This window comes from Pedobacter steynii (assembly GCF_001721645.1).
Taxonomy (GTDB): Bacteria; Bacteroidota; Bacteroidia; order Sphingobacteriales; family Sphingobacteriaceae; genus Pedobacter; species Pedobacter steynii_A.
On sequence record NZ_CP017141.1, the window covers coordinates 922,743 to 980,413 of the forward strand.

Genomic DNA, 57,671 nt, shown 5'->3' on the forward strand with positions numbered 1-57,671 from the left:
GATGTATGCCATACAAAGTTATTATGAAGCTACAGGCGACAAACGGGTAATTGGCTTTTTCAGCAGGTACTTTAAATACCAGCTGGACAACCTGGATAAACAACCTTTATCAGAATGGAGCAAATCAAGAACTGCAGACAATATAGAAATCGTCTTGTGGCTGTACAACAGGACAGGAGAAAAATCGCTCTTACAACTGGCAGAAAAATTAAAATCACAAGCCTATCCATGGGCAAATATTTTTACCGGCAATCAATTTTACCATTACGGAGATGACTTTCACACCAAACACAGTGTTAGTGTAGGACAGGCGCTGAAGTTCCCTGCAGTCTACTCACAACTCAATAACACCCCATTTTACAGAGATGCGACTCAGAAAGGCATTGATCATTTGATGAGGGACCATGGGCAGTCGACAGGAATTGCCTCGGGTACTGAATTTCTTGCAGGAAGAAGTTCCTTTCAGGGAACCGAAACCTGTACGGTAGTGGAATGGATGCAAAGTCTGGAAACCGCAGCGAGAATAATACATGACGCGAAACTTGGAGACCGGCTTGAAAAAATAGCCTTTAATACCCTACCAGCACAATTTAGCAGGGACATTAAATCTCATTTATATTATACACAACCTAACCAGGTGTATTGCAAACATGGCAATTCAGGCTTTGATGAAGATTATGATGGGGCTTTACTGTTAAGTCCCTATGCTGGAATGGGCTGTTGCAGGTACAACATGCATATGGGTTGGCCTTACTTCGTTAAAAACAGCTGGGCAGTTACTCCAGACAAAGGCCTGGCAGTAATCGCCTATGCTCCGGTTGAGGTAAATGCTTTTGTAGCGGGGGGTGTTCCCGTAAAACTTCAGGTGATGACAAATTATCCATTTGAAGAAGAGATCAAAATTAAGGTTGATCTGAAAAAGGCAAGCCACTTTCCCTTAAAACTACGCATTCCGGAATGGTGCAAAAACCCTCAGATTTCTATCAATGGCAAAACTTTGCCTGGTGTTAAAACTGGTCAGATTTATACCATTAGCAGAACATGGAACACCGATGACCAGGTACTCATCCGCTTCCCTATGGAGGTAAAACTCAGCAGTCAGGTCAATCATTCGGTCACCGTAGAACGCGGGCCAATTGTATATGGATTGAAGATGGATGCCCGATACAGCATCAGGAAAAAGCATCCTGTTGAGGGCTTTTTCGACTACGAAGTTTCTCCCTCTTCTGCCTGGAATTATGGATTGTTTTTAAATGGAAAAGACCTTACCGGAACAATTAAAGTTCAACGTACTGCGATGCCGGAAAATCCTTTTATACAGTCTGCCACCCCTGTAAAACTAACTGTTACGGCAAAAAAAATCCCTTCCTGGACTCTGGCATACAACAAAATGCATGCGCTTGAAGTGCCCCGAACTCCGGTAGCTTCATCAGAACAAACAGAAGAAATTACACTTACCCCATTTGGATCAGAAAATATCAGGATCAGTAATTTTCCGGTTATCGGAGTTCCGGAAAAAGCAGGAAAAACCTTTAAAGAGAATTTCAGCAAAGCAACGCTTAAAGACTGGCTTTTATACGGTGGCAGTTGGTTTATTAAAGATGGCGCCATCCATGCTGCATCTAACAAAGGTTCCTGGGGATACGGGATACATGGATCTAAAGCCATTGCCGGAAACACCTTTTTTTCTGACCTGAGTTACAAAGCAACGGTACAACTGGACGCTAAGGGTGATGCCGGATTGATATTCAGAGTGACCGATCATGTGATCGGATCCGAAGCTTATAATGGATACTATTTAGGCATCAATGCAGATTCCGGCCAGATCCAGCTGGGCAAATCGTCAAATCAAAAATGGACAGTGCTGGCTACGGAACAACAAAAACTGAAAACAGGAAAAGCCTATAAGGTCATGATATCAGCCAAAGGTGCCGAGATCAAAGTGTATTTTAACAACGCTGTAAAACCTGTCTTCTCTGTGACCGATAATGAATTCAAAAGCGGGTCTATTGGTGTAAGAGCTTATGATGCATTGGCCAGTATAGATAATTTAGAGGCTAAAGCAATCAAATAGATAAAACTCTTTGGCTATATTAGTAAAAGATATCAGCTATCATTGCCTCCTTATAAATGAACATTACTGCTTTTGCCACCTTTATTATCGTCACCTTTCTGGTTGCTTTGATTTCCTGGGTGAAGACCCGAAGACATAAAATAACCACCTCTGCGGGACTCTTTTTAGCAAACCGAAAATTGAGCTTCACTGCAGTCGGTACCGCTTTATTTTTCACCAATATCAGTGCTGCAGAATTTGTAGGCAACAGCGAATCCGTATACCTCAACAACATGACAGTAATGGCCTGGGGCATAAGTTCCGTATTTGCCATGCTCATTGTTTCTGAATTTGTAATCCCTGTTTATTTAAAGGGAGCCATGTCTACTACACCTGATTTTCTGGAAAACAGGTACGATTCGCAAACCAAGAAACTGGTATCTATTGTTTTCCTGATTGGATATATGGTTAATCTATTACCGATTGTATTGTATACCGGTGCTGTAGCATTAAATGGTTTGTTTCATTTTTCAGATATCTGGGATATTAGTTATGGTGCCAGCATATGGATCCTGGTTTGGTGTATCGGACTGATCGGCAGTTTATACTCCATTCTCGGCGGATTAAAAGCCATTGTGATTTCGGATCTTGTATTAGGCGTCTGCATGTTCAGCGGGGCCTTATTGCTGGCCTATTTCGGATTAAAATACGTTGGCAATGGCGATTTACAGAACGGCATACACACCATACTCTCCTCAAAGACAGAACACCTCAATTCCATCGGAACTGCCGGCGATGCCATTCCATTTTCTACCATTTTTACGGGTATGATCTTAATGAATCTGTTCTACTGGGGCACGGAACAGGTTATTGTACAACAAGCCCTGGCCTCTTCCAACCTGGAGGCCAGTCAGAAGGGGATTGCGCTTGCCTGTGCAGGAAAACTGCTGGGTCCTTTACTTTTTATTTTACCAGGGATTATTGCCGTTCATATGTACCAAAGCATGGAAAATACAACCGAAGTATTTTCCAGGGTAGTAAGTGAGGTATCCCCTCCTGTGCTAAGCGGCTTTATTGCAGCAGTTATTTTCGGTGCAGCGATCACCTCCTTCTCTCCCGGTCTTAATAGTGCAAGCACCTTGTTCATCTTAAATCTGTACAAGCCTTTTAAAGAGAAAGAGGGCATTCCTGTTACTGAAAAGAATTTGCTGAAGACCTCCAAACGGTTCGAGATGTTTGCCTCATTACTGGCCATGTTCATTGCCCCCCTGTTCCTTTTTTCAAGCGACAGCTTTTATACTTTTATGCAGAAGATCAATGCGGCATTCAGCATCCCCATCTTTACCATCATGTTTGTCGGATTTGTCACCAAAAAGGTTCCACCAATTGCGGCAAAAATAGGTCTGGCATTTTGCCTTACCGGATACATACTCACACAAATGGTTTTTGATACCGGCATCCATTTTTTGCATGTACTTGCCATTCTTTTTGTCCTCACCTCAGTCATCATGCTGATCATCGGAAAACTATATCCGATGGAAAGGGCATATGTAGCACAGAACAAACCGGTTGTTGACCTCAAACCCTGGAAGTACCGCCATTGGGTAAACGGTCTCCTCCTGCTCATCATGATCCTGCTATTCCTGCTATTCTCCCCGCTTTATCTTTCAGCAGCCAGGTAATTACTTCGTGCTATCAGCCCATTTATCTGTCCGGAATGGGGATGCAGGAAGTCCGACGCCATTTACCAGGTTACATACCGGATTATTGGCCCAGGCATACCTTACCGCAACCGGTTCAGGAACCTCCTTACTGCTCAGCACAATTTGATTTCCTTTGATTTCTGCTTTGGCCCAGTGAAATTTCTGATCTGAACCGGCAATAGCAAAGCCTTTCAGTTCTGCACCATCACTGGTTTTTAATCCTTCAGCTGCAGTGAAATTCAGTTTAACAACACCCGATTCTATTTTAGCAGACTGGTACACGGGTCCGGTATAAGGAACCTTAATACCATAGGTTTTTGCAAGCGCAATTAAAGCCAGCCTTTTGCCCACGTCCTGCTTATTTTTTGGGTGGATATCTCCTGCATCACCGAGGTCGATAGACACCGCCATTCCGGTATTTGGCAGGGAAAGTGCTCCGCGCTGTGCATCTCTTAATTCCGCCCATGCAGAAGCCACCGGTTTTTCATCTACCTTCATAAAATTAGCCAGCTGTACAAAATAGAAAGGAAAATCTCCAATTCCCCATTGCTTTCTCCAGTCTGTGATCATTGCTGGAAAAAGTGTACGGTATTGATGTGCCCGGTCTGCATTGCTCTCCCCCTGATACCAGATAGCCCCTTTTATCGGGAACTGCAGGAAGGGATGAATCATGGCATTGTATAACACCGTGGTTCGGTTGGGACCAGTACTCAATGCGGGTGTTGGGGGGATATCTTTGAGGTTCAGGCCCACTTTATATTGCCATTCTCCATCCAGGGAAAAACGCGACCCGCCTTCAGAAACAAGAGAAATCACGTCCTTATTACCATAAATCCCACCACCACCAGAGCCATCAAAGATCCTGACTACCAGTGCAAACGTTCCGGCCTTTACTTTATTTGCCGGAATGGTATAGCTCCGTGGTTTATTATAGCCCTCCGTCTCCCCTATTTTTTCACCATCGAAAAACGTAATGTCATTATCGTCAATGGTCCCCAGGTTAATGGTCAGTTCTTTGCCCTCCCAGGCCTGTGGAATGGTAATGTTTTTTCTAAACCAGACTACTCCATCAAATCCAGGCATTCCCGCCTGTTCCCATTCTGTTGGCAATGACATCACCTTCCATGAAGAAACATCCAGTGAGTTGGCAATCCAGGCTGGCTTGCCCGCTACCAGACCTGTATCTTTTGCAAGCACTAACTGTTGCCAGCTGGCCAATTGCTGCTCAAGGCTGGAACCGCTTTTATCCTTTTCCGAATTTTCAATTTTGTGGACCGCTTCCACAAAATCAGGCATTGTTTTAAGCGTAGCGCCACTGGTCCATGCTTCGGCAATCGTACCGCCCCATGAGGTATGTATTAATCCAATCGGTACTTTGGTTTTATTATAGATCTCTCTGGCAAAGAAATAAGCCACAGAAGAGAATTCGGCAACATATTGAGAATTACAGGGCTTCCATCCTGAATTGGCAACCTTAGCATCATTCAAAGGAGAATTACTGGTCACGTGATCAACCTGCAATAACCGGATATCCGGATATTTAGCCGCTGCAATTTCCTGCTCATAATTATTTACCTTTCCCCATCCCGCCAAAGGCATCTCCATATTAGATTGTCCGGAACAAACCCATACTTCACCAATCATGATATTCATTAAGATCAATGGATCTCCATCAGAGATCGTCATTGCATAAGGCCCGCCATAAGATGGGGTAGCCACCAAAATCTTCCAGTTGCCAAGCTCGTCTGCTTTTGAAGTATAACGCGCACTGCTCCAGGTGGTACTGATGCTGATCGTTTTTCCAGGATCAGCCTTACCCCAAACCACAGCCTTCGTCTTTTGCTGGAAAACCATGTAATCGCTAAATATAGAAGGCAGCTTTACTTTTGCCTGAACAAAGTTGCTGATACAAAGCATTACAGAAAATAGGGTAAGGGACAAAAGCCTTTGCTGGATTTTCTTTTTAAGATTCATAGTCATGATTGGTTTTTAACAGGGCTTAATTTACAGCTTCAATTTTTAAAACCACACTTGTTCTTGATGAATTTACATCTGGATTAAATCCTGCTTTCATCAGAAAGTCGCCGGTATAGGTTGCTTCCCCTTTAATGCTCGATTTTGTACCGGGATAAAGATTTATTTCCTGGATTTTGTATCTTTTTGCAGGGTCGAGTCCTTTTAACAGAATAGGCGAACTGCTGTTTACCGCATACCTGTAATTTACAAGGTAATTGAAGATAACGCCTGACGATTTGTTTTCATCCAGGTAAAGCATAGAAGCAACGCTCGATTCTGTTGGGTTGGACAAGCGGTATTGATTTCCCTGCCAGATGATCCCTTTCAGTGCATCGTAATTCTTTATCGCATCCTGGCAATATTTAAGTTCATCTGAACTGAGTTTACTAACCACAATATCAAATCCCAGTTTACCCATCATTGCAACGTCCGTACGGAACTTTATCGGTTGTTTACCCCAGTCCGTCACATGGTTTGAAGTCGCGATTGCCGGATAAAAGTAGGAATATTCCCATTGCATAAAAATACGTTCCAAGGGATCTGTATTGTCACTTGGCCAGAATTCGGTAAAATACTGCAGCGCGGCATAATCTACCCTGCCACCGCCACCGGAGCAAAGCATCATGGGTACTTTAGGGTATTTTGCCCTGATCCGTTCTAACACTTTATATAAGCCTTTTACATATTCTATATAAAAATGGTTTTGGTTTTTAATCGTTGCCGAATGCGCATTATAAATTACCGCATTACAATCCCATTTAATATAAGCCAGATCGGGATTCTTGGTAAACAGCCCATCTACCACCCCATAAACAAAGTCCTGCACTTTCGGATTGCTGAGGTCAAGCGCCAGTTGGTTCCTGAAATAATGCTCTTCTCTTTGCGGCTGTTTAACGACCCAATCCGGATGTTTTTCGTACAATTCGCTTTTAGGGTTCACCATTTCAGGCTCTATCCAGATTCCGAATTTCACCTCATTATTTTGTGCCTCTTTAACCAGAGAAGAGATTCCATTTGGCAATTTCTTTTTATTTTCCTGCCAGTCGCCCAATCCGGCAACATCACCATTACGGGGATATTTGTTGGCAAACCATCCATCATCCAGGAGGAAAAGATCTACCCCCAGTTTCCTGGTGTCTTTTAGCAGACCGGCAAGTTTGCTCTCATTAAAATCGAAATAAGTAGCTTCCCAATTGTTTAAAAGCGTTAAGCGGGTACCTTTTCCATCTAACAATTTATAGTTTCTCGCCCATTGCTGCAGGTTCCTGCTCGCCAGACCTTTTCCGCCTGTAGACAAAGTATATAGGAATACCGGCGTTACAAAAGCCTCCTTTGGCTTTAAGGTATAGGTTGAAGCATAGTTGTTGATGCCGGAAAGAATCCTCAGGTTGTCCTGAAAGTCAACTTCCAGATCAGTCCGAAAATTACCGCTCCATTCTAATGAACCAAATAAAACAGTTCCTTCATCTTCTGTTGCAGGTTTCCCTAGAGAGACCATAAACACTGATGGCTGGAACAGATTGGCCCTTGTACCCAATTTGCTGTCCAGCGTTTTTATGCCATGTGTGAGTTTCGATTCTTCGGCCTGCATCTCTTTGGCCCAATCTCCATGGTATTGATTTAACCAATAACCGGCACTTTTTATATACAGATTTGCAGAAGCAAATTTATGTAAGGTCACCTCACCTTTTTCCTGATGCTGAATGGAGCTCCATTGTTCTACCACATCTTCTTTAAAATAAGTTTTATAGTAGAGTGTAACCGAGAAATTGTATGCCGGATCTTTTAAAACAATGCTAAGCAAGGAAACATTATTGTCAATTTGCTTTAAATCATGACTTACATATTTCAGGTCCAGGGAATTGTTCCCATCTGCATGGGTTACGCTGATGGCAGGTTCGACCAGATTCCTTGAACCAGACGAGGTATAGGCAGAATTGAGAACACCTGTATAATCTGAAGTCTGCTTGTACAAAGCTGGAACCTGTAAATATTCTTTGTTGTTTGTTAATTTCTTACCGAAATAAATGGTCCCCAGATGCTTATTGGTATCTGTTTGCAGAACCAATGCATTGTTTTGTGTTTCGATAGGGATGACCACTGATTGTGCTACAGACTTAAGCGGAATGGAAGCAGAGAAAAGCAGTAGTAAACAGAAAGGGATGAAGGTAGTATTCAATGGGACTTTAAACATTATCAATGGTTTTATAGCTTATATAATTATTTCGTTATTTTAATTAGTGTGGCATCACCGGCAGGCAGTACAAATTCAGCATGATTAACCGAAGCTCCGGATTTATGGGTAAAAAGATCTTCCAGCTGGTATCCGCTAAAGGTTTTTAAGCCGAGAGCAGCCGCATTAATCACAAACTTCTTTTCTTTGTCTCCATAATTGAAAATAGCCAGGTAACGCGTATTACCTGATTGTTTAACAAACATTTCCGAGGCCTCTTTATCCGCTTCAACTGGTTTGAAGGATTTTCCATCTTTAATAACTGACAATAATGCCTGATTCTGGAACAGTTCTGTTGCACGTCCGGTCCATGGCCCTTTCGCTGAAAAATCATCTCCAACGATAAAACTGCCCGTAACAATAGCTGAAAGCGTTCTCGCCCTATTCGCACCGATACTTTCCGCTCCAAGTACCACATGGTCTGCATCCATATAGTCATACAAATGGGTTTGCCACCAGCCATAACTAAGGCTGTTGAGCGTATATTTCGTATCTCTTATAGATTTAAAAGCATCGCAGGCGATCCTTCTCACATGAATATACCTGCCTGAGGCCATGGTTGGTGAAATGGCTGCATAGACCAGCATTTTATCATCCAGTTGTTTGAGTAAAAAGGACATCCCCTGATCATAAGCCTGCATTCCTGTGGTAACTTTTGGATCATAAAAATGATCAGATTCTATAGCCGCATGTCCCAGGAAATCAATTTTGATCATTTCATAGCCACATTCTTTGAGCTTCCCGATCACGAGGGCAATTCTTTGCCGGGTACCCGGATGCGTTGGATCTAACGCCCTGGCGCCGTCAATATCGTGGTAACCCGGGCCCACTTTGGTCCATAGTTCCCCAAATTTGTAATTTCCGCCTTCTGCCCTTCTATCGCCGCCCGATTTAAAACCCCAGTCTGTAAAAGGGGCCCAGTAAATACCCGGTTTTAATCCTCGTTTTTTAACGTAATCTGCAAATTCCTTTAGCTTTGAATAATCCCCTTCCAATCCACCTTTCAGCATATTGTCCCAAAAGGAATCCAGGTCGACATATAAGGTACCCTCACTTCTGAAAGCTTTCAGACTGTCTGCAAAGAAATCCGTGACCTTTACGATTTTATCAAAGGAAATTTTTTCCTGCATCACGCCCCAGCTGTTCCATCCCAAAGGGGTCGGATGCTTCCACTTAAACACAATCGGGGGTTCTGCAGTTCGGTTTGCTTTTGCATAGGCGTCCATACCCATTCTCCAATCGTCAAATAGGCCGTAAAAAACCTTCGGAGATTTAACCACATTGCCTGTTAATGCACCGTGAGGAATGGTATCCCTGGTGATGCTTTTTTCTGTAAAACCAGCTTGTACCCTGATAAAGGTATTACCTGCGCTGTCGATCCCCGTAACGGTACCTGTTTTCCAAACCCTATGGTTTACTGATCCGGAGATCAGGCCTTTGAATGAACTGTTGTCGTAAATGGCGGCGACCTCTGAACTGATCTGTTGTTCATTTTTCGACAGCTGCTTTGAATTATAGCTGATAAAGGTGTCATTATCGAAAGGAACGAACACACTCCTGAGTGCTTTGACGCCCTTCAAAACAGGAATAATGCCCTGAACAGGAATCATTTCATTACTGCTGACACTCGTTCCTGAAACTTCGATTTCCACTAAAAAATAAGGCAGCTGATCGTAGGTGTAAAAGATCTGCCTCATATCCGGCTTTCCGGCAGCACTAAGGTTAATGGTATGTCTTATCCCTTTTCCAAACTGATCTGAAATCTGAATACTGGTATAATTCCTTGTTAAATAATCTTTTGAACTATAGACCTTATCGCTCTCTTTAACGGTTGAAAACCCGTTTTTCAGGAATTCATCGGAATTCTGATAGACATTAAAAGTTCCTGATTTCAAGTCGTAGATGATTTTTCCAGTCCTGCCAAATTTAAAAGTAAGGGCATGAGCCTGACTCAGAAAAAAGACCAGGAGGAACAAACAGGAAAGTAATTTATTTTTCATTGTAATATGATTGTTTTTTTTAGCAATTATAAAGCGAGCATAAGCATATCATTGCTTTTGGTCAGCGGGATAGTTAAAGACGCTGAGCGATAACTTCTTTCAGTTCGCCGTTCAGTTTTACCTTAACTTTTTTCGCCATTGGAGATGCAATCCGGTAACTGGTAATTTTGCCATCTTTCCAGCTCATGTCAATGGTAAAATTTCCCCGGGCTTTAAAGCCCTTTACATTTCCGTACTTTTTCCAGGCATCCGGCAAAGCAGGCAACAACTCAATAAAACCATCATGGCTTTGCAAAAGCATTTCCGCAATACCCGCGGTGGCACCAAAATTACCATCAATTTGAAAAGGCGGGCCCGCCGACAAAATATTGGGATATACCCCTCCTCCTGCACCGTAATTGATATCGGTCCTTAATGTTGGTTTCAGGATCTCCTTCAATAACTTAAAAGCCCGGTTTCCATCCTGCAGTCTTGCCCAGAAAAGTAGTTTGTAAGCTATGGTCCAGCTTGGGCCGTCATCGCCCCTTACCTCCAGCGTTTTTTTTGCCGCAGTAGCAAGTTCAGGTGTAGAAAAAGGACTGATCAGCGAAGCGGGATATAAACCGTATAAATGAGAAATATGCCTGTGCTGGGGGTCTGTTTCTTTATAATCTTCCAGCCATTCCTGAATGCGCCCATCTTTGCTGATCACACCTGCTGGTGGCACCGATTTTAACGCTTCCTGCAATTCTGCTCTAAATGCAGCATCGATATTTAAGCGTGTTGAGGCTTTGATTACGTTCCCAAATAGCTCCCTTACAATCTGATTGTCGATGGTTGGCCCCATTGATATACTCGCCGTTTTTCCATTGGGTAGATAGAAAGAATTTTCGGGAGATACGGAAGGAGAAGTAACCAGCCAGCCGGATTTTGGATCTTTGATCTGTGCACTTTTATAAAATTCTGCAGAGCCCTTCAATATCGGATAGATACTTTTCAGGTATTTTAAATCCTGACTAAACTCATAATGCTCCCAGAGGTTATTACATAACCATCCTGATCCGGCATTGGAAGCACCCCATGAGGCACTTTCCCCGGGTTCTGTAAAGCCCCAGACATTCGTGATCACATGGGCAATCCAGCCATTCGCATTGTAATACGCTTTTGCAGTTTTCTGTCCCGGTTTTACCAATCCCCTCACCAGTTCTGCCAGAGGCAGGTTTAGTTCAGAAAGGTTAGCTACTTCTACAGGCCAGTGGTTCATCTGCACATTCACGTCGAGGTGGTAATCACCGTTCCATGGGGTATTTATTTCTTTGGCCCATAAGCCCTGAAGATTAGGTGGAAGCAATCCCACCCTGGTACTGCTGATACTTAAATACCTTCCAAACTGGAAGAATAAGGAAGCAAGAGAAGGATCAGCCTCAAAGTTCCTGTAGAAGCCGTCCAGCCTGATATTGGTAGGAAGTTTTGCAGATGCACCTTCACCCAGGTCGATGCTCAGTCTTTTAAACAGCTTGCCGTAGTTGGCCATATGTCTGCTTTTTTGCAATTCATATGGCTTTTTAAGCGCAGCTGCAAGAACCTGTTTTGTTTTTTCCTGAAAGGGAAAACTTTTGAAATCTGTTCCCGCAGCAACATAAATAACCACTTCTGTAGCATCTTTAATGAGCAGCGAGTGCTGATCGGCACTAAGCGTACCTCCCTTTTGCCGGGCACTTACCCGGGTCAGGTATTGCATTCCTTTACCATCGGTTCCATTATCCAGTTGCCCGGACATCTGTAATTCATGCCCTACTGTTTTTACGGCATATTTCTCGGGCCTGTTCAACAGAATCCGGAGGTTGAGCTGACCCGGCTGATCTGCAGTTAAACGGATCACACTCAGGTCATCATCAAAACTGGTAAAGTATTCTCTTTTATAATTTACCCCATTTACGTTAAACCTGCAATTGGCTACAGCCTGATCCAAAGACAATTCCCGTTGGTATTGTTTAACTTCCGGCTGAGCAGCGGAGATTCCTTTATAGGTAAATTCCAGTTCCAAAGCACCAAGAGTCTGATACTTTCCCCATTGCGGGCCACCGGATCCAGGGCCTTTACAAACAAAATCTCTGTTGACAAGGTCCTGGGCTTCGTCATTTTTTCCTTCCAGGATCAGCTGTCTTATTTTAGGCAGGCTTTTATAAGCATCATAATTGTTGGCATCCTGCGGGCTGCCAGACCAAAGCGTAATGTCGTTAAGCACTATTTTTTCCTTGGAAATCCCCCCGTCAGGGGTCATTCCTAAACGTCCGTTACCCAGGGGGAGTGTTTCCTCCCACTGTGCAGCGGGTTGGGTATAAAATAGCTTTAAATTTTTGTTCTGACCAAAGCTGACTAAAGCAGTAACCAGACATGCCGTTGTAAGCAGGCATTTTTTGTTTAAGATCATTATTTCAATTTGTGTGTGTGGTTCAATACTAATCCCCCGTCAATTTAGCAAATTGACAGGGGATCAGGCAATATAATTATAAGGCATACAACCTTAAACTTCTGATTTTCATATAATGATCTGTATTAAATGAGACCACCATTCCCAAAGAAACTACCGTTGTTTGTTTTAACTCAAATTCAAATCTGTTATTTTTAACTGCAGTACTGCCCAGGGCTGTTCCCAACTGGTCTACATCTGGAATTCCGGTTCCCGGTGCAGCTACGATATACGCAGGCGGATCACCATCGTAATTATTGTCAGATAGTTCGCTTGTGAATGAATATCTACCAGCAGGCAAGGTGATGGTCTGATAGATTTTTCCATTTATAATGGCACTCGAACCCCATCCTGCCTCAATATTTATGATGCCATCGTTGTCGCTGGCATATCCTCCCATACCATTGTGGTTCTTCATGGCAGTATTGGTTACCCAGTCTGCAAGATCTCCCCACCTGTTATTATCGTAAGCCGATCTCTGGAAAGGTACCATGTTATTTTTCAGATAAATTGCACTGATCTCTCCTTTCAAAGAAATGGTCTCGTAGTTCGAGAAAAACCGGTCTATACTCAATGGATCTGGTTTATTAATGATCCGGTACTCTATCGGATTACCTTTAAATTTAGGCAAAGTCACCACCTGATCTTTCAGCTGAGCAACAATCAGGGTATCATGAGTAGTATTGTCGGTATGTCGGTAACGGATCTGCATGCCAACGGTTCCGCCTTCAGCAGTAATATCCTGGAATTTAAGTTTCGCTTCTCCCTGGGTATTAAATTCTGTACTCAGGATTGCCCGGTTATTTAATGCCGAACGGTAACGTTCCCCATATACATTCCCAACCACATTCATAGGCACTGAAATGTGTCCCTCTGAGTCATACGTGCGTACCTCGAAACTCATCGGACCTTCCTCCAGATTGCTGATAATGTAATTCACACTATCCACTCCTCCGGTACGGTTAACCGGTACGTCAACAGAATCCTGTTTACTGTTCCAGAATACCCGGAACCTGACTACCTTCGGATCCGCATTTAAGGCCCCGGAGACTTTAATCCGGCCGTTCCCGGACAGTATTCTTAAAGAATCAATTTTAGCAGGATAAACCACTTCACCATGCTCCGTATATTTTTTATAATCATCTTTTTTCTGGCAGGCTGTGATCATTAAAGCAAGCCCCAGTATACCGATGGTTTTATTTATCTTTTTCATATTTCTAAGCTAAAATCAATTAATACACCCCCCAGATTGATACCTGAGCAATTTCCATAAAATAGCTGCTTCGCCAGTTCTTGAGATTTCTTATCCTTAAGTACTTGTATTTAACCGCATCTTCAGGAAAATCAAATGACCAGCCTGCTTTACCATAAGCTTCATCTGCCCCGGTATCGGTACCCAACGGTGATCCGGAAGGTTTCATGACATTACAGGTCATCAGCCTGGTCCAGCTGGCCCAGCTTCCATCCTGATTAGGATTATTAGAACCCCAGACCTCAAAATCTCTAAGGTTTCCTTTGTCATAATAACCGGCTTCCCTTCTCGGATAGATCACAATCCTGCTCAATTTTGCTTCTTTACCTATGCTAAAACTAACGGTTTGCGGACTACCGGCGCTTTCCTGAGTATACACACAAGGCCATGACCCCAGGTTTGTTCTTTTATCCCACATCATGTTCAAAGTAGTATTGTACATGTATTCAGCATCTCCCGGCAGCCTGACTTCCTCAAACAGATCCTTGTTCAACAAGTTCTCTTCTAAGGGTGTCAGGTTCATCACCAGAGTATCAGAACGGTTCAACCACCTGTCCCGCACATAAAAAGCAAATTTACCAGGCTTTGGTTTCAGCCCTCTTATGCTTGCGCTGATCACAGAATCCTGTGTATAAACATTTTCCAGGTTAGCCCAGTCTCCGTTCCCCAGGGAATCCAATAAGGGAACAATGGCTACAGTTGCCTTGAATTTGTTGATGGTATTTACCCTGACTCCGCCAAAAGTAGCGCTGGCTTTTAGCGCATTAAAAATCAGCCTGAAAGGAGCAATCAGAGGAGTAACAGTCACAGAAACCGGTTCAGAGGCTTTTTCACTTTTGTTAACTGCATATAATTTGATCTCATGCGGATTGGTATCCGAAAACCCGTCTACAATCAGGTTATTGGTATAGCCGGAAGCCAGGATCTCCCTCTGCTGCCCGTTAGCGATACCGTATACTGCTTTAACATAGAGCAGGTCTTTATTATTTGGTAAGGTATAGCTGATTTTCGCCTGGCCATTCTGATTTTCTACACGCACATTGCTGACCTGCCCCGGGGCCGATTGATTGTCTTCCAAAATCCCGTTGATCTCTGCCTTGTTACAGGAAAACAGCACAAACAGCGTACACAAAACAGGGAATGCGATATATTTATTTCTTTTCATATTAAAATCTATTTGATGTTTGTCCTACATTTAATTACCATCCCGGGTTTTGAACAAGGTTCGGGTTGACCAATAAATTGTTCTCTCTGATAGGCCATAAATAGTCTCTTGGTGCGATAAAACGCTGCGTATAAATATTGGTTAGCCTGTAAAATAATTCGGGGTGATCTTTATCCTGATCCCTGTCCCAGCCCGTTATATTTTTATTCAGTTCCTGTGCGGCCAGTTTCCAGCGGCGAAGGTCCCAGAATCGGCTGCCTTCAAACGACATCTCGATATTCCGTTCCCTGCGGATAATTGCCTGTAAGCCCTGTTGAGTTGAAGGTTTATTTGGATTAACAGCATATTTGCTCCATGAATCAACCACACCTTCTAATCCGGCACGCTCCCTGATCTTGTCCAGGTAGAGATACACTTCTGGGGAAGGTCCCTCTGCTTCATTTAAGGCTTCCGCATACATTAAATAAAGGTCCGCTAACCTGATCATTGGAAAAGGATATTCTTCTATATGGTTGCTGTTTCCTTCTTTAAAAGCAAACTTCCAGTTTACTAATTTTTTAGGATAGTAGGTGGTCACCGTGATCGATAAACCGCTGCCATACTGCCCCAGTTTAAGCTGGGCGGAAAAAGCGTTGTCATCCCCCCTGTTACTTTCCATAAACCACTTCCCGCCATCAAAGCCCAGGTCTGCATAAAATCGCGGCTCTCTGTCGAAATTGATCCTTGCAGTCTGATAATTTTCAACGATATAATAGCGTTCGCTGTTTGTTCCAGTCCGTAATTGTGCTTTGTTAGAGAAATCCAGTGTTTTATCTTCCTCAATCGGAACACCGTTTTTAGTATAAAACTGCTCCACAATTTTCATGGGCGGGCCTAAGGTTCCATGTACACTGTTGTTGCCGGAAAAAGCCGGATCAATATGGGCCATAGAAGAGTATTGCAGCTGCCAGGTCCTTGAATTGGGGTTGCCCCAGATGATCTCAGAATTCCATTTTTCGGTAACTGCATTTCTGATGCTCATTTCCCTCATCGTTGTAGCCGAAAGTGGAAAGGTCGCTCCTGGAAAGGTATACAGCTTAATCCCTGCTGATTCAGCGGCGGCAATAGCCTCTTTGGCCGCATTAGCTGCCCTTTTCCACTTTGCCGGACTAACCGTCTGATTAAACAACTGCTGACCATCCGGATTTTTAAAACCAGTATAATCCCGGTTTCCGTTAAACAGTGGGCTTGCTGCATATAACAATACCTTGGCTTTAATACTTAAGGCAATTGGCTTGGTAATGTGGCCGAGGTCTGTAGCCGGGATCATTACATTATTGGGTAATTTTGCTGCGGCCTTATCCAGTAAGTTCACGATATAGTTCACCACAGAATCCACAGGCTGGCGTTTAACTTTGGTTTGCTCAATCGGCGCATTTACCGGAAGGTTAACATCGATAACAGGCACTGGCCCGTAATGTCTGAAAAGCAGGAAATGATAATAAGCTTTTAGAAACTCTACTTCCCCGAGCCAGCGATTGCGTTCATCCATATTCATGTCCCGTACTTTGTTCAGGTCACTCACATTTTCCAGGAAAATATTGCAGTCACGGATCGCATTGAACATGCCGCCATCCCAATAATTTACCAGGGGATTTACTACACTCTGGTTTCCTCTGGCCATAGCCCAGTTGGTGGCATTGATACTTCTTGAAGGAAAGTCCAGCCAGAATTCATCTCCGCCCATATAGGCAATATTTTGTGTGGGCTCCCCATCATTTGGTAGGTAGGAATAACAGGTAGCCAGGTATTTAATGGCTTCATTACGCATAGTGAAAGCATTATCTAACGTAGGGGTATTATCCGGAACGACGTCAAGAAAGCTTTTTTTACAGGCATTCAGGCTAAATAGAAGCACTAAAACCGGTATAATAAATATTTTTGTTTTCATGATGATTCTTTATCAGTTAATTAAAATCCAAGATTCAGACCGATATTGTATACTGCCTGAACAGGGTATCCAAGTCCTTTTGATCCCATTTCCGGGTCCCATAATTTAAAGGGACTGAATACGGCCAGGTTGCTGCCATTTAAGTAAAATCTTAAACTGGATAATTTATAGCGGTTAAGTGCTTTTTTGGGTAAGTTGTATCCAATTTCAACAGATTTTAACCGCAGGAAGCTGCCATCACGTTGCCACCAGGTAGAAAACTGGTTATTGTTATTGTTGAACCCGTCAGTAAGTCTTGGCCATAAAGCATGTAAATTCCGGTTGTCTTCTGACCAATGGTCGTCGGCAATCGCTTTAAGTAATCCATTTTGGTAAGAACCATTCAGTGCAAAAGGGGTAATGTTTCCCGGGTCGATAAAGAAAGAAGAGCGGGCAGATCCCTGAAAGAAGGTACTTACGTCAAACCCTTTATATCCTAAGGAAAATCCAAAACCATAGATAATTTCGGGGTCTGTTGATAAACCAATCGGCACTTTATCCTTATCAGTAATCTGACCATCTCCGTTGATGTCCCGGTATTTGATGTCTCCACCCATAGTAGGGATCAATCCACCAAAATTCTGTGTTGGTGAGTTTCTGGCCTCAATATCGTCTACAAACAGACGTTCCGCAATCAAACCGTATTTTTGTTCAAAAGGATAGCCTAACTTGGACAGATGTTTTAAGCCTTCAGGATAGTCTGGTTCCTCATTAACCATGACCTCATTTTTGGCATAAGTAAAATTACCCCTGGCCTGTATCCACCAATTAGAACCAAAGGTTTTATTGTAGTCCAATGCCAGGTCAAAGCCTTCGTTTTTGGCTTTACCTACATTGGCCTGCACCTCGGTATTAAAGCCCATTGTACTGGGGATATTGGACCTGCCCATTAAAATATTGCTGCGGATTGATTTGTAATAATCAAAGATCATCGATAGCCCGTTTTTGAAATTCAGGTCAAACCCAAGATCTGTAGTAGTGGCCTTTTCCCAGGTAATTTCATAATTTTCGTACCTGCTGATGTAATAACCAGGTCGGTAATAGTCCCATTTATCACCCCAGGTATATCCCCTGCCACCACTGTTCGGATCAACATTCGAAAGGTAAAAAAACCGGTCCTGAGACCTTCCGATCTGGTCATTTCCAACCAAACCGTAAGTACCTCTAAGTTTAAGTCTGGTGATGACGGATTTAAGTGGTTCAAAAAATTTCTCTTCAGAAACGTTCCATCCTACACCTGCCGAAGGGAAGAAACCAAAGCGGTGATTGGCAGCAAAACGCTCTGAACCATTGTACCCGAAGTTACCTTCGAAAAGGTAGCGGTTATCATAAGCATAGGTCAGCCTTCCGGAAACGCCCAGATTTCTTGAGGGTAATGAGGCTTGTAAATCCCCACCGTTGGCTGTAAGGTAATTTCTAAGGATACCGATCAGCATCCCTGTCACCGCATGTTTTTCCTGGAATGTTCTGCTGTAGTTAACCGCAAGCTCTCCATAGGTGGTGGTATTCTGGTTTCTGTTTCCTGCATTGTAACTTAAAAATTCAGTTCCTCCTTCCGGATTTAAAGAAGAAAGAATGCGCTCGGTGCTTCCGGGAATAACAGTCAGATTATAAAAAAATGGATTAAAACTACGGGCTACATCAAAGTACGAATAACGCTGGGTATAAGCCATTAACCTGGTCGACAGTCCCTCGGTAATTGCCTTCAGGTCCTGTTTTAGTTCCAGCTGGACATTTACTGTTGAGGTATTGTATTGCTGATAACCCGAAACCATCCTTGCATACGGATTGATGTACATGTTTTGGGAATCGCCTATAAAAGCATTTCCAAACAGAGGGTGTTTTGAAAAAGGCGAATATTCTGCCGGATATATGGCAGGGAACATCACCGGATTGGACCACAATGCCGTTTGAAATACCGCCGCACCTCCATTGATCAGGTTCCCCCATTCATCGCGGCCACCAACGGGACCTGTATAATCATCAAACTGTGCAGAAGTCCGCACGATAGCCTCTGTAGTTGGTGTAAGCTTTAAATTCACGTTAGAGCGCACCGCATAATTCTTAATCTTAATGTTGTTATTGATGTTATTCGTCTTATCGGTTCTTAGAATGCCATTATCTACATTATAGGTTCCGGCAACATAATAGCGGGCCGTATTTCCTCCCCCGCTAACATTCATATTGAAGCGCTGGTTATTGGTATAATCTTTAATCAACTGCTCTATCCAATTGTTGTTGGGGTAGAGTAAGGGATTATCTCCAGCTGCTGTATGGTCAATTTTATTAGGAAGATAAGGGAGGCTTTTTTTAGGATCTCTTGTTAAAACCGCTTCATTTGCCAGGTTCATATAAGTGATGTTGTCTGCAAATTTGAAATTTCTGGTGTTGGACGACAATGAGTTTTCAAACCTGACATTAAATTTAGCCGCACCGATGTCACCTTGTTTGGTGGTCACCAATACCACACCATTTGCTCCTCTTGCGCCATATAACGAAGAGGCTGCTGCATCTTTAAGTACCGAAAAACCGGCAATGTCATCTGGCTGCAGTCTGGCAAGATCAGTTCCTGTCGATTCCATTCCATCAATAAGGATCAGAGGATCTTTTTTACCGGCGCCGAAACTACCTACCCCTCTGATAAAGAAAGAAGCATTGTCCATACCCGGCTCGCCACTTCGCTGATAAGCTACCATCCCGGCAATACGCCCTGCAAGCATGGTGGTCAGATTTGAGGTAGGGCCCTTTAGTTCCTTTGGATCTACGGTGGTAATTGAAGCCACCATACTGCTTTTCTTCTGTGTACCATAAGCTACAATCGCCACCTCTTCCAGACGGTCTTGAGCAGATACCATCCTTACGGTTACGGGTTTGCCTTTCTGAACATACATTTCCCGGGGCTTGTAACTCACGTAAGAGAAAACAAGTGTGGCTCCCTCTCCTGAAACATCCAGGATAAACCTTCCGGTATTGTCCGTCTGGGTTCCCTGCTTCGTGCCCTTTATGATCACAGATGCATTTGGAATCGGCGCTTTATCGGCGCTGTCAATGACCACACCAGTGAGCCGTTGCCCGGCAGTCTGAGCCTTAAGCGAAGTTACACTACCAATGCAAACCAGCAGCAATAGCCAACAGCTGTACATCGAAAAAAATCTGGTAAAATTATATTTCATATTGATTTAATTTGGTTCGGAGAATAGAATGTGCCAGGAAAGTAGAGGCGGTTAGGTCCCATAGCTGCGGAATGCTTTCATCATTTATATCTGGTTGGTTTGCTGGTTTAGAAAGAATAGCTTATCTACACTACACTATACTACACTAGTGCCAAGATTGTAATAATATTTTACAATCCAAAATTTATTTTTGAGAAGAGTTTTGGAGAAGGGGATTAATATCTGCTGGGAGCGGATCTTGATAAATAGATGAAAACCAATATCATACAAACTAATTCTATAAAGAATTTCGCCTGATCAATTCGTTTTTCATGATGTGTTTTATAGGTTTTCTAAATAGGACAAACTCTGCAGCCATTTCGCCCATTTTCGCAAAGTCAATAGAGAATGTGGTAATCCCATCAAAGATTATTTCTTTAATATTATCATCATTATGAGATAGTATCCCAATATCTTTTCCGGCTTTTAACCCTTTAATTTTGGAATCTTTAAGGATCTCCCATAATTCTAAGTTATGAATGGTGAAGTATACCTTATCGGATGTTATACTACCAGGTTCATATTTGCTTTTTATGATGCCATTAATCTGATAATCTTTGACAAAACGCTGAAACGAGTCCAGGATATCATTGGGCTCTGCTGATTGCTGCTTAAAAAAGAAAACAAACTGATCAAATTCTTTAATGCGGTCGGCAAGCTCCACAAATGCCCTGTAGGAGGATTTCTTAAATTCCTGTACAATATAGGAATGCTCTTCGCTCAGCTCGATCTGTCTGTCTACAATCAACAGCTTATTTATTGGAAACTGGCCAACCAATGGAATAGATTCGGGAACATCAATCGGAGCAATGACATACATGCCGTATTTCCCTTTGATATTATTGATCGTATTCTCAAATACCGCAAAATTATTATGATGAAAGAAAAGGTCCAGCTGAATATTTTCGCCTAATTTATTTCTGAAGCTCTGATAAAACGTCTCCTGAAAAGTATCAAAGGCATACAATAACAAACATACCCTCAGGTGCTGCCCGGTGTCCTCGGTGGCAACAAAATATCCCTTTCTATGCTTAGATTCGATGATACCCCTGCTTACGAGCTCCTTATAAGCTTTTGCAATGGTTTCACCTGCAAAGCCAACTTCCTTAATCATCTTGTTTACAGAAGGTAAAGCATCTCCCCTGACCAATATCTTTTGATCCAGGGCGTTAATAATTCCCTGAACCAATTGCTCATGTTTAGAAAATGTGGAGACATTTTCTAAGGCTTTAATTTCTATAATTAATTGTTGTAGCTTCATGCAGAAATGGTGAAGATATAAAAGTTTTTAGATTTTCTGCAATATGGCAATATCAGGTATCCTCCTGCTAGCTATGCTTTTTCTTCATGGTCATTTTAGCTTTCTGGCCAATGCCGTAATTGTAATCTTTGCTGTTGCTTTCTTTCTTCTCATGGTAAGCACCTCCACCCTGAGGACCATCATTCTTCTCCTTAACAATCCTGCTTTTATCAATACCAGTAGATTTAGTTACCTTATCAATCACGAGGTCTTCCGGCAATTCCATCACCGTTAATTTCTTACCGATAGACTGCTCGATCTTTTTCACTTCCACCAATTCCATATCAGTAGAGAAAGTGATCGCCACCACCTCTTCATCGTTGCTTTTCACAATTCTACTTAAGAAAGTTTCTTTTTTCTCCGGAACTTCAAAATGAAACAGGAAAGGAATTCCTGATAAATCCAAAGAGGAAGAACCCTCGTTTGCAACAATTAATACCCTGGCCTCTGGGGTTTCCTTGAAATCTTCGATATGGTCAAAACCATCCTCATCAAAGAATAAAGGATTTAAAACTGAGACAACCCCAGGTTTCGCCGAATGTAAACTTTTGCCCAGCTTTTGAGCAGTAAGACGGGTATTTACAAATACCACGACTTTATCAAATACTTCATCATCTCTCAACAACAGATTCAGAAGGTTTATTTTTGTCTTAAAGTTTGGAACCGGATATAACAGCAACTCGTGTGTATTTGCTTTACTTTCACCCAGGTCTTCCACTTCTAATGTAGTTGGAAAATTCAGGAACTGATCAATCATGTTGTTCAGCTTTTCATGAACCACTGTGGTAAAAATCAGGTGCTGACATTTACCCGCACTTCTTGCCAGCTCACATACCGGAAGCTGCATTCCCTGCTTAACGATCACTTCTGCATCATCTACAATAAACATCTGCAGTTTGCTCATGTTTAAGCCAAGTTTCAGATAAATAGCACGTGCTCTGGTTGGTAAACCGACTACGATATCCACGCCATCTACCAGGTCCAGTACATCCTGTTCAGTCCCACCCGTTCCATATAAACCGATGATGCGCAGGTTTCTGTTTTTATTTAATTTCTCAAATTCGGCAATTACTTCCAGCGCTTTTTCCTTACTTGGAACCAGAATTAAAACTTTTGGTGCCTCATCGGTGCTGTATTTCAGGCGCATTAAAACCCCAAGCACATAGTTCGTTGTCTTACCTGCTCCATCAGGACCAACAGCGATGATATCCTGTCCGCCAAGAATTCTTGACATTGTTTTTGCCTGAATCTCTGTTGCAGATATATATCCGGCATCAGTCATTGCTGTTACCAGTTGCTTGCTTAGTTTTAATTTCTCTAATGACACAGTTTCCTTATTAGTATATAATTCTGCAAATTTACGTAATATTTAATTGAGGTCTGTAGGCTTTTCAAATTGTCTTACTAAATGCATGCTAAAGCCAACCAAATGCTAGAAGAAACCAGGCACCGACCCTGGAAATTACCGGAAGGAAAATGGCAGTATGATCAGGAATGGAATGAAGTTCTGTTTTTTCATTGGAAAGTTCCCGCTCAGCTCCTGAAACCTTTAATTCCATCAGGTCTTGAATTGGATCATTTTGAAGGAGAAGCCTGGGTATCCCTGGTCCCTTTCAGCATGCAGAAAATCTGCCCTTCAGGGCTGCCGCCTCTTTCATTCCTCTCTGATTTTCATGAAATTAACTGGAGAACCTATGTTATTGCAGACCATAAGCCCGGAGTATATTTTCTGAATATAGAAGCACAAAAACAACTGTCAGTATGGATCGCAAAACTGTTGTCCGGACTTCCTTATGAAAAAGCATCCATCAGCCGCGGCAGCAACACTTATCATTCCATCAATAAACGCAAAGGATTTAACCTGGATATTGAATTTGAAGTAAAAGCTCCTATCGTATTAAAGAGCAAACTGGATCAATGGCTAACAGAAAGGTATGCCCTCTATCTTGAACAGGGTAAAAGACTGTTCCGTTACGAAATCCATCATCTGGAGTGGCAGATTGCGCATATGGAACTAAAAAAATCAACTATAAAATATCAGATTAATAACCTTAATTTGAGTAACCGGCCACCAGACCTGCTCCATTATTCCCCGGGAGTAAAAGTACTGGCCTGGGCAAGAAAAGAAATCAAACGATAAAATACCCCCTAATGTCAGCAGAACTTAAAAAACTTAAATTCCCGATCGGGCAACATGAAAAACCAGAGGTCATTACCCCGGCGTTGATGCTGGAGTACATCTCTAAGATCAGTGCTTTCCCGGCAAAACTTAAAAAAGAGGTCATTCACCTTACCGATGAGCAACTGGATACTCCTTACAGGCCCGGAGGCTGGACCATCAGGCAAGTGGTTCATCATTGCGCCGACAGCCATATGAACGCACTGACCCGCTTTAAACTTGCCTTAACTGAAGACAATCCAACGATCAAACCATACCATGAGGAACTCTGGGCAGAACTTGTCGACAGCAAAAACCTGGACATCAATCCAAGCCTGACCTTACTGGAAGGATTACACCAGCGCTGGGCAACATTACTGAATAACCTGTCTGCCTCAGATCTGGAACGCAGTTTCATACATCCTGCACATGGGAACAAAGTATTTTTAAACGAAAACACAAGCATATATGCCTGGCATGGTGAACATCACCTGGCACACATCACTGAATTAAAAAAGACAAAAAACTGGAACTAACATGAAAAAAATCTTCTTCATTCTCGCCCTGATATTTTCCACCGCATCATTATCCTTTGGTCAGGATAATAATGCCCTTTACAAAGACAAACTGAAAGAAATGATGCAGGTTTCCGGATCCATCGAAAGCTATAAAGTCGTCATTGTTCAAATGATGAAGATGTTCAAAGAGCAAAAAACTGAAGTCCCCGTTGAAGTATGGACACAACTTGAACAATCCTTTCTGGAAGCCTCTCAGGTAGAACTGGTAGATATGCTATTGCCGATCTATCAAAAACACATTAGTCTGGATGACCTTAAAGCCATTATTGCTTTTTATCAAAGCCCCGCAGGAAAGAGATTTTCTCAAAAAACACCAGTCATTATGCAGGAATCTATGCAGGCCGGACAACAATGGGGAGCAAAACTAGCTGAACAAATTCTGGATAAATTAAAGGAGAAGGGCTATTAGCTCTTCCTCTTTCCTTTTAACAGCATATCCATTGCATGGTCAAGTGTTCCCGCCCTTAACACCTCTCCAGAGTTCACAAAAAAGATTTCATCTGCATTCTCAATGGTATTCAGACGGTGGGCAATAATAACCAGTGTCGTATCTTTAGACAGCTTTTTTAAGATCTTGCCCAGCAATTGTTCGGTGATGGTATCAATGTTTGCAGTAGCCTCGTCCAGAATTAACAGGTCAGGATTACGCAGCACCGCCCTCATAAAAGCAATCAGCTGCTTTTGCCCAAGACTGATGTTATCGGACCCGGAGGTAACAGGAGTCTCCAGTCCCTGGTCAAATATGGCCAGCAAGGCTTCCAGATTTGCGGCTTTGATCACTTCCTCCAGTTGTCCGTTCGAGTAATCTTTATATTTGCTATTGCCATACAGGATGTTGTCTTTCACTGTTCCACTAAACAGAAAAGGCTCCTGTAAAATAAATCCGATTTTACGGCTTCGTTCTTCATCTGTATAAGAACGAATATCCTTGCCGCTAAGCAGGACGGTTCCTTCAGTGGCATCATACAATCTGGCAATCAGCGATGCAGTAGTTGTTTTACCGCCTCCGGTAGGGCCGATCAGGGCGTATGTTTTTCCCTTTTCCAGGCTAAAGTTTATGTGGTGAAGGATTTCATGTCCGGCAGTATAAGAGAAATGAACATTCCTGAATTCCAGCAGTGAGGCAGAACTCACTGCAGTTTCATTTACCTGCTGCAAATCATTTTTCATGGAAAGAATCTGAGAAATCCTATCCCAGCCCGCCATGGCAACCTGAAAGTTAGCCCATAATGCCGCCAGTTGCCTTAAAGGGTTATAAAAATTAGTCGCATAAGAAAGGTAACTCACCAGTAAACCAATGGTAAATTCACCGGTAGAGATCAGGTAAATTCCGTACAGCAATACGATCAATTGTGCCATACTGGAAAGCAACCCATAGACCGGCATCAAAATATTATTGGCCAACCCAGCTGCAATCGCCGTCCGGTAATTCTGTTTATTAGCGCCCTCAAACCTTTTTCTAAAATAGTCTCTGCGGTTAAAAGCAATGATGACTTTGAAATTGTTCAGACTTTCCTGAATCTCGGCGCTCATCCCTCCCACACTTTTTAAATTTGCGGCATTTCTCCTTTTTACCCACGGAGAAACCACTGCCGTGAAGATCAGGATCAGCAAGGCGGGTCCAAGTGCAGCGGCTCCAAGCTTAATATTGATGAGCAGCAGGAAAATTCCGGCCCCCGTCATCGTGACAATACTGCCAATAAACTGCATCAGCGACTGAGAAAAAAACTGATTAATTTTATCGGTATCGTTATTCACCCTCGAAATCAGATCGCCAGCCTTATTCTCATTAAAAAAAGCAACAGGAAGCTCCTGTAACTTGTTAAAAACAGCATTCCTTAGCGTATAAAGCATACGTTGTCCCACACCGCCCATCAGTTTTGTCTGCAGGTATCCGGTACAAAAAGCAGTCAGGTACATGCCAAACAGAATTCCGGTAAACAACAATACGCCATCATATTTTCCGGTACGTACATAGGTATCAATGGTATGACCTATTAACAATGGTCCCAACAACAACAAGGCAGAATTCAACAGAATAATGCATACGGCAATCCATAAGTTTTTCCGCTCATTGCTGATCAACGCAATCAGTTTCTTTAAGGCCTGATACGTAGATTGCTTTTCCTGCGGGGTGGTGCCCTGGTTAAGATTGTAATTCATAATTGCTGGTACTCTGTTGTGAATTGTAAATCTGAACATATTCAGGACTGCTTTTCATCAGTTCTGTATGGGTCCCCTGAGCAACGATCTCCCCCTGCATCAATACGATCACTTTATCGTAATGTGCTACGGAGACGATCTTTTGCGTCACAGAAAGTAAGGTGATGCCCGGATAATTTCGCTGCACATTTTCCAGGATTCTTTTTTCAGTATTGTGGTCTACACGGGAAGTAAAATCATCCAGCAGTAATACTTTAGGGTTTACTGCCAGGGCCCTTGCCAGCATGATGCGCTGTTTTTGTCCGCCTGAAAGATTGGATCCACGTTCGGAAACAATGGTATTCAGCTGATCGGGGAGTCCGGAGATAAAATCATTCAGCTCAGCAGTCTCAATGGCTTTTGCCAGAGATTGATCGGTAACCGTATCACTAAATGCAATATTTTCCCTGATGCTCATGTTAAAGATAATGCTATCCTGAAAAACAAAGCCCACCTGCTGATGAAAAGCTTCCTGGTTATAATCGGTAATAGGATGTCCATCAAATAATACGGCTCCCGACTCCGGATGAATGAGTCCCGTGAGGATATAAAGCAATTGTGATTTTCCTGCTGCCGTAGGGCCAATAATAGCGGTCTTAGAACCCGCTTTTAAAGAGAAGGAAATATTTTTCAGCGCAGGCTTCTGTTGATAAGATATGGAAACCTCTTTCATTTCCACATCGCCCTTTAACAGGCTACTGATCGTTCCCTCAGCAGGAGTTTCAGCAATGTTTAACACACCTTCTATTCTTTGATAAGAGGTGGTGGCCTGAGCAATCACATTGCTCATAAAACCGATCACCAGAATGGGAAATATCAATAAACTCAGGTAACTGTTAAAAGCGGCAAATTCACCCAGTGTCATTGTTCCCTGAATCACGAAATGCCCCCCTAAAGCAAGAATCGTTAATCCCGCCATATTGGCCACAAAAATAATCAGTGGAATCAGTCCGGCAAATAACCTGAGAATAGATAAACCAAGATCCCTCGCCTGTGTATTCGCAGACAAAAATTTATCATACTCCAGTTGCTGCGAATTGATCACCCGGATTAATGCAGCGCCTAAAATACTTTCATTGATGACTTTATTCAGCCAATCGATCACTTCTCTGCTCTTTTTAAACAGGGGTTTAACTTTACTCAGCACCAGGTAAAAAGCAGTCCCGATAATGGGAACAATCGCAATTACCGCCAAAGCCAATCTCCAATTCAGACTAAGTAGCAGGATACTGGCACCTATAATCAGAAATACTGAAGAAGCAATAGAAACAATCGCCTGTGAGACAAAAGATTTGATGGCATCTACATCTGTGGTCAGGTTGGTCAGCAGTTTGGAAGGATTAGCCTTCTCTATAAAAGCATGACTCTGACGGGAAATCTGATCAGAAAGACGGGTTCGCAGATCTCTGGCCACACGCTCTGAAGCATAAGTCTGTACCACACTTTGCAGGTAAGTGAAGACGAAAATAAAAACAATAGCCAACGCAAAGGTGATAAACACTTCCCGGACCTGAAAAGTCCCGGCAGTATAGGCATCGATACCATTCGCTATAATTTTAGGAAGTAACAGATTGACCCCATTGCTGAGAAGCGCCAGAAATATCAACAAAAATATCATCCCCCGGTAGGGCCTTAGCAGACTAAAAACACTTGACTTCTTCCCTGCGGATGTTGCTTTCATATACCTAAAGATGAATATATTATTTGAACCTGATCGCTTTGAGCGGAGAAATTTTGCTGACCAGCATAGAAGGCAGGATCAATACCACAAAACAGATCAGTACCGTACAAACGTTTAACAGCAACACTTCTGAAAAATGAATTTCTATAGGTACATAGGATAAATAATAATTACCCTGATCCAGCTTAAACAGATGCGTATACTTTTGCATGAAGCCTAAACCAAGTCCCAGAATATTTCCTAATAACAGGCCGATGCCGACCAGATAGATGGCATTGTACAGGAAAATTTTCATCACGCTGTAATCCGTCATCCCAAAAGCTTTCAGCATACCAATCATATTGGTCCTCTCCAGAATCATTATCAGGAGTGCAGTAATCATATTGATTACCCCAACAATCATCATTAAGATCAGCAACACTCTTGTATTTACATCCAGCAGTGATAACCAGGTAAAGATGGCAGGAAAAAACTCAGAAACCGATTCCGACCGGAGGTTCACTTCCAGGTTAGAATAGATATCCTTGGCAACCAGTTTCAGCTTGGAGAAGTCTTTGATTCGGACCTCTATTCCCCCGATTTCATTCGGAGACCAGTTGTTTAACCTCCGGATCACATTCAGATCCCCCAGTACAAATCCTTTATCGATCTCTTCAACCCCCACACTATAAACCCCTACAATTTTAAACTTTCGGCTTCGCGGAGGGTTTTGTACGAAATTCATAATAAAAGAATCCCCTGTTTTCAGTTTCAGGCGGTCGGCCGTAAATTGGGAGATCATCACCTCCTTCATCGCCTCAGCGCTGTCGGCAAAATTAATCACCCTTCCGCTGATCAGCCGTTCCCGGATATAAGTCCAGTTGAAACTCTTATCTATTCCTTTGAAATTAATGCCTTCAACTTCATCATTAACGGAGATGATTGCCGGTTTCGTCGCATAGGGTTGAAAATAGACAACATCCTTATTTTTTTTCAGGTTATTTATCGTTTCTGCTTCAGGAACAAATGGAGTAAGCTCGAAAGAATTATTCAGGTCAAATTTGAAAATGCGGACATCTCCGATATATCCCCGTACCTTTTCCTGAATCTCTGTTTTAAATCCATTGATAATGGCGACCGACAAAATCATTACCGCCAAACTCAGCATCACCCCTGCTATCGCAATCCGAACAATCAGCTTGGAAAAAGTACGTTCAGATTTAATGGCAATCCGCCCTGCTATAAAATATTCTGTATTCAATCTTTTGCTATAAATGGTAACTTAGCAAAAATGCTCAATTGATTTTGATTTAAAGTTATAATTATAAAAAAAGGTTCCTTAATGAGACAATCACTTACCTATATCTTACAGGCTGCATTGCTGACACTTGGACTTCAGGCCTGCGCCTCGAGCAATCCGGTTAAAACTCAAGCCACTGTGAGCAGTACTCCGCTAAAAGATACCCTTTCCCGAAAAGTGAAAGAAACTGTAATCCGGACGGGAGCAGAACAAACAGAAAAGTACCTGCCTTACCTGAAAGGGAAGCGTATAGGAATGGTAGTCAATCCCACCTCCGTAATCGGAAAAGAAACTTCTGTAGACAGTTTGTTGGAACTGGGTGTAAATATTGTAAAGATCTTCGGTCCGGAGCATGGATTTCGGGGAGATGCCAGTGCGGGCATCCATGTTAACGATGCCGTTGACACAAAAACAGGAATCAAAGCAGTTTCCCTTTATGGAAAACACTCTACTCCTACCAAAGAAGACCTCTCTGATGTAGACCTGATGATCTTTGACATTCAGGATGTCGGCGTTCGTTTTTACACCTATATCAATACACTTCAACATGTGATGGAGGCTTGTGCCGCAGAAAACAAAGAAGTGTTGATCCTGGACCGTCCGAACCCCAATGGTTTCTACATTGATGGCCCGATTCTGGATCCGAAACTGGTTTCGGGAATAGGCCTGCAGGCGATCCCTATCGTGCATGGACTAACTGTTGGAGAATATGCGCAGATGCTCAACGGAGAAGGTTGGTTAAAGAACAAGCTCAAATGCAAAATCAAGATCATCACAGTAGAGAACTATAACCATGATCTTCCATACGATCTTCCGGTGAAACCTTCGCCGAACCTGAATACCCAGCAATCGATCCTGCTTTACCCAACATTATGCCTGTTTGAAGGAACTTACCTGAGTCAGGGGCGTGGTACGCTATTTCCCTTTACAGTTTTGGGTGCCCCGGCATTAAAAGGGAAATACGATTTCAGCTTTACTCCTAAAAGCATTAAAGGAATGGCTGAAACCCCATTGCATCAGAATAAAGCCTGCTATGGAATGGACTTAAGAGATTACGACCTTTCAAAAATCCGCAGGGACAAAGCCTTAAATTTAAACTGGCTGATAGCATTGTACAATGCTTATCCCAATAAAGCAGATTTCTTCAACACTAAACTCAGCACACAAATGGGTAATTTTGATAAGCTTGCCGGAGATTATAGCCTGAAACAACAGATCATCTCCGGAAAGTCGGAACAGGAAATCCGTGCCAGCTGGGAACCTGGACTAACAAAGTATAAAACAATGCGTCAGAAATACTTGTTGTATCCTTAAAAAGGATCTTATGAACAGCGAGCCCAAAAAGAAAAATGAAAAACCTGGCAGCAATTATCTGGAGGAAGTTCCTAAAGACAAAGTTCCTGCCGGAGACAAAGCAGTAAAGAAACCGGAAGATAAAGACTACCGTAAAGAAGAAGCCAGCTTTAAGAATCCGGCGAAAAAGAGGGAGCAGGAAGAACAACCTGTTCATCCGATAAAAAAAGCGCCTAAAGAATAATTATAGCCCTGAAACAATTCAGGGCTTCTTTTTTTTCTGTACAGCTCTTAAGAACGACATCAGTACCTGTTCGTCATTTTTAATTCCAGCCAGGGTATCTGTCTCTTCTTTTTTTATTCTCTTCAGGTATCCGGTCAGTTCTCCCCGTTCAAAGGATTCGAGTAATAGCGGATATACATAAGCACTCTTGCATACGGCACGCGTATTTCCAAGCCTGGAAGCCACGCAATCCAGTACTTCAACAATGACTTTTTTCCTTGACTTTTCATCATCGGCAGCGACAGCACTACAGACCGCCAGTTGTCTCAGTGCTTCCAGGGTTCCTCCCCAGGTCCGGAAATCCTTTGCAGTAAAATCATTTCCGGTGATCTCTTTGATATAGTTATTGACCATTCCCGAATCTATGGACTTACGTTCTTCATCTGCAGTATAATATTGAAACAGGTCCTGTCCGGGAATCTCTTTACACTTCCTCAGTAATCTGGACAAGGTTTTATCATTGAGACTCAGCTCCTGCTGTACCCCTTTTTTTCCTACAAAGCTCAACGACAAATGATTTCCATTGATCTTAACATGTTTGTTTCGGAGTGTGCTCAGTCCATAACTTCCATACAGCTGTTTATAAGATTCGTTTCCCACACGGATCAGGGTCTTCTGCATAAATTCCACACAGATGGCCAGGACTTTCAATTCATCAAAATTTTTTCGTTTCAGGTCTTTTGCAATTCTCTTCCTCGCACCTGGCAGGGCTTTACCAAAGTCCAGTAGCCTGAAATACTTACTATCCGAACGCCTGGAGGTCCATTCTGCATGGTAGCGGTATTGCTTCCTTCCCGCAACATCTATTCCCGTGGCCTGCAGATAACCGTTCTTCTTCGGAGAAATCCAGACCTCTGTCCATGCCGGAGGAAGCACAAGCATCTTGATCCTGTCCAGGTCATTTTCATCCGCTATCGGATTTCCCCGAGCATCTACATAATGAAACTTTCCAGGCTTACCTTTCCTGTATATCCCAGGCTTGCTGTCCGTTACATATACCAATCCTGTTGATTTGAGCTCTTCCAGTGTCTCCACCATGTATTTTGAATAAAATATGCGTAAAATTTTTAGTTATTTTGTTATCTAAAACAAAGGACGATGAGATTAGTTTTTATGGGCACCCCCGATTTTGCAGTAGCTTCTTTAAATGCTTTGGTAGAAGCAGGATTTGATGTAGTTGGCGTCGTTACAGCTGCTGACAAACCTGCTGGAAGAGGACAGAAACTACAGGAAAGTGCAGTTAAACAATATGCTGTAGCAAAAGGCCTGAAGGTATTGCAACCCCTGAAACTAAAAGATCCGGAGTTTATTGAAGAGTTAAAGGCGTTAAAGGCAGATTTACAAGTAGTAGTTGCATTCAGGATGTTACCTGAAGTGGTATGGGACATGCCTTCAAAGGGAACAATCAACCTGCATGGCTCGCTCCTTCCTCAATATCGGGGAGCGGCGCCGATTAACCATGCTATCATTAACGGAGAAAAAGAAAGTGGGGTAACTACCTTTTTCCTGAAACACGAAATAGATACAGGCGATGTCATCTTCTCTGAACGCGTAACTATCGGCGAAGAAGAAACTGCAGGAGAACTACATGATCAGCTCATGAATGTAGGCGCAGGCCTGTTAGTGAAGACCGTAAAGGCTATTGAGGAGGGGAACTACGAAGAACAGCCACAGCCACAACACGAGGAACTGAAACATGCGCCGAAAATATTTAAAGAAAATTGTCAGATCGACTGGAATCAGCCGGCAAGGACTATCTATAATATGATCCGCGGGCTCAGTCCCTATCCTACCGCCTTTACCAGGCTCAACGACAAAACACTGAAAGTATTCCGCGCAGAACTGGAAGAAAAAGAAACGGGCATATCAGCCGGCGGATTCTTATCCGATGGGAAAACCTTTCTTAAATTCGCGGCAAAAGACGGGTTCATCAAGCTGACAGACCTTCAATACGAAGGAAAGAAACGCATGTCTGCAGAAGAATTCCTAAGGGGTTATCGCATTGAGTCTGGCGCTTAAATCTTTGGAGATTTCGTTAAAATAACGTTTCCTTCCATAGCCCATCACCCACCTGATCCCGCCGGTTGCATTCGTGATAAACACCTCTTCTGCTTCTTTAAGCACTTCAGGGTTAATCTGCGCTTCAATAAGCGGGATGTCATTGCTTTTAGCCATATTCATCACCACACTACGCATGACTCCTGCGATGCAGCCTTCGGATAAAGCAGGGGTATAAATCTGTTTATCGTAGACCACAAACACGTTAGAGCTGATGCTCTCACATAGAAAGCCGTGCTGATTTAAAATGAAGGCTTCATCCAGGTTATGTTGTTTTTTATACAAACCCGCCATTACAAACAACAAAGAGTTGGTGGTTTTATAATTGGATAATTTGTTAACAGGTTTGGTGAGCTCATCGTAAACATCGACAATGAGTCCTTTTTTATTCAGCTCATAAGTACTTTGAGGCAACACCGATGCTTCCAGTACATAGCCGGATTTATTGCTCTCCGGAGTATACAAACCTTCTCCTTCTCTATAAACAGAAAGACGGAAACGGACATTATCCTTCAGCTTGTTCTTTTTACAGAGCTCCGCTGTTTTCTGCTTCAGAAAGTATTCGTCCATCAGGTTGCTGCCATCCATCTTCAAAGCCCGCATTCCGGCCCTCAGCCGATCAGCATGCTCTTCCGCAAATTTCAGCTTCCCATTGTTCATACGCATGGACTCAAACAAGCCATCACCATATCTGAATGCACGGTTCTGCACCCCGAAAACAGGATGATTTGCCGCTATAAACTCATCGTTATGTAAAATGTATTCCTGTTGCATTTAAGAAGGCTCGACAATGTAGTTTCTCCATTTGTTTAATACGGAATCAAAATCAGCAGGTAAAGCAGCCTCAAATTCCATGTATTCTTTAGTGGTCGGATGGATAAACCCTAAGGTCTGGGCATGTAATGCCTGACGTGGCAACATCTCAAAGCAGTTATTAACAAATTGCTTGTATTTGCTGAAGGTCGTTCCTTTCAATATTTTATCGCCACCATAATTGGCATCGTTAAATAAAGGGTGTCCGATATGTTGCATATGCGCTCTGATTTGGTGTGTGCGGCCAGTTTCCAGCTGACAACTGATTAAGGTTACATATCCTAAACGCTCTAATACCGAATAATGTGTTACAGACCACTTACCTTTTTCTTCATCATCGTAAACATCCATCACAATCCGGTTTTTTGCACTCCTTCCAATGTATCCGGTAACGGTTCCATTTTCCAGAATATCTCCCCAGGCCATAGCAATATATTTACGGGTAATGGTATGGTCAAAAAACTGCTTTGCAAGTTTGGTCATCGTGATCTCGTTTTTACTGATCAGCAACAAACCGGAAGTATCCTTATCAATCCGGTGAACAAGGCCTGGTCTGCCTTCATTTCCCGGTAATTGCGGTAATTTTTCAAAATGGTAGGCTAAAGCATTTACCAGAGTCCCGGTATAATTATTAAATCCCGGATGAACAACCATGCCTGCAGGTTTATTTACGACCAGTAAATCGTCATCTTCATAAACAATATCCAATGGAATATTTTCCGGATAAACTTCCGTATCTCTTGGTGGATGAGGAAAGACAATCGAAATCTCGTCTGCAGGTTTTACCTTATAGCTCGCTTTAACAGTGCCTTGATTAACCAACACATTTCCGGCATCAATAGCATTCTGAATACGATTGCGGGAAGCATTCTCCATGCGCCCCATTAAAAATTTGTCTATTCTTAACAAAGACTGTCCTTTATCAACAACAATATTAAAATGTTCATATAAATCCTGCTCTTCTAATTCCTGCACGCTGTTGCTATTTTCCATGAAATGTATCTCTGTTTATGATTGAGGACGCCTCATTATAGGGCCGTTCCATTATGCAAAACTAACCTTTAACAATTACATAATTGAAAAAAAATAAATTGGTCTGCTTTTTGTTAATCCCGTAGTCCATTAACAAATTATAATTTTTGTGAATTCTTCAGGGCTTAGGCTTATAATACAGCGGGTAGCAAAGGTCTCGACGAATCAGAATTGTTAAATTTTAATTCCAGGATTATGAAAAACTTTACTCAAAACGTTAAAATCATCTTAAATTTTTTCCCTTACTTACTAAGGAAAATCTATTTTAAGCCTTAATTTACCACCTTAGGAAAAGGCTTCTATATTTGTAAACATGTTTACAGATATCTATAGCCCGCTTCAACAATTAAATCATCCTGTTCTTCCACAATTCTGGATGAAAAGGGATGATTTAATTGATCCTTATATCTCTGGAAATAAATGGCGTAAGCTTAAATATCTGATATCGAAAGCTTTTAACACGCAGAAACACCACCTGGTTACTTTTGGAGGTGCTTATTCCAACCATCTTGTCGCCACCGCTGCTGCTGCTTCCAAAGCAGGATTAAAGTCATCCGCTTTTGTACGGGGGGAAACTGTAGAAAATGAAATGCTCCTGCTTTGCAGGCTTTTCGGAATGAGCCTCATCTTTACAGACCGAACCAGCTACAGGAATAAACCCCAGCTATTTCAGCAACATTTCGGAGCAGATCCTCAGGCCCTTTTTATAGATGAAGGAGGTGCAGGTCCAGAGGCGGTAAAAGGTTGTGCAGAGATCATCGCAGAACTCCCGACAGACATTAGCCATATTTTTTGTGCTGCCGGAACAGGCACTACCGCAGCAGGACTGCTGAAAGGAATTCAGCAATACGAATTAAAAACTACCCTCCATGTGGTTCCGGCATTAAAGGGAGGTCGCTTTATTGAAGAAGAGATCCTAAAATATACAGGCAATACTGATCAACTGGTATTACATACGGATTATCATTTTGGCGGATATGCAAAAACACAACCTCTCCTGATCAACTTCATTAAAGATTTTGTCAGTAAACAGGGCATATTAATCGACCCGGTATATACCGCTAAAATGCTATATGCCATCGAAGACCTTTCTTCCAATCATTACTTTAAACCGGAAGATAAAATTGTGGCCTTGCATACCGGCGGACTATTAGGGCTTCTCGGTATGAAAGAGAAATTTAATTAGGAGCAGAATGTAAGGCTACCCTGTTTCCCTCAGTGTCCAGAAAAACAGCCATATTACCATATTCCGGAGAAATCTCCGTCTTAGGAACAAGAATTTTTCCGCCTGCTGCTTCGATCCGGTCCAAAACGAACTGCACATCGGGATTGGCATTTAGATAAATCAAGGTTCCACTGTCTGCTGAAGCCTTATAGAAATCTTCGGATTTAGCCAGTGCCCCTCCAATCCCCTCCATCATATTTTCTACCGGAAACATCCGCATTTCAAAACCAGGCATCTCCATTGGGATCATTTGAATTTCAAAGATCGCTTCATAAAATTTCTGAGCCCTATTGATGTCCGTTGCCGGGATTTCAAACCAGCTCACTACATTTTTAAAAATCATATCCTTAAATATTAATGATGAAATACATATTAAATATAATAAGAAAATTACTACCGGCGTTTATTAAATTAGCCACGAAGAATGCTAACCTTAAACTATGGATTTATACCATCAAACCGCGCTAACCTATAACACAACCAGATCTGCCGATCCCTATATAAAACAACGCCTGGCTGCGCTGATCGAGAATAAAAACGGGAACAAAATTCTTGATGTAGGCTGCGGAACAGGTAACTATACGATTGAGCTGGCCAAAACCGGCTTAGATATGTACGGTACGGATCCCTCGGATCAAATGCTGAAGATTGCAGAAGAAAATGCGGATCAGGTAAACTGGAATAAAGGATATGCAGAGAAGATAGATTTCCCTGATGCCACTTTTGATGGTGCCATTGCCACCTTAACCATTCACCATTGGATTGACCTGGCTAAATCCCTCCAGGAATTATACCGGGTATTGAAAGCAGGATCAAATCTGGTCATCTTTACCGCAACCTCCGAACAAATGAGAAATTACTGGCTGCATCATTATTTTCCAAAGATGATGACCGGAGCCATGAACCAGATGCCCTCTTTTTCAAAGATATGGGAGTATGGTACTGATGCAGGTTTTGAAATTACCAAAACAGAAAAATATTTTGTCTCCGGAGCCTTACAGGACCTGTTTCTTTATTCCGGAAAACAAAAGCCGGAAATGTATCTCGATCCTGAAATCAGAAAAGGAATCTCCTCTTTCAGTGATATTGCAGAAGCTGATGAAATCACTTCCGGATTAGAATTACTGGAACGGGATATCAAATCACATAAGATCAATATTACCCGCGACAAGTTTGATGACCGCATGGGTGATTACCTGTTTATCGTTTTAACCAAGTCAGAAGAGCCTTAGAATCCTTGTCGGCTAAACACAAACGTTTGCATCACTGATAAAAGTGGAAACGGAGGCAAAAACAGCCTGCTTCCTAAGGTTGAAAAGTACCAAAAATGACAAATAATTCATTCCAAAGCCCCTAAAAATGGTCCTTTAGCGGTTGGAGGCATAAATTTCCCTGTTTTGGTCTACACAACCGTTTGCGTAAAGGAAAAAGATATCATTCCCATTGTTTTTCAGGAACTTAAGGTTAATCTAAAACCTAACTAACCAAGACTATGAAATCAACCTATCTTTTTTCCTGGCCAGTATTGGCCCTGCTCTTTCTATTAACTGCCTGTCAGAAATCTTTGGTTCCTGAGCACAAAGTAACATCAGGAACAAGTGCAGCAGCTATCTCAGCTACGGAAAATGCAGCCCCGTCAGAGCACATTTACTTTAATTTCCCCTCGGATGCCATCGTTAAACTTCACAAGATAAAAATTACGCAATCGGCCAATGCGGAATATTTTTCTGTGCACAACTATGCCGGCGGATATGCTGGTTTACAACAAACACCCGACAACTCTTTTGGTACTCCAAACATTCTAATTTCTTCTTTATGGGACCCCAATACTGCAGGAGGCATTTTTTCTGAAGTAGCCTATAAAGCTCCAAACACGATAAGTAGCAGGTTTGGAGGTGAAGGTGACGGATATAAAACCATTAATCCCTACCAATGGGCGCTCAATACCTGGTACAATATCGCACTCAGAGCCTGGAAACTGAATGGAAAATTGTATATCGGCACTTTTATTCAAAACATGGCTACCGGAACCTGGTTTCATACCTCCACCCTCGCCGTTCCGGAACGGACCACCTTTCTGGGATCAGGTAACGACGCCTTTCTTGAAAACTGGACCGGTTACGATCCTGCCTATGACGGCCGCTTTATCAGAAAAGCCTTCTTCAAAGATTGCTGGAACCTGAGTACGACCAATACCTGGGAAAAGCATACCAGCAGAAGCTTCAGTGCCAATGCCGGGGATCAGGGTAGAAACGGAATTTACGACCGTGCTTTTAATTCAGGTTATGATACAACCGAAGACGCTTATTTCATGGAACATGGCGGTACGGTACAACCCAGTGCAGGATTCGGAACAGGAAGAACACTGGCACTTCCGGTTCAAACCAATCAAGGAACCGCACCAATACTAACGCTTGCAGAAGTACAGTCTGCAACGGCAACCAGCAGTGGCAATACCGTTACGGTTAACTGGACAAATAATGCAGCAAAAAGCCCTCAGTTTTCTTCAAAAGTAGAGTTACTGGATCCTTCCGGAGCTGTTGTAGCTACCGTAAATGAAGTTCTTCCTCAAAAGAGATCTACTACCATTTCCAGCACATTAGGCACAGGAACCTATTCAGTTAGAATTACCATTACAGACATTTTTAACCAGAACTCAAGCCCACTGACCATTCCGGTAACTTCAGGCATATCCAGCAGCACCTGGTACAAAATAAAAAATGCATCCAGTGGCCTTTACCTGGCATTGGAAAACAACAGTACTGCTAATAGTGCTTTCCTTATACAGGCAACCAGCAGTACCGGAAACGGACAAAAATGGAAGTTTAATACGCAGGGGACTTCCTATGTGATTGTGAATGCCAATAGCAATAAAGCCATTGACATCTCCGGAGGAACCCAGACCATGGGGGCAAATGTAATTCAATACACGATCAGCAATGCGGTTAACCAGCAATGGAACCTGGTTTCTGCCGGAACAAACAAATATGTAATTCAAAGCAATATGTCCAGTCATTATGTGCTTGATAATCCCGGCAGCAGCAGTACCTCCGGTACAAAAATCACACTGTATTCCATTAATGGGGCGACAGGATCTCTAAATCAACAGTGGATACTGGAAGCCCAATAGCTTTAAAAACAACAACAATTTGCTTAAAAAAGAGAGAAGGTCTACGGCCATCTCTCTTTTTTTTAACCGGTTTCCCTCTCTTTTTCATAAGATTTGACTTTCTTAAAGGAATTGTTACCTTTGCGGCCGATTAGCTTATTTAGATTTAAACTAAATAACTAAGCGCATCTTCTGAGGAGATGATCGTTTCTGCGAACAATTAGAACACACATATGAATAATTTTTTTACCATTTTAGGGCTATCTATGCTCCTTTGCACTACGGTACATGCGCAACTGATCAAAGGTACCATATATGATAAAAGTACGGGAGAAAGCATCATCGGAGCGAGTGTCGCCATCAAAGAGCGGCCAGGAAAAGGAGTCATGGCAGATGAAAAAGGTCAATTTATCATCCAGTTGCAATCCGGCGAAACCCTGATTGTTAAAATGGTCGGCTACAAAACTTTTCAAAAGCAATACGAATTCAGCGCAGATCAGCAAATCAGCATATACCTGGAATCCGGACTTTCCTTAAATGAAGTCATGGTTACCGCCAGTTTAGCCAACTCCAGAAGCAAAAAGGCAATTGGAACGAATGTAGACCATATTGATGCAGCAGCTGTTGCCGCAACAAGTAACCCTTCTTCACTGGCAGATATCGTCAACGGCAGAATCAGTGGTGCACAAGTGTACAACACCAATGGAAAGGTGGGAATGCCTATCCGTTTCGATATCCGTTCTGCGGCTACGTTCAGCATGGAAAGAGATCCGCTGATTTTTATCGACGGTGTCCGTTACAACAACAGCAATACTGCTGATGTGAACTCTTCGCAGGAAGCAATGAGTGCGTTAAACGACCTGCCTTTAAATGACATTGCCTCGATTGATGTCATCAAAGGACCTGCGGCGGCGGCCTCCTATGGTGCAGAAGCGGCAAATGGAGTCGTGATTATCCAAACCAAACGCGGCTTAAGCGGACAAAAAGGAGTCGCGGTAAATGTTAAATATACCGGTGGCTTTAGTGAATTGGCGAGAAAATATGATCAGTTTGTAAACAATGACCCCCTGAATGATTTCTTTGTCAAAGGAGCACAACAACAATTGTACGCCAATTTAACCGCGCAGTTAGACCAGAATAACAGCATTTTCTTTTCTGCAAATACCAATAAAAATGAAGGAATAGTACCGGGTAACGAAGACAACAGACATACTTTCCGCGCAGGATATGACCTGGTAAAAGACCGTTTTAAGTTATCAGTGACGGCCGGATATGTTAAAGGAAAGCTCAGCATCCCTCAATCTGCTTCCGGACGTGACGATGCGATATGGAACCTGATGAGAGACCGTACGCCATGGCCTTTTCTTTCTGAAGAGACCTGGAGAGCCATTCAAAAACAATACGACAACGACCGCTTTACCGGAAGTGTAAAACTAGGTTATACCTTACCGTTTGAAATAAAAATGGAAACCCTGATCGGGCTTGACCTGAACCATATCGATGGTTTAAACTACCTTCCTTACGGATACCTGCAAGGCACCAACAGTACCGGAGCCAAACAGGTCAGCACCCGTCGCAATCAGAATATGAACTGGGATTTTAAATTGTCCCGTAATTTTATGTTCAGCCCGAAATGGCAATTGAACCTCAGCGTACTTTCCCAACTCACCAGTGCTATAGAGCGCGTAAACGGAATCAGTGTCAGAAACTTTGCAGTACCGGGCATCAGTAACATTGCCTCAGCAGCAGAAATTTTGGGGGTTACGGATAGTGACTACGAAAAACGTACCCATGGTTTATACGGAGAGGCTTTCCTGAGCTACGACAATAAACTATTTATCAACGCCGGATTGAGGAGGGATGTTTCCAATATGATTGGCGCCAACGTAGCCAATATCTGGTATCCTACAGTAAGTGTGGCGTATAATGTTGCAGACCTGCCTTTCCTGAAAGGAAAAGTAGAGGAATGGAAATTCAGGGCAGCTTATGGAGAATCAGGTCGTCTGCCTTATCCAAATGATGCACAGACAGCCTACCTGGTAGAAAACTCTTCTTTTGGAACGATGGTAAGACCTTTGAGAAAGGGAAATCCGGACATCAAACCTGAAAGAACAGGAGAACTGGAAATGGGAACAGACATCAGCCTGTTTGGACAGCGGTTTGGCTTTACATATTATCAGCAACACACCCGCGATGCCATTGTATATACCACCCTATTGCCTTCACTGGGCTGGCCTTCCAGCTTAAGCGGAGATTATCCAGAGAATATCGGAAAGATCCAGGGAAAAGGAATCGAAGTAACTTATAATGGTCGGGTATTTACCAGCAGCAATAAAAAACACAGTCTGGATATCTTTGCAATCTTCAACCATCAGTCCAACAAAGTGGTCAATTCAGGTGGAAGAGATATCCTGAATACCGTGAATCTGATTCGTGAAGGATTACCTGCATTTGCCTTTTATTCTAATGTGTCTGAAGGTCCGGTTTTCAACGCAAAGGGAGAATATACCGGTGCTAAAGAAAGCGGCCTGAAAGAATTAGGAAAGCCCTTCCCTACTTATAATGGTTCATTCGGATTCGGACTTCAGCTGTTTGAAAACTTACGACTGCAATCACTTTTCACCTATTCAAAAGGAGCTAAGCTTTATAACATCTCTCATCGCAACGTAGCCATGCAAGGCACAAATTTTAAAGCAAAAGAAACTTTAAAAGAGCAGCTGGCCACTCAGACTCCCGGTACAACGGAGTATATCGCAACCGCAACACAGTTGTCTAAATATGAAGGATCCAGAGGTGATTTCATCCAGAAAGCAGATTTCCTGAGATTGAGCAACCTGACCCTGTCTTACGATCTGGGTACCTGGGCAAAAAAACAAAGTAATGGCGTATTGAAGCGTTGCGTGGTTTCTGTGACCGGAAACAACCTTTGGTTAAGCAGCAATTATGGTGGAGCTGAGCCTCAGATTGATTCTCAGGGCGGAAGTAAAAGAACCAGAGGAATCGGCTACCTGTCGTCAGACTGGACCACTGTTCCTGCTCCCCGCACTTATGCGTTTAGTTTAAATATTGGATTTTAATAAAGGCTGATTTTAGCCTTTCGATATAGATAAAATGATGTTAAAGAACACAAAAAGCTTTTTAGGTACAGCAGCAATGTTTGTGATTGCATTCAGCTTTTCCTCTTGCGACAAATGGGTAAATGATTCAAAATTACCTACCAATACCGTTGATGAATCCCAATTGAACAACATTCAGATGTTGGGGCGCATAGAAAAAGGAAATTACGTATACGGACCAGTCATTGCCGGTGTATGGCGCGCCGGTGCAGCCTCTGCTTCAGACTTACTGGTAGCTTCAGGAGCAATTGCGGACGAAATCGTACCCACCGCAGTACCAAACTCACCATTCTATAAAGAACTGGATGAGGATAAACTGAGCCCGGACAATACTTCACTTTTTAGCGTATGGTCTAATGTACAGAACTACAGGGCCCGGGCAGAAGATGCCATTAAAATTGCAGATCAATTGAACCCGGCTGATGCGGATCAGATTAAAATCAAACAATCAGCGACGTTCAATGCCAAACTTCATGCAGGTTATGCCTGGATGCTGATGGCTGATTATTTCAGTGTGAGTCAAACCAATCAGGCCGTTTATGCGGATCATCAACTGGTAAAACATGCCGATGCTTATGCGAAGGCACAACGCTATTGGGAAGAAGCCTTACCTCTGGCCAATGATCAGGAAAAAAGGTTGCTGCATTCCTTATTGGCGAAACTCGGAATTCACACCAGCAATTTCCCGCTTGCAGTATTACACATCAACCAGTCCTTCCAGGCAACAGAGAATTTCTCCTTCCTGAATACCGTAGGGACTACCAGCAATGCATTCTTTACGGCCCTGAACGTGAATGTAAGGGATGCGGCCGTAGATCCTACCCTGGTTGCACAACTAAAGTCAGTAGCAGAACAGAGCCGGATTCCGGTAATCAAAGCGCCTAAAGGCCATTGGTCATTAACCTATTATAAGGAAAGAGACCCCCTGTTGGTAACCGATGCAGAAGAAATGCAACTGATCAGGGCGGAACTGGTGATTCGTGGCTTAATTCCTGGAAATGCAGCAGAGCTGGTCAACACGGTGATTCAAAAATATGATGCCAGCGGAAACTCGGATCTCAAAACGCCGTTAACTGATCTGTCTTCACTTACCGCCATCCGAAGGATCTTTTTACCCTGGAGAGGTACCCGCTTAATTGACCTGAGAAGGTTCAATATCGATGGCGACTTAAATCCAGGTTTTACCAAAAGGAATTGGCACTGGATCAGTGTTCCCGAAATTGAAACCCGTTAAGACCTGAAACAGGTATTAAACACCCCTTAACATTTAAGGATTATCATAACCTCCGGTCCGAGATCAATCTCAGACCGGAGGTTATGCTTTTTCATCAAAATGAAAAATACCTCGTAACTCCATTATGAATCCATAAAAGCATAAAAGGAGATTGCACTCTCCCCAAATAGCAAGATCATCATTATGGGGAACGGAAAAAATCCTGTAATTTTAGGCGGAAACTAAGTCGTTATAAACCTTACATGTTAACAGTAGAAAAAATAGGCGGCACTTCAATGAGTGCCTTACAGGAAGTCATACAAAATATCATATTATTTGAACGTACCGGTGAACAATTATACAACAGAATATTCGTAGTCTCTGCATTCTCAGGGGTTACGGATCTCTTGCTGGAGAACAAGAAAACCGGTGCCCCAGGTGTTTACCATCGCATTGCAAAACAACAGGATTTTCATCGTCCTTTAAAGGAGCTTATTGTCAAGCTAAAATCCATCAATAAAAAATACGTTGATTTAGGTCTGGATCTTGCGGTTGCTGATCGTTTTATCGAAAACCATGTTAAAGAAGCACAGACTTATCTGGAAAACCTGGCCAATATTCTGGCTTCGGGTTACGTGAGCAGGGAAGGAATCCTTCAGGCTGCCCGCGAGATCCTTGCTTCCATCGGAGAAAGCCATTCGGCATTCAACTTCACCAATATTCTCCTAAACATGGGCATCAATACCCGTTTGGTTGACCTGAGTGGATTTGGTGATCACCGTCCTTTTACCATTGATCAGCGCATTAAACATGCCTTCAAAAACATTGATTTTGAAAAAACCATCTGCATCACTACCGGTTATGCAAAAGGTACAGAAGGGATCATGCGGGAATTCGACAGGGGTTATTCCGAAGTTACCTTCAGCAAGATTGCCGAATTTTTAAAACCACAGGAGGCCATTATACATAAAGAATATCATCTTTCTACCGCCGACCCGGCATTGGTAGGAATAGAAAACTGTATCCCGGTCGGTTATACCAATTATGATATCGCTGATCAGCTGGCGGATGTAGGTATGGAAGCCATCCATCCTAAAGCTTCAAAACCACTGGAAGTAAGTGGCATTCACCTGAGAATCAAGAACACATTTGAACCTGCACATCCGGGGACTTTGATTACCCGTGAATTTGTATGTGAAACAAAACGTGTAGAGGTAATCACCGGAACAGATAAGCTGATGATGATTGATGTTTATGACCCCTCGATGGTAGGAAATGTAGGTAGTGATCTTCAGATCATGCAAACATTTTTCGATTATAACGTGAGTTATACCTTCAAATCAACCAGTGCCAACAGCATCTCTATTGTGATCTGGGCGCGTGATTTCAATAAAAAACTCATCAGCAAACTGGAAGAGGATTTTGAGAAAGTGACGGTAGAAAACGTCGCCATGGTCTGCCTGCTGGGTACCAATATGGACCAACCGGGCTTACTGGCAAAAAGCGCTGCAGCCCTGACCGAAGATGGAATTAATATCAAGAGTGCCGGATTTGCCTTAAGAAAAGTAAATATCCAGTTCTTAATTGATCCGGAACATTTTAAAAGAGCGATTATCGCGCTGAATAAAGCAATGGGCTAATGACAAACAGAATTTATCTCGAGAAATTCTCCGGCTATGCCGATTTCCAGGACTATTACCTGCTGGTTTCTAACGAGCAGGTAATGGCTTACGTGACCGAAAAGGCCATCCCTCTGGAAGAGGCAGCTGCAGACTTTGAACAGATCCTTAAAAAGAATGAAAAATATCCTGATTTTGGACGTTTCAAAGTTTTTGATGCAGAGACCAGACAATTTATAGGCCTGGGGAAACTGGACCTTAGCGATACCGTCTCTGGCGAGGCAGAACTGGGCTATATACTGTTACCTGAATTCTGGGGGAAAGGTTTTGGAACTGCAATAGCGCTGCATTTAATGGCCTTAGCCGAAGCAACACCATTCCTCAACAAAATTACCGCCATCATTGATCCGGCTAATATCGCTTCCAGGAACATCCTGATCAGGCAGGGTTTTATTTCAGAATATATTGGCGAAATAGAAGGGCTTCCCGGAGAAATACTGGGTAAAAAGATGATAAGACAGGAAAAGTAGATAGAAAATAAAATACTTAAGCTTTCTTTTTAGCCGCTTTTTCCAGGTTTTCCTGAACCCGGTATTCCACAATTTTTGTAATCAGGGTTAAAGGCATGGGCTGATCGATTGGAAATTGAATTGATCCTTTCCCGCTTTTATAAACGGAGAGCTCTTTTTGAAAGGCTTCATTTCCTGTTGGCAATGCATAAAATCCAATGTGTTTTTTGTAAGCTGCAAAGTAGACCAGTATCCCCCCACTATCCTTAAAAGCTGGCATGGCATAACTAATTGTTTCTTCTGCCATCGGTGCTGCCTTTTTAATGGTTCCCCGGACTCGCTCCAGAATAACCTGTACCTCTTTCGGAAAGGCAGAGATATACTCGTCTATGTTTTTAGGTTTCGCGGTTTCCATATCGATATATTTGGTGCCACCAATATAAAAAGATTCTAAAATTTCCGGGCTATCCTCTTGCAATTAAACCTGCGCCGCTTACATGATGATAAGCATCAATATAAGCTCTTGGTGACTGGCCGGTAATGCTTTTAAATACCCTGTTGAAATTGGTGAGGCTATTGAAGCCAGCCTTATAAGCCACTCCGGAGATACCAGCTGCCTTATGACCGGCAAGCAGGCTTTTACAGGCATCATTTACCCGTACCTCATTTAAAAAGGAGACAAAGGTATGTCCGGTATGCTGCTTAAAATAACGGCAAAAGGCCTGTGGAGTCATGTAGGCCTTTTCCGCAATATCATCCAAAGTAATCTGCTGATTATAATTCCTCATGATAAAATTGATGATGTTACTCAACCTTATTCCTTCATTTTCAGAAATATCAGAAGAATAAATCTCCGGACAAAGCGCCTCTACACCCTCGCTTATCCCCTGAAGGGTATTCAGCAGCTGAACGAGATTAAACAAAACATCTGTTCCTGAAGCTTCATGCACCGCAAATATTTTAGCGGAGATCTCCTTACTCCATTTTCCGGGTATTTTAAACCCATGTTTGTTGTTCTTAAAAAAGACGTTCAAAAGCTTCATTTCCGGTAAATCGAATAAAGCTTTCAGAATTCCTGATGGATTAAAATAAAGGGAACAGGCACGGATATTTTTGCTTTCATCGCCGACAAAATAGGCCGGACTGGATTTAAAAAGATGAGGTAGATTTGCACCAATCAGAAATACGTCCCCTGCAGAAAAGGAATGCATGTTGTTCCCTGCAATCAGTGTTCCCTCCCCTTCCTGAACCCAGGTGATCTGCCATTCATCATGACGATGAAGGTACTGGTAGAAATGAGGCTGGCAGATATGCTCTGATATCACACTCTTATCATCCGGTACAAACAAGGTAAATGGAAATACTTTCATATTTGGTTGCTTTACTGGGAGTTAATATACGGATATTAACTCCCAGTTACCAAAACAAACCATGATCATGTTAAAATATGGTCAATACCTGTTAATATATGTCGATCAGAACCTGGACGGAGAAAATGATTTGAGGTCAATTGCCGTCTGTTCTCCCGAAATAAGCTGGCTTACCAGGGCACCTGTAGCCGGCCCAAGACTTAAGCCCATCATACCATGTCCACTCGCAATCACCAGATTTCTCAATTTAGAACTATGCCCGATATAAGGCAACCCGTCTGGCGACGAAGGCCTGAAACCAAACCATACTTTTTCAGCAGAAGGCAAGGCCGGATGCAGATTTGGGAAATACTTCGGCACCGCTTCCACAATTCCTTTCACCCTTTGCATATTGACCCTTTTATTTATTTTATCCAGCTCCATGGTACCGCTGTACCTGATATCTCCGTTCATCGGTGTGATTGCAACCCTTGCTTCACATAACAATGCGGGTATAGTCATTCGCTGCTCAGGTTCTCTTTCCATAAAAGAATAACCTTTGCCCGGCATCAGTGGTACACGGATGTCCATCATTTTTGCAATTGCTGGCGACCAGGAGCCTGAAGCCAGCACATAATGATCTGCCTCCCATGCTTTTTCTCCCGTAAAAACCTTTGTGATTTTCGTTCCGTTCTTTTCAATTGCAGTCACCTCCGCGCGACGAACGATATTGACTCCATTTTGTTCCAGGTAGTTCAATAAAACCTCCATTAATCTTGGAGGATATAAATGCCCGTCGCAACGATAATGGACTGCCCCAAGTACTTCCAGCTGAAGTCCAGGTTGCAGCGCCTGACACTCCTCAGGGCTTAGTATTCCCATATCAAGCCCAAGTTGCCTGGCCTTTTCAGCCAGATGAGCCTCCTCTTCTGCTACCTGTTCCGTTTTATAAAAAGCAAGTATCCCTTTATTTCTCAACTCAAACTCAAACCCAGGCTCCCGGGCAAGTTCTTCAAAAAGCTGCTTACTGAGCAGAGACAGATCTCTTAAGGGTACTGCCGACCGGGATACATGTCCCGCATTTGCTGATTTCAGGAATTTCAATCCCCAGCTGATCAGATTCATATCCAGTGAAGGCCGGACATAAAAAGGACTTTTACTGTTAAACATCCAGCGAATCCCCTGCTGCACCATTCCCGGAGAAGCCAGAGGAACAAAATGACTCGGTACAATCATTCCCGCATTTCCGAAAGAACAGTTATCTGTAATCTCCCCTTTATCTAAAACCGTGACTTTATGGCCCTGCTTCTGCAGGTAATAAGCGGAACTTAGTCCTATAATTCCACCACCGATAATTAAAACATCCGACATTTAATTCTCTTTTTTTTGAAATACAAAACCATTAGATCACCTGAAAACCGTGTGCATACGGATCATCGTCATCAATCTTTATTGTATTGTATCCGTAAACCCTGGCCCAACCTTCCACACTCGGAATGATGGCATCAAGATCTGCTAACTTTAAGACCTCTTCCACTTTACCAGTAAACTTGCTTCCAATAAAACTTTCATGGATAAAGGGCTCCCCTGGTAATAATTTACCTTTTGCATGCCATTGGGCCATGCGGGCAGAGGTTCCCGTTCCGCAAGGCGAGCGGTCTATTGCTTTATCACCATAAAAAACTGCATTACGCGCAGTTGAGCTTGGGTCTAATGGATCTCCTGCCCATAAAATATGGCTACAGCCATTAATCGTCTCGTCCAGCGGATGAACAAAAGTATGTTGTTCATTGATGCGCTTACGGATCACCTGGCTCCAGCTGATCAGCTGAGAAGCGGTATAATTCTGTATTCCCGGAAAATTTTGCTGAGGATCTATAATCGCATAAAAGTTCCCGCCATAGGCCACATCAAAAGTAAGTTTACCAAGTTCAGGACATTGCACTTCAAGATCGGATGCAGCAAGGTAAGCAGGAACATTTCGAAGTTTTACAGCAGTCACTTTTTTGCCCTCCTGCTGATACTCAATCAGGACAAGTCCTGCCGGAGCTTCCATCCGAACTATTCCCGGAACTTTAGGATTTATTAGCCCTTCCTCAATAGCAATGGTAATGGTCCCGATGGTTCCATGACCACACATGGGCAGGCAGCCGCTTGTTTCTATAAACAGAACAGCCACATCATTTGCAGGATCATGCGGTGGATACAGGATACTTCCCGACATCATATCATGCCCTCTGGGTTCAAACATTAAACCGGTACGGATCCAGTCATATTCTCTTAAAAAATGCTGGCGCTTTTCACTCATATTGGCTCCGTTAAGCTGAGGGCCTCCCCCAGCTACCAATCTTACCGGATTTCCACAGGTATGTGCATCTACACAAAAAAATGTTTTACTTGACATTATGCTCTAGTTCGGGTTTGGTTGATCAATCTGTAAATTCCAAGAGGATTGCCGTCTTTGAGCTCCTCAGGTAACAATTCCGGGTCCCAGTCCTGCCAGGCAAGAGGACGGACAAAACGATAAATTGCAGTTGTTCCCACAGAACTAAACCTGCTGTCGTTGGTAGCAGGGAATGGCCCTCCATGCTGCATAGCACCACAAACCTCTACCCCTGTCGGAACCCCGTTCATGATCATTCTTCCTGTTTTATCAGCGATTTTGCTGATCAGTTCCGGATATTGCGTCAGTTCATTCTGAGCAGCAAAAAGCGTAACCGTAAGCTGCCCCTCCAAAGCGGCAATGATTTCTTCCATCTGGCTGACATCATCGGCAATTACCAGCAGCGAATACGGTCCGAAGACTTCTTCCTGAAGTCTGGAAGATGTTAGAAATTGTGCAGCACTGACCTGGGCTATTTTAGCCACAGACTGATGTTGTAAATCTGCATTGTTCTTTCCGGATTCTGCCAGTAACACGACACCTTCTTCCTTTAGAGCCTCCTGGGCACGATTTTCATAGTTGCTAAAGATTCCCGGTGTCAGCATCGTTGCGGTTGGGGTCTCTGAAATCAAGCCAGACAAAGTCTGCTTGAATTGTTCCAGACCTTCAGACTGAACTGCGATTAATAAACCTGGATTGGTACAAAACTGTCCCGCTCCCAGCGTAATAGAGGCTGCACATTTTTTGGCAAGCTCTTCCGGATTCTCTGCAGTTGCCTGCGGAAGTAAAAACACCGGATTGATGCTCCCCATTTCTGCAAATACCGGAATAGGTTGTTGCCGTTGTTGTGCCAGTTTTACCAGCTCCATTCCTCCCTTAAATGATCCGGTAAAAGTCACCGCCTTTGTTTTCGGATGCTTAACCAGATAACTTCCGATGTCATAGCCATCATCGTATAACAGAGAAAACACCCCTTCCGGAACGCCTGATTTATGAATGGCCTTTACAATTGCCGATCCGACCAGACTACTTGTTCCGAGATGTGCAGGATGTGCCTTTACAATGACCGGGCAACCTGAAGCCAGTGCAGAGGCAGTATCTCCTCCGGCAACTGAAAATGCAAGTGGAAAATTACTCGCTCCAAAAACTACCACCGGCCCCAAAGGAACCAGCATCCGGCGGATATCAGCTCTTGGTAAAGGTTGCCTGTCGGGCATAGCGGTATCGATAATCGCCTCTACCCATGATCCCTCTTCTACCAGTTGGGCAAATAGCCTCAGTTGTCCTGTTGTCCTTCCCAGCTCTCCCTGCAATCTTCCTATCGGCAATCCGCTTTCCTCAGCAGCCCTGTTGATCAGGGTATCTCCCAAGGCTGCAATCTCGTCTGCAATACACCTTAAAAAAGCGGCTTTTAAGTCCTTATGAAGATGTTTATAAGTCTGATAAGCCAGTTCAGCACCTTTCAAGGCCTCATCGGCATCGGCTGTTCCTGCCTTAAAGAAACTCCCTTCAAGAGGTTTACCTGTAGCCGGATTTAGAGCGGAAAAACTGCCATTGGCAGTTTCCCGCTCATACGAGCAAATGATATTTTTTCCGTTCATATTATGTTCAATGCTTAGATCCCCCAGCTACCTTCCGGCAATTGCGGACGATTGGCTAATGCATCGTTAATGACCTTTAGTACCCTTTCTCTTTCTTCTCCTTTGATCGCCAGACGCGGTGCCCTTACGGTCTCTGTTCCTATACCTGTTGCAGTCTCCGCAAGCTTGATGTATTGAACCAGCTTCGGATGTATATCCAATTCCAATACCGGCAAAAACCATCTGTAAATGGTCAGGGCTTCCTGAATGCGGTTTTGTTTAACCAGCCTGAATATGGCCACTGTTTCTTTAGGAAAGGCATCTACCAGTCCGGCTACCCATCCATGAGCGCCCATCACCAGGCTTTCCATTGCCAGAGGGTCAACCCCGGTAAGGATTTTAAAGCGGTCTCCAAAACGGTTAATCATCCTGGTCACATTAGAGATGTCTCTTGTTGACTCTTTCACTGCCTGTATGTTCGGGTGTTTCGATAAGACCTCAAACATCTCCAGGGTAACTTCTATCTTATAATCTACCGGATTGTTGTAAATCATGATGGGCAGTGGTGTGCTCAGCGCCACTGCTTCAAAGAATGCGAGCGTCTCTTCCTGATCCGCGAAATAGCGCATCGGTGGAAGCAGCATTAAGCCGTTTGCACCCAATTCCTCTGCCTTTTTTGCCGCAGCAACCGCTTTCTTTGTCGTAGGCTCTGCAATGTTCAACAATACAGGAACCCGGCCGTTCACCACCTTTAAGGTATGCGACAATAATTCAAATTTTTCTTCATCACTCAGCACACTAGCTTCTCCTAATGAACCTCCGAGGATAATTCCATTTGCACCCGCAGCTAATTGTGCCTCCAGGTTAATGTTAATCATGTTAAAATCTAACTCATCCTGAGCTGTAAATTTTGTCGTTACAGCAGGGAATACCCCCATCCAATTGATACTCATACGTTGTTTAGTTTATTTGATAATAAAAAACAGGGGCTAATTATTTTAACAACCCTTGATCAGAATCAAATTTAGTCCATTAACAACCCATCAAATGACCGGATATTAACCAATACCTCCAGTAAATACACCAGATACTTAAAATCCATTTTCTTCTAACCAATGCTGGCACATATCCATCCATTTATCCTTGTTATTGGGATTGTCTAACCCAAACCCGTGCTCACCAGCCTGGAAAACATGCATGCTGGCTTTCACTTTAAATCTCAGCAATGCATCAAAAAAATCAAGACTGTTTTTAACAGGAACCGTACCGTCGTCTACAGTATGGACCAGGAAGGTCGGAGGAGTATTGGAGCTGACATGCTTTTCATTGCTAAACAAATCCAGCAACGCTTTCGGAGCATTCTTTCCAATCAGCCTTTCCCTGACACCACTTGGTATCAGCGGATCAAAAAGGATAACCGGATATACCAGTACCATAAAATCAGGACGAAGATTAATATTTTCTTTATTCTCTATAACAGACCAGTCCTGATGTGTTCCCAGTGTGGTAGCCAGATGCCCGCCTGCTGAAAAACCGGCCAGGCCTACTTTTTTCGGATCAATACCCCATTCTATGGATCTTTTACGTACCATCTGCATTGCTTTTTGTAAATCCTGCAATGGACCGATGGTTTTATCGATCATCACCTTATCGTGTGGCATACGATATTTCAGCAAAAAAGCGGTAATCCCAATTTTATTAAAGGCCTTTGCAATAGCAACATTGTTCTCCATGCCTGGCAAAACCAAATAACCGCCCCCCGGGCAAATGATTACGGCTGTCCCGGTAGATTTACCTTTTTCGGGAAAATAAGGGGTAATGCTGGGATTGCTTAAATTACGGGTCAGACCAGAACTGTCTACATGTTCCACATAATCTGCAGGAGCTTTTTTCGAATTGGGGATAATACCTTCATACAAAGGGATGGCTTTTTCCTGCGCAAAGGAAAGTTTAAAAAATGAGGCTAAAACCAAAATAACGATTACTCTTTTCAATTTCTTCAGATTTACTTAATGATACAATGAATTGACTAGTGTCAAAATTAGACCATCAGCAAGAAGAGAAATATGCAAAAATGCTCAAAACAGTTACCTCAGTTTTCTAAAGTTCAGTGGCTGGATTCCATGGCCCGATTTGAATGCCCTGGAAAATGCACTTACATTTTCAAATCCACACCTCCAGGTAATTTCATGTATCGGCTTATTGGTAAATTTCAATAAATCGGCAGCATGCTTTAACCGGATCCTGATGAGGTATTGATGTGGGGTAACCTGAAAAACAGCTTTAAATTGCCTGACCAGTTGAGGAACCGACAAACAGGATAAGCTACTGATTGTATTTAAATCCGGGCTCTCCATATAAGTGGAGTGCAGGATATCTTTAGCCATACACAAACGCCTGTAAATTTCCGCTCTTGTACTTGATTTAAGGGCGGAAACCTGTCCTGCACGCTGTGATTCAGATTTATACGTCCTGATCAATTGAAACAATAAGAACACCAGGTGTTCATCCATCATTGTTTCATTGTAGCCCTGCTGGTCCAGCGTAGCAAGTAATCCCGATAGTTGCAATTGTAGTTCAGGTGTGATGTGATTTAAAGTCTGAAAAAATTCCAGTGTTTCCGGGCTACCGGCGACTGGTTCATCCAGCAAAAACTCCTCTTTAGATATGGCATGACGAAAGACATCAGAAGCAAACTCTTTCTTAAAAAAGACAGACAGGATTTTCAATTTCTCTCCGTTGTCACTCGTACAGGAATAGTGCTGGTCATCATTTAAAATCAGGAACTGTCCTGGTCGTATCGCAAGTCTGTGCCCATTAATTCCATACCATTCCTCACCACTTAGTACCGTTTTAAAAGAAAGACAGCCCACATGATCATCACAATTACTCGAGCTGCTCTCCGCATTAAAAATGATATTGTGTTTTTTAAACCTGCTGAAATGCAGTGCTTCATCAAATCCTGGCTGAGTATGGTCTGGCAAGCGGGTAAAATACATAGCTACAAGATAGCAATTTGTACGGAGCTCTTAAAATAGGAACAGGTACGTGACCAAACGTACCTGTAACCTAACTAACTTAACTCGGAGGGCGTTAATTCGTTTTTGATCTTACCATCCCGGATTTTGTTTGATATCCGGATTCAGACTCATCTGATCGATAGGGATCGGGGCAAGGTAATCTCTTTGGATACTGAACTGGTATCCTGAAGCCATTGCAGGTATATTTTTAAACAATTCGATATAACCATTTCCATCAACGGGATAAGTAGCCAGACTAGCTGCCGGAACAAGACCTGTCCACTGACTTAAAATCGCTCCTTTAGGTTTCCATCCCACCAGTAATTCATCGGCTGCAGCCCAACGGTAAACATCATCCCTGCGGTATCCTTCACAAGCCAGCTCGACCCTTCTTTCCCTGCGTATTTCATTGATCACCGGACTTAAACCCGGAAACTCCCATTTCGGATCATTCACAATTCCTCCAACCTGTAATGCAGGCATCCCTACACGGCTTCTTAATTTGTTTACCGATAGATCGGCATCAGCCTGACTAAAAGTTCCCAGCTCTGCTTTGGCTTCTGCATAAATCAATAATGCTTCTGCAAACCTGAAAATAATATAGCCGGTAGTTCCTCTGTCCTGCTGCTGGGTATAATCCGGGTTATGTCCTTTATAAACCTGATAGCCCGTTGCCGGTTTCTGCTCGTTTGGAGAAGTGAAAGTGGGCACTTCAAAAATGGCCGCCGCGGCTCCATTTGGCCGGTTATTGGTTACTATATGGTTTCCATCATTCACATATAAGGTTTGTACCATTCTCGGATCTCTGTTTTTAACTACATTGACCAGGGTAGCATCTCCCTGATACAATGGATTTCCGGTGATTGGTTTACCATCTGTACATAAATAATAATCGATCAGGTTTTTAGTGATTCCTCTTCCCGCTCCTGTATTCGTATAACGGTGCCAGTAATGGCCTCCGTTTGAATTCAGATCAAATTGCCGCCAGAGCATCACTTCCGGGTTTCCATTATAGTTGCTTTGATTGAACAGTTTCCAATAACCATCCGTTCCTGATGTTGCAGCCAATCCGTTCCCATCAGGATTATCGATCAGATCTTTAGTTACTGCTGCTGCCTTTTCCAGGAATTTAGTGCCTGTGGAACCACTTACCCCGAAAGGAGTATTGGCATGGTATTTTTCCCAGGTTCCTTCAAAAAGGGCAATTCTTGCCTGAAGCAACTGCGCAATTTGTTTATTCACCCTGGAAGCCTGTGCCTTGTTTTTGGAAGGCAGGTAGCTGACCGCCTTATCCAGGTCGTTCATAATGGAATCGACCACGATAGCCCTGGATAAACGGGCTCCTTTTAACTGATCCAACACCGGATTCATAGGCGTATTTACCCATGGGAGGTCTCCAAACTGTCTCAGTTTACTAAAGTAAAACCAGGCCCTGAAGAACAGGGCTTCTCCGACAAAACTTTTCTTGTTGTCCCAGGCCCCGGTTACCTTATTGTAATTCGCCATAAAGTAATTGATGTTCCTCAACATGGACCAATCTCCGGAAGCCCAGCCGCCGCCTGCACCTGGAACCACTCTGGTTCCATTTAAAGTCCCGTCAACAGACATGGTAATCATGTTGTCGCTCCCCTGGTCTGCATCCAGACCGTACGGTCCTATCGTACCAAAAGCACTGATCGTGGAAGGGAAAGCGGTATAAAAGTTATTTACATAAAGTTGAAGGTCATTGGGTGTTTTCCAGAACTCTGCCTCACTGATACTGGTTTCCGGGGTTTCGTTCAGAAAGTCTTTCTTACAGCCTGCCATAAACATCAGGCCCATAAGAATCAACAGATATAGTTTATTGCGCATAATCGTATTTTTTTTCATCGCCTGTAGAGTTAAAATGTGACACTTAATCCGGCTGAGTAACTTCTCTGAAGAGGGTATACTTTTCCTTCATTTAAAGTAAGTTCAGGGTCCAGCGCTTTTGTAAATTTGGTAAAGGTGGCCAGGTTTTCAATACTTAGATAAACCCTTACTTTACTGACTTTGATGCGGTCAAGAACTGCCTTTTTCAGGGTGTAACCCAACTGAACATTCTTAATCCTCATATAGGCTGCATTTTGAAGGTATTTGGTCTGCACCTGTGTATTTTTACCATTCTGCCCGCTCATATAATATTTAGGATAATAACCATTCGGGTTATCTGGTGTCCACCTGTCCATATGGGTGGTAAACAGGGAACTCTGCCATTCATCGCCTACGATACCCCAGAAATAGTTGCCTCCGATTGCGGCATCACGTTTTCCTACACCCTGAATAAAAATCATAGCGTCAAAACCATTCCAGTTCGCGTCAGCAGTAAGACCGTAGCTATAGCGTGGTGTATTGTTTCCGATTACCCTGCGATCACCCGGATCAGCAAGGGTATTTGTTCCTGCATCTATTTTACCATCTCCATTCAGGTCTGCATACCTGATGTCTCCTGCTGTCCATGGATTGCCATCAATTCTGGATTGAGAAGGTGCAGCGGCGGCTTCTTCTGCACTCCCAAAGAAACCGACCGTCTGATATCCCCAGATCTCTCCCATTTGCTGGCCCTGATACCAGGTACCTAAATCGCCTGTAGGATTTGGATAACGAACTACTTTAGCTTTATAATCGCTCAATACTCCTTTAAGTCCATAATTCACATTGCCAATTTTCTCTCTCCATCCCAGAGATAACTCCCAGCCTCTGGTTTCAATTGCAGAGTTGTTGATTCTCGGAGCTCCGGTTCCTAAAATGGCAGGTAAGGCAGCGGCAGGCCCCATTACATCATTTGCTTTGCGGATATACCAATCAAAGGTTGCATTTAACCTGTTTCCTAAAAATGCGGCATCCGTTCCAAGGTTTAGTGTAGAAGTACTTATCCAGGTTAAAGAATTGTCTACCAGACCAGGTAAACTTACCGCAGCCTGTCTGGATCCCCCAAAGAGCCAGGAAGTGTTGGTAGGACTTGTGGTACCCAGACTCGGATAGAAAGGATAATAATCGTCTTCTAAGAACAGCTGATCTCCCAGTTCTCCATATGATCCCCGGAATTTCAAACCATTCACATATTTTTTCACCGGTTCAAAGAAAGACTCTTTGTCTACATTCCATCCTGCAGAGATCCCGGGATAAGCCTTCCACCTTACGTCAGATAAAAAGCGGGAAGTTCCGTCATAACGGGCACTCAGCTCCAACAGATATTTTTCTTTATAATTATAGTTAAACCTTCCAAAAAAGCCTTCTGAAGCCAGTTTTCGAACTCTATCAGAGATAGAAGGCGTTGTTCCATATGAAGTAGATAAAGAAGGTATGTTATCCGAATATAAGTTATTGTTACTCGCTCCATAAGATTGAAAAGCGGTATAATCGCTCACGAAACCACCCATTATACTCAGGTAATGATCTCCCAGTTCCTTTTCATATTGGGAATAGATGTTCACCACTTCATGTTGTACCCTTTCATTATATCTGGAGAATCCATTAGGAGTGGTTCCTCCTATTGTGGCCTGAGAACCATCAGGTAAGAAAGTAAACAAGGTTTTAAGGTGGGTATTCTGATCAAAATAGGTTCCATCAAAAGTATAATTTGCTGTTGCGGTCCATCCTTTGGCCAGTTTCAGGTTAAGTTCACCTGTCAGCAGTCCTTTATCTCTCGCCGTCAGGTCCCTTCCTCCTTCTTTTTGTAACTGAACATTGCTTTCTGCTGAAATCCGTCCATCAGGATTGTACAATTGAACCGTAGGAAATTTGCGTGCGATCTGATGCATATAAGCCCGCTCGCCACCACCGGTTTGTCCGGCG

42 protein-coding genes (2 of these 42 cut by a window edge) are annotated in these 57,671 nt (G+C 43.0%); 15 read left to right on the forward strand and 27 right to left on the reverse strand.

Annotated features, from left to right (window positions below):
• Together BFS30_RS03725 and BFS30_RS03730 are read left to right on the forward strand one after the other, a co-directional pair.
• Window positions 1-2,074: the 3' portion of a beta-L-arabinofuranosidase domain-containing protein gene (locus tag BFS30_RS03725; RefSeq protein ID WP_237028708.1), read on the forward strand. Its footprint begins 449 nt before the window's first position; only the last 2,074 of its 2,523 coding nucleotides appear in the window; its start codon lies beyond the left edge, outside the window; it ends in the stop codon at window positions 2,072-2,074.
• A gap of 56 nt (window positions 2,075-2,130) precedes the next feature.
• Window positions 2,131-3,735 carry a solute:sodium symporter family transporter gene (locus tag BFS30_RS03730; RefSeq protein WP_069378037.1) on the forward strand — a complete coding sequence of 535 codons (1,605 nt, stop codon included), beginning with the start codon at window positions 2,131-2,133 and terminating at the stop codon, window positions 3,733-3,735.
• Here BFS30_RS03730 and BFS30_RS03735 read toward each other — a convergent pair whose 3' ends face one another.
• The 10 genes from BFS30_RS03735 to BFS30_RS03780 form a co-directional block, all read right to left on the reverse strand.
• Complete coding sequence (locus BFS30_RS03735; protein WP_237028709.1) at window positions 3,736-5,736, reverse strand: sialate O-acetylesterase; 2,001 nt, start codon at window positions 5,734-5,736, stop codon at window positions 3,736-3,738. It abuts the gene before it with no gap.
• 19 nt (window positions 5,737-5,755) lie between these two features.
• On the reverse strand, window positions 5,756-7,966 hold the full coding sequence (locus BFS30_RS03740) for an alpha-galactosidase (protein WP_069378038.1): 2,211 nt from the start codon (window positions 7,964-7,966) through the stop codon (window positions 5,756-5,758).
• 26 nt (window positions 7,967-7,992) lie between these two features.
• A complete protein-coding gene (locus tag BFS30_RS03745; protein ID WP_069378039.1) occupies window positions 7,993-10,005 on the reverse strand; it encodes an alpha-galactosidase in 2,013 nt (670 codons plus the stop codon).
• A 73-nt stretch (window positions 10,006-10,078) separates the two neighbouring features.
• Window positions 10,079-12,418: a glycosyl hydrolase family 95 catalytic domain-containing protein gene (locus tag BFS30_RS03750; protein WP_069378040.1), complete on the reverse strand. Its 2,340-nt coding sequence runs from the start codon at window positions 12,416-12,418 to the stop codon at window positions 10,079-10,081.
• Between the two features lie 76 nt (window positions 12,419-12,494).
• Window positions 12,495-13,670, reverse strand: a complete 1,176-nt coding sequence (locus BFS30_RS03755) for a DUF4998 domain-containing protein (RefSeq protein ID WP_069378041.1) — start codon at window positions 13,668-13,670, stop codon at window positions 12,495-12,497.
• A gap of 19 nt (window positions 13,671-13,689) precedes the next feature.
• Window positions 13,690-14,874: a DUF5000 domain-containing lipoprotein gene (locus BFS30_RS03760; RefSeq protein WP_069378042.1), complete on the reverse strand. Its 1,185-nt coding sequence runs from the start codon at window positions 14,872-14,874 to the stop codon at window positions 13,690-13,692.
• 34 nt (window positions 14,875-14,908) lie between these two features.
• Window positions 14,909-16,804, reverse strand: coding sequence for a RagB/SusD family nutrient uptake outer membrane protein (locus BFS30_RS03765; RefSeq protein WP_069378043.1), 1,896 nt, complete (start codon window positions 16,802-16,804; stop codon window positions 14,909-14,911).
• A 20-nt stretch (window positions 16,805-16,824) separates the two neighbouring features.
• Entirely contained in the window at window positions 16,825-20,016 is a 3,192-nt protein-coding gene (locus BFS30_RS03770; RefSeq protein ID WP_083251946.1) for a SusC/RagA family TonB-linked outer membrane protein, read from the reverse strand.
• A 277-nt stretch (window positions 20,017-20,293) separates the two neighbouring features.
• Complete coding sequence (locus tag BFS30_RS03775; RefSeq protein ID WP_069378044.1) at window positions 20,294-21,316, reverse strand: GntR family transcriptional regulator; 1,023 nt, start codon at window positions 21,314-21,316, stop codon at window positions 20,294-20,296.
• 67 nt (window positions 21,317-21,383) lie between these two features.
• Window positions 21,384-22,682: a DEAD/DEAH box helicase gene (locus BFS30_RS03780; protein ID WP_069378045.1), complete on the reverse strand. Its 1,299-nt coding sequence runs from the start codon at window positions 22,680-22,682 to the stop codon at window positions 21,384-21,386.
• A gap of 102 nt (window positions 22,683-22,784) precedes the next feature.
• On the opposite strand from BFS30_RS03780, the gene BFS30_RS03785 reads away from it, so the two are divergent.
• From BFS30_RS03785 to BFS30_RS03795, 3 genes are read left to right on the forward strand one after another with little or no spacing between them, the layout of a single operon-like run.
• The gene (locus tag BFS30_RS03785) at window positions 22,785-23,495 is read left to right on the forward strand and encodes a YqjF family protein (RefSeq protein ID WP_208603029.1); all 711 of its coding nucleotides are present in this window, start codon (window positions 22,785-22,787) and stop codon (window positions 23,493-23,495) included.
• An 11-nt stretch (window positions 23,496-23,506) separates the two neighbouring features.
• Window positions 23,507-24,049: a YfiT family bacillithiol transferase gene (locus BFS30_RS03790; protein WP_069378047.1), complete on the forward strand. Its 543-nt coding sequence runs from the start codon at window positions 23,507-23,509 to the stop codon at window positions 24,047-24,049.
• A 1-nt stretch (window position 24,050) separates the two neighbouring features.
• Window positions 24,051-24,500, forward strand: coding sequence for a DUF2059 domain-containing protein (locus BFS30_RS03795; RefSeq protein ID WP_069378048.1), 450 nt, complete (start codon window positions 24,051-24,053; stop codon window positions 24,498-24,500).
• On the opposite strand, the gene BFS30_RS03800 is transcribed toward BFS30_RS03795, so the two are convergent.
• From BFS30_RS03800 to BFS30_RS03810, 3 genes are read right to left on the reverse strand one after another with little or no spacing between them, the layout of a single operon-like run.
• Window positions 24,497-26,254 (reverse strand): ABC transporter ATP-binding protein, encoded by a 1,758-nt coding sequence (locus BFS30_RS03800; RefSeq protein ID WP_069378049.1) that lies wholly within the window; start codon window positions 26,252-26,254, stop codon window positions 24,497-24,499. The genes BFS30_RS03795 and BFS30_RS03800 overlap by 4 nt on opposite strands.
• Entirely contained in the window at window positions 26,238-27,974 is a 1,737-nt protein-coding gene (locus tag BFS30_RS03805) for an ABC transporter ATP-binding protein (protein ID WP_069378050.1), read from the reverse strand. Before BFS30_RS03805 ends, BFS30_RS03800 begins: the two co-directional genes overlap by 17 nt.
• Before the next feature lie 19 nt (window positions 27,975-27,993).
• The gene (locus BFS30_RS03810; RefSeq protein ID WP_069378051.1) at window positions 27,994-29,214 is read right to left on the reverse strand and encodes an ABC transporter permease; all 1,221 of its coding nucleotides are present in this window, start codon (window positions 29,212-29,214) and stop codon (window positions 27,994-27,996) included.
• A gap of 81 nt (window positions 29,215-29,295) precedes the next feature.
• On the opposite strand from BFS30_RS03810, the gene BFS30_RS03815 reads away from it, so the two are divergent.
• Window positions 29,296-30,567 carry an exo-beta-N-acetylmuramidase NamZ domain-containing protein gene (locus tag BFS30_RS03815; RefSeq protein WP_069378052.1) on the forward strand — a complete coding sequence of 424 codons (1,272 nt, stop codon included), beginning with the start codon at window positions 29,296-29,298 and terminating at the stop codon, window positions 30,565-30,567.
• A gap of 10 nt (window positions 30,568-30,577) precedes the next feature.
• Entirely contained in the window at window positions 30,578-30,790 is a 213-nt protein-coding gene (locus BFS30_RS03820; RefSeq protein ID WP_069378053.1) for a hypothetical protein, read from the forward strand.
• 18 nt (window positions 30,791-30,808) lie between these two features.
• On the opposite strand, the gene BFS30_RS03825 is transcribed toward BFS30_RS03820, so the two are convergent.
• Window positions 30,809-31,867 carry a DNA topoisomerase IB gene (locus BFS30_RS03825; protein ID WP_069378054.1) on the reverse strand — a complete coding sequence of 353 codons (1,059 nt, stop codon included), beginning with the start codon at window positions 31,865-31,867 and terminating at the stop codon, window positions 30,809-30,811.
• 60 nt (window positions 31,868-31,927) lie between these two features.
• On the opposite strand from BFS30_RS03825, the gene fmt reads away from it, so the two are divergent.
• On the forward strand, window positions 31,928-32,848 hold the full coding sequence (gene fmt / locus BFS30_RS03830) for a methionyl-tRNA formyltransferase (protein WP_069378055.1): 921 nt from the start codon (window positions 31,928-31,930) through the stop codon (window positions 32,846-32,848).
• Here fmt and BFS30_RS03835 read toward each other — a convergent pair.
• Both BFS30_RS03835 and BFS30_RS03840 read right to left on the reverse strand, forming a co-directional pair.
• A complete protein-coding gene (locus BFS30_RS03835) occupies window positions 32,816-33,661 on the reverse strand; it encodes an aminotransferase class IV (protein ID WP_069378056.1) in 846 nt (281 codons plus the stop codon). The two genes, fmt and BFS30_RS03835, sit on opposite strands and share 33 nt — an antisense overlap.
• Window positions 33,662-34,693 carry an RluA family pseudouridine synthase gene (locus BFS30_RS03840; protein ID WP_069378057.1) on the reverse strand — a complete coding sequence of 344 codons (1,032 nt, stop codon included), beginning with the start codon at window positions 34,691-34,693 and terminating at the stop codon, window positions 33,662-33,664.
• Between the two features lie 352 nt (window positions 34,694-35,045).
• Here BFS30_RS03840 and BFS30_RS03845 point away from each other — a divergent pair, with 352 nt between their 5' ends.
• The gene (locus tag BFS30_RS03845; RefSeq protein ID WP_069378058.1) at window positions 35,046-35,918 is read left to right on the forward strand and encodes a 1-aminocyclopropane-1-carboxylate deaminase/D-cysteine desulfhydrase; all 873 of its coding nucleotides are present in this window, start codon (window positions 35,046-35,048) and stop codon (window positions 35,916-35,918) included.
• Here BFS30_RS03845 and BFS30_RS03850 read toward each other — a convergent pair.
• On the reverse strand, window positions 35,911-36,300 hold the full coding sequence (locus tag BFS30_RS03850) for a VOC family protein (RefSeq protein WP_069378059.1): 390 nt from the start codon (window positions 36,298-36,300) through the stop codon (window positions 35,911-35,913). The genes BFS30_RS03845 and BFS30_RS03850 overlap by 8 nt on opposite strands.
• Window positions 36,301-36,397: 97 nt before the next feature.
• Here BFS30_RS03850 and BFS30_RS03855 point away from each other — a divergent pair, with 97 nt between their 5' ends.
• The 6 genes from BFS30_RS03855 (at window position 36,398) to BFS30_RS03880 (ending at window position 45,544) form a co-directional block, all read left to right on the forward strand.
• Window positions 36,398-37,189, forward strand: coding sequence for a class I SAM-dependent methyltransferase (locus tag BFS30_RS03855; protein ID WP_069378060.1), 792 nt, complete (start codon window positions 36,398-36,400; stop codon window positions 37,187-37,189).
• Window positions 37,190-37,449: 260 nt separating this feature from the next.
• The gene (locus BFS30_RS03860; protein ID WP_069378061.1) at window positions 37,450-39,087 is read left to right on the forward strand and encodes a DUF3472 domain-containing protein; all 1,638 of its coding nucleotides are present in this window, start codon (window positions 37,450-37,452) and stop codon (window positions 39,085-39,087) included.
• A 212-nt stretch (window positions 39,088-39,299) separates the two neighbouring features.
• Window positions 39,300-42,143: a TonB-dependent receptor domain-containing protein gene (locus BFS30_RS03865; protein ID WP_083251947.1), complete on the forward strand. Its 2,844-nt coding sequence runs from the start codon at window positions 39,300-39,302 to the stop codon at window positions 42,141-42,143.
• A 34-nt stretch (window positions 42,144-42,177) separates the two neighbouring features.
• Complete coding sequence (locus tag BFS30_RS03870; protein WP_069378063.1) at window positions 42,178-43,416, forward strand: hypothetical protein; 1,239 nt, start codon at window positions 42,178-42,180, stop codon at window positions 43,414-43,416.
• Between the two features lie 242 nt (window positions 43,417-43,658).
• On the forward strand, window positions 43,659-45,035 hold the full coding sequence (locus BFS30_RS03875) for an aspartate kinase (protein WP_069378064.1): 1,377 nt from the start codon (window positions 43,659-43,661) through the stop codon (window positions 45,033-45,035).
• Complete coding sequence (locus tag BFS30_RS03880; RefSeq protein WP_069378065.1) at window positions 45,035-45,544, forward strand: GNAT family N-acetyltransferase; 510 nt, start codon at window positions 45,035-45,037, stop codon at window positions 45,542-45,544. Before BFS30_RS03875 ends, BFS30_RS03880 begins: the two co-directional genes overlap by 1 nt.
• Window positions 45,545-45,560: 16 nt before the next feature.
• Here the strand turns inward: BFS30_RS03880 and BFS30_RS03885 are convergent, their stop codons facing one another.
• From BFS30_RS03885 to BFS30_RS03930, 10 genes are all read right to left on the reverse strand, one after another.
• Complete coding sequence (locus BFS30_RS03885; RefSeq protein WP_069382287.1) at window positions 45,561-45,938, reverse strand: iron chaperone; 378 nt, start codon at window positions 45,936-45,938, stop codon at window positions 45,561-45,563.
• 49 nt (window positions 45,939-45,987) lie between these two features.
• On the reverse strand, window positions 45,988-46,893 hold the full coding sequence (locus tag BFS30_RS03890) for an AraC family transcriptional regulator (RefSeq protein ID WP_069378066.1): 906 nt from the start codon (window positions 46,891-46,893) through the stop codon (window positions 45,988-45,990).
• Between the two features lie 105 nt (window positions 46,894-46,998).
• On the reverse strand, window positions 46,999-48,243 hold the full coding sequence (locus BFS30_RS03895; RefSeq protein WP_069378067.1) for an NAD(P)/FAD-dependent oxidoreductase: 1,245 nt from the start codon (window positions 48,241-48,243) through the stop codon (window positions 46,999-47,001).
• Window positions 48,244-48,274: 31 nt separating this feature from the next.
• A complete protein-coding gene (locus tag BFS30_RS03900) occupies window positions 48,275-49,276 on the reverse strand; it encodes a 4-hydroxyproline epimerase (RefSeq protein ID WP_069378068.1) in 1,002 nt (333 codons plus the stop codon).
• Window positions 49,276-50,856 (reverse strand): aldehyde dehydrogenase (NADP(+)), encoded by a 1,581-nt coding sequence (locus BFS30_RS03905; protein WP_069378069.1) that lies wholly within the window; start codon window positions 50,854-50,856, stop codon window positions 49,276-49,278. The genes BFS30_RS03900 and BFS30_RS03905 overlap by 1 nt, the downstream gene beginning before the upstream one ends.
• Before the next feature lie 14 nt (window positions 50,857-50,870).
• Window positions 50,871-51,788, reverse strand: coding sequence for a dihydrodipicolinate synthase family protein (locus BFS30_RS03910; protein ID WP_069378070.1), 918 nt, complete (start codon window positions 51,786-51,788; stop codon window positions 50,871-50,873).
• A gap of 138 nt (window positions 51,789-51,926) precedes the next feature.
• Complete coding sequence (locus BFS30_RS03915; RefSeq protein ID WP_069378071.1) at window positions 51,927-52,829, reverse strand: alpha/beta hydrolase; 903 nt, start codon at window positions 52,827-52,829, stop codon at window positions 51,927-51,929.
• A gap of 93 nt (window positions 52,830-52,922) precedes the next feature.
• Window positions 52,923-53,834 (reverse strand): helix-turn-helix domain-containing protein, encoded by a 912-nt coding sequence (locus BFS30_RS03920; RefSeq protein WP_069378072.1) that lies wholly within the window; start codon window positions 53,832-53,834, stop codon window positions 52,923-52,925.
• 111 nt (window positions 53,835-53,945) lie between these two features.
• Entirely contained in the window at window positions 53,946-55,706 is a 1,761-nt protein-coding gene (locus BFS30_RS03925) for a RagB/SusD family nutrient uptake outer membrane protein (protein WP_167353124.1), read from the reverse strand.
• A gap of 29 nt (window positions 55,707-55,735) precedes the next feature.
• Window positions 55,736-57,671, reverse strand: the 3' portion of a protein-coding gene (locus tag BFS30_RS03930) for a TonB-dependent receptor (protein ID WP_083251948.1). The gene runs 1,541 nt beyond the window's last position; 1,936 of the gene's 3,477 nt are visible here — the last part of the coding sequence; the start codon falls outside the window, past its right edge; its stop codon occupies window positions 55,736-55,738.

Excerpts from the sequence above, each read along its gene's own strand:
- BFS30_RS03860 (WP_069378061.1), top strand. The coding sequence starts at position 37,450 with ATGAAATCAACCTATCTTTTTTCCTGGCCAGTATTGGCCCTGCTCTTT.
- BFS30_RS03880 (WP_069378065.1), top strand. The coding sequence starts at position 45,035 with ATGACAAACAGAATTTATCTCGAGAAATTCTCCGGCTATGCCGATTTC.
- BFS30_RS03840 (WP_069378057.1), bottom strand. The coding sequence starts at position 34,693 with ATGGAAAATAGCAACAGCGTGCAGGAATTAGAAGAGCAGGATTTATAT.
- BFS30_RS03895 (WP_069378067.1), bottom strand. The coding sequence starts at position 48,243 with ATGTCGGATGTTTTAATTATCGGTGGTGGAATTATAGGACTAAGTTCC.
- BFS30_RS03855 (WP_069378060.1), top strand. The coding sequence starts at position 36,398 with ATGGATTTATACCATCAAACCGCGCTAACCTATAACACAACCAGATCT.
- BFS30_RS03730 (WP_069378037.1), top strand. The coding sequence starts at position 2,131 with ATGAACATTACTGCTTTTGCCACCTTTATTATCGTCACCTTTCTGGTT.
- BFS30_RS03875 (WP_069378064.1), top strand. The coding sequence starts at position 43,659 with ATGTTAACAGTAGAAAAAATAGGCGGCACTTCAATGAGTGCCTTACAG.
- BFS30_RS03815 (WP_069378052.1), top strand. The coding sequence starts at position 29,296 with ATGAGACAATCACTTACCTATATCTTACAGGCTGCATTGCTGACACTT.
- BFS30_RS03790 (WP_069378047.1), top strand. The coding sequence starts at position 23,507 with ATGTCAGCAGAACTTAAAAAACTTAAATTCCCGATCGGGCAACATGAA.
- BFS30_RS03825 (WP_069378054.1), bottom strand. The coding sequence starts at position 31,867 with ATGGTGGAGACACTGGAAGAGCTCAAATCAACAGGATTGGTATATGTA.
- BFS30_RS03770 (WP_083251946.1), bottom strand. The coding sequence starts at position 20,016 with ATGAAATATAATTTTACCAGATTTTTTTCGATGTACAGCTGTTGGCTA.
- BFS30_RS03905 (WP_069378069.1), bottom strand. The coding sequence starts at position 50,856 with ATGAACGGAAAAAATATCATTTGCTCGTATGAGCGGGAAACTGCCAAT.
- BFS30_RS03805 (WP_069378050.1), bottom strand. The coding sequence starts at position 27,974 with ATGAAAGCAACATCCGCAGGGAAGAAGTCAAGTGTTTTTAGTCTGCTA.
- BFS30_RS03835 (WP_069378056.1), bottom strand. The coding sequence starts at position 33,661 with ATGCAACAGGAATACATTTTACATAACGATGAGTTTATAGCGGCAAAT.
- BFS30_RS03755 (WP_069378041.1), bottom strand. The coding sequence starts at position 13,670 with ATGAAAAAGATAAATAAAACCATCGGTATACTGGGGCTTGCTTTAATG.
- BFS30_RS03850 (WP_069378059.1), bottom strand. The coding sequence starts at position 36,300 with ATGATTTTTAAAAATGTAGTGAGCTGGTTTGAAATCCCGGCAACGGAC.
- BFS30_RS03900 (WP_069378068.1), bottom strand. The coding sequence starts at position 49,276 with ATGTCAAGTAAAACATTTTTTTGTGTAGATGCACATACCTGTGGAAAT.
- fmt (WP_069378055.1), top strand. The coding sequence starts at position 31,928 with ATGAGATTAGTTTTTATGGGCACCCCCGATTTTGCAGTAGCTTCTTTA.
- BFS30_RS03785 (WP_208603029.1), top strand. The coding sequence starts at position 22,785 with ATGCTAGAAGAAACCAGGCACCGACCCTGGAAATTACCGGAAGGAAAA.
- BFS30_RS03745 (WP_069378039.1), bottom strand. The coding sequence starts at position 10,005 with ATGAAAAATAAATTACTTTCCTGTTTGTTCCTCCTGGTCTTTTTTCTG.
- BFS30_RS03820 (WP_069378053.1), top strand. The coding sequence starts at position 30,578 with ATGAACAGCGAGCCCAAAAAGAAAAATGAAAAACCTGGCAGCAATTAT.
- BFS30_RS03800 (WP_069378049.1), bottom strand. The coding sequence starts at position 26,254 with ATGAATTACAATCTTAACCAGGGCACCACCCCGCAGGAAAAGCAATCT.
- BFS30_RS03910 (WP_069378070.1), bottom strand. The coding sequence starts at position 51,788 with ATGAGTATCAATTGGATGGGGGTATTCCCTGCTGTAACGACAAAATTT.
- BFS30_RS03760 (WP_069378042.1), bottom strand. The coding sequence starts at position 14,874 with ATGAAAAGAAATAAATATATCGCATTCCCTGTTTTGTGTACGCTGTTT.
- BFS30_RS03765 (WP_069378043.1), bottom strand. The coding sequence starts at position 16,804 with ATGAAAACAAAAATATTTATTATACCGGTTTTAGTGCTTCTATTTAGC.
- BFS30_RS03845 (WP_069378058.1), top strand. The coding sequence starts at position 35,046 with ATGTTTACAGATATCTATAGCCCGCTTCAACAATTAAATCATCCTGTT.
- BFS30_RS03920 (WP_069378072.1), bottom strand. The coding sequence starts at position 53,834 with ATGTATTTTACCCGCTTGCCAGACCATACTCAGCCAGGATTTGATGAA.
- BFS30_RS03890 (WP_069378066.1), bottom strand. The coding sequence starts at position 46,893 with ATGAAAGTATTTCCATTTACCTTGTTTGTACCGGATGATAAGAGTGTG.
- BFS30_RS03750 (WP_069378040.1), bottom strand. The coding sequence starts at position 12,418 with ATGATCTTAAACAAAAAATGCCTGCTTACAACGGCATGTCTGGTTACT.
- BFS30_RS03795 (WP_069378048.1), top strand. The coding sequence starts at position 24,051 with ATGAAAAAAATCTTCTTCATTCTCGCCCTGATATTTTCCACCGCATCA.
- BFS30_RS03735 (WP_237028709.1), bottom strand. The coding sequence starts at position 5,736 with ATGACTATGAATCTTAAAAAGAAAATCCAGCAAAGGCTTTTGTCCCTT.
- BFS30_RS03925 (WP_167353124.1), bottom strand. The coding sequence starts at position 55,706 with ATGCGCAATAAACTATATCTGTTGATTCTTATGGGCCTGATGTTTATG.
- BFS30_RS03870 (WP_069378063.1), top strand. The coding sequence starts at position 42,178 with ATGATGTTAAAGAACACAAAAAGCTTTTTAGGTACAGCAGCAATGTTT.
- BFS30_RS03865 (WP_083251947.1), top strand. The coding sequence starts at position 39,300 with ATGAATAATTTTTTTACCATTTTAGGGCTATCTATGCTCCTTTGCACT.
- BFS30_RS03740 (WP_069378038.1), bottom strand. The coding sequence starts at position 7,966 with ATGTTTAAAGTCCCATTGAATACTACCTTCATCCCTTTCTGTTTACTA.
- BFS30_RS03775 (WP_069378044.1), bottom strand. The coding sequence starts at position 21,316 with ATGAAGCTACAACAATTAATTATAGAAATTAAAGCCTTAGAAAATGTC.
- BFS30_RS03885 (WP_069382287.1), bottom strand. The coding sequence starts at position 45,938 with ATGGAAACCGCGAAACCTAAAAACATAGACGAGTATATCTCTGCCTTT.